The 55921-nt window shown below is 58.6% G+C and carries 58 protein-coding genes (2 of these 58 only partly in view); 43 read left to right on the top strand and 15 right to left on the bottom strand.

Annotation, left to right across the window (positions count from 1 at the left end; all coding sequences use genetic code 11):
• Positions 1 to 467: the 5' portion of a cation-transporting P-type ATPase gene (locus ACZ46D_RS13220; protein ID WP_464927908.1), read on the bottom strand. 2266 nt of this gene lie to the left of the window's left edge; 467 of the gene's 2733 nt are visible here — the first part of the coding sequence; the start codon lies at positions 465 to 467; the stop codon falls past the left edge of the window.
• A 147-nt stretch (positions 468 to 614) separates the two neighbouring features.
• Between ACZ46D_RS13220 and nhaR the strand changes: the two genes are divergently transcribed.
• Positions 615 to 1520, top strand: coding sequence for a transcriptional activator NhaR (nhaR, locus tag ACZ46D_RS13215; RefSeq protein ID WP_464927907.1), 906 nt, complete (start codon positions 615 to 617; stop codon positions 1518 to 1520).
• On the opposite strand, the gene ACZ46D_RS13210 is transcribed toward nhaR, so the two are convergent.
• The gene (locus tag ACZ46D_RS13210; RefSeq protein WP_464927906.1) at positions 1507 to 2478 is read right to left on the bottom strand and encodes a tRNA dihydrouridine synthase; all 972 of its coding nucleotides are present in this window, start codon (positions 2476 to 2478) and stop codon (positions 1507 to 1509) included. The two genes, nhaR and ACZ46D_RS13210, sit on opposite strands and share 14 nt — an antisense overlap.
• A gap of 198 nt (positions 2479 to 2676) precedes the next feature.
• On the opposite strand from ACZ46D_RS13210, the gene ACZ46D_RS13205 reads away from it, so the two are divergent.
• The 5 genes from ACZ46D_RS13205 (at position 2677) to ACZ46D_RS13185 (ending at position 6820) form a co-directional block, all read left to right on the top strand.
• A complete protein-coding gene (locus ACZ46D_RS13205) occupies positions 2677 to 3207 on the top strand; it encodes a YIP1 family protein (RefSeq protein ID WP_464927905.1) in 531 nt (176 codons plus the stop codon).
• A 63-nt stretch (positions 3208 to 3270) separates the two neighbouring features.
• Entirely contained in the window at positions 3271 to 3654 is a 384-nt protein-coding gene (locus ACZ46D_RS13200) for a hypothetical protein (RefSeq protein ID WP_464927904.1), read from the top strand.
• 50 nt (positions 3655 to 3704) lie between these two features.
• Entirely contained in the window at positions 3705 to 5885 is a 2181-nt protein-coding gene (locus tag ACZ46D_RS13195; protein WP_464927903.1) for a hypothetical protein, read from the top strand.
• A gap of 96 nt (positions 5886 to 5981) precedes the next feature.
• Complete coding sequence (locus ACZ46D_RS13190; RefSeq protein WP_464927902.1) at positions 5982 to 6344, top strand: YajD family HNH nuclease; 363 nt, start codon at positions 5982 to 5984, stop codon at positions 6342 to 6344.
• Complete coding sequence (locus tag ACZ46D_RS13185) at positions 6341 to 6820, top strand: YehS family protein (protein WP_464927901.1); 480 nt, start codon at positions 6341 to 6343, stop codon at positions 6818 to 6820. Before ACZ46D_RS13190 ends, ACZ46D_RS13185 begins: the two co-directional genes overlap by 4 nt.
• Here ACZ46D_RS13185 and ACZ46D_RS13180 read toward each other — a convergent pair.
• Positions 6817 to 7923 carry a SprT-like domain-containing protein gene (locus tag ACZ46D_RS13180; protein WP_464927900.1) on the bottom strand — a complete coding sequence of 369 codons (1107 nt, stop codon included), beginning with the start codon at positions 7921 to 7923 and terminating at the stop codon, positions 6817 to 6819. The two genes, ACZ46D_RS13185 and ACZ46D_RS13180, sit on opposite strands and share 4 nt — an antisense overlap.
• 17 nt (positions 7924 to 7940) lie before the next feature.
• Entirely contained in the window at positions 7941 to 8645 is a 705-nt protein-coding gene (gene rnhA / locus ACZ46D_RS13175; RefSeq protein ID WP_464927899.1) for a ribonuclease HI, read from the bottom strand.
• 564 nt (positions 8646 to 9209) lie between these two features.
• Here rnhA and ACZ46D_RS13170 point away from each other — a divergent pair.
• Positions 9210 to 9377, top strand: a complete 168-nt coding sequence (locus ACZ46D_RS13170) for a hypothetical protein (RefSeq protein WP_464927898.1) — start codon at positions 9210 to 9212, stop codon at positions 9375 to 9377.
• Complete coding sequence (locus tag ACZ46D_RS13165) at positions 9370 to 10251, top strand: radical SAM/SPASM domain-containing protein (protein ID WP_464927897.1); 882 nt, start codon at positions 9370 to 9372, stop codon at positions 10249 to 10251. The genes ACZ46D_RS13170 and ACZ46D_RS13165 overlap by 8 nt, the downstream gene beginning before the upstream one ends.
• Here ACZ46D_RS13165 and rlmN read toward each other — a convergent pair.
• Positions 10248 to 11351, bottom strand: a complete 1104-nt coding sequence (gene rlmN, locus ACZ46D_RS13160) for a dual-specificity RNA methyltransferase RlmN (protein WP_464927896.1) — start codon at positions 11349 to 11351, stop codon at positions 10248 to 10250. The two genes, ACZ46D_RS13165 and rlmN, sit on opposite strands and share 4 nt — an antisense overlap.
• A gap of 129 nt (positions 11352 to 11480) precedes the next feature.
• Between rlmN and ACZ46D_RS13155 the strand changes: the two genes are divergently transcribed.
• From ACZ46D_RS13155 to ACZ46D_RS13120, 8 genes are all read left to right on the top strand, one after another.
• A complete protein-coding gene (locus ACZ46D_RS13155; RefSeq protein ID WP_464927895.1) occupies positions 11481 to 12158 on the top strand; it encodes a TetR/AcrR family transcriptional regulator in 678 nt (225 codons plus the stop codon).
• Positions 12155 to 13462, top strand: coding sequence for an efflux RND transporter periplasmic adaptor subunit (locus ACZ46D_RS13150; RefSeq protein ID WP_464927894.1), 1308 nt, complete (start codon positions 12155 to 12157; stop codon positions 13460 to 13462). Before ACZ46D_RS13155 ends, ACZ46D_RS13150 begins: the two co-directional genes overlap by 4 nt.
• A 6-nt stretch (positions 13463 to 13468) precedes the next feature.
• Entirely contained in the window at positions 13469 to 14194 is a 726-nt protein-coding gene (locus ACZ46D_RS13145) for an ABC transporter ATP-binding protein (RefSeq protein ID WP_464927893.1), read from the top strand.
• Positions 14191 to 15558, top strand: coding sequence for an ABC transporter permease (locus tag ACZ46D_RS13140; RefSeq protein ID WP_464927892.1), 1368 nt, complete (start codon positions 14191 to 14193; stop codon positions 15556 to 15558). Before ACZ46D_RS13145 ends, ACZ46D_RS13140 begins: the two co-directional genes overlap by 4 nt.
• A 207-nt stretch (positions 15559 to 15765) precedes the next feature.
• On the top strand, positions 15766 to 17226 hold the full coding sequence (locus ACZ46D_RS13135) for an efflux transporter outer membrane subunit (RefSeq protein ID WP_464927891.1): 1461 nt from the start codon (positions 15766 to 15768) through the stop codon (positions 17224 to 17226).
• A 48-nt stretch (positions 17227 to 17274) separates the two neighbouring features.
• Positions 17275 to 18234 (top strand): RluA family pseudouridine synthase, encoded by a 960-nt coding sequence (locus tag ACZ46D_RS13130; RefSeq protein ID WP_464927890.1) that lies wholly within the window; start codon positions 17275 to 17277, stop codon positions 18232 to 18234.
• Between the two features lie 132 nt (positions 18235 to 18366).
• The gene (locus ACZ46D_RS13125) at positions 18367 to 18948 is read left to right on the top strand and encodes a hypothetical protein (RefSeq protein ID WP_464927889.1); all 582 of its coding nucleotides are present in this window, start codon (positions 18367 to 18369) and stop codon (positions 18946 to 18948) included.
• 226 nt (positions 18949 to 19174) lie between these two features.
• Positions 19175 to 20041, top strand: coding sequence for an RT0821/Lpp0805 family surface protein (locus ACZ46D_RS13120; protein WP_464927888.1), 867 nt, complete (start codon positions 19175 to 19177; stop codon positions 20039 to 20041).
• Positions 20042 to 20186: 145 nt separating this feature from the next.
• Here the strand turns inward: ACZ46D_RS13120 and ACZ46D_RS13115 are convergent, their stop codons facing one another.
• Entirely contained in the window at positions 20187 to 21656 is a 1470-nt protein-coding gene (locus tag ACZ46D_RS13115; RefSeq protein ID WP_464927887.1) for a sensor histidine kinase, read from the bottom strand.
• Between the two features lie 84 nt (positions 21657 to 21740).
• Complete coding sequence (locus ACZ46D_RS13110; protein ID WP_464927886.1) at positions 21741 to 23102, bottom strand: sensor domain-containing diguanylate cyclase; 1362 nt, start codon at positions 23100 to 23102, stop codon at positions 21741 to 21743.
• 406 nt (positions 23103 to 23508) lie between these two features.
• On the opposite strand from ACZ46D_RS13110, the gene ACZ46D_RS13105 reads away from it, so the two are divergent.
• From ACZ46D_RS13105 to ACZ46D_RS13060, 10 genes are all read left to right on the top strand, one after another.
• Positions 23509 to 24594: an alkene reductase gene (locus ACZ46D_RS13105; protein ID WP_464927885.1), complete on the top strand. Its 1086-nt coding sequence runs from the start codon at positions 23509 to 23511 to the stop codon at positions 24592 to 24594.
• A 44-nt stretch (positions 24595 to 24638) separates the two neighbouring features.
• On the top strand, positions 24639 to 25187 hold the full coding sequence (locus ACZ46D_RS13100; RefSeq protein WP_464927884.1) for an SAM-dependent methyltransferase: 549 nt from the start codon (positions 24639 to 24641) through the stop codon (positions 25185 to 25187).
• Between the two features lie 29 nt (positions 25188 to 25216).
• Positions 25217 to 26068 (top strand): deoxyribonuclease IV, encoded by an 852-nt coding sequence (locus ACZ46D_RS13095; protein WP_464927883.1) that lies wholly within the window; start codon positions 25217 to 25219, stop codon positions 26066 to 26068.
• 22 nt (positions 26069 to 26090) lie between these two features.
• A complete protein-coding gene (locus ACZ46D_RS13090) occupies positions 26091 to 26351 on the top strand; it encodes a DUF504 domain-containing protein (RefSeq protein ID WP_464927882.1) in 261 nt (86 codons plus the stop codon).
• A 120-nt stretch (positions 26352 to 26471) separates the two neighbouring features.
• Positions 26472 to 27011, top strand: a complete 540-nt coding sequence (locus ACZ46D_RS13085; protein ID WP_464927881.1) for a DUF502 domain-containing protein — start codon at positions 26472 to 26474, stop codon at positions 27009 to 27011.
• A 55-nt stretch (positions 27012 to 27066) separates the two neighbouring features.
• The gene (locus tag ACZ46D_RS13080) at positions 27067 to 27882 is read left to right on the top strand and encodes an ATP-binding protein (protein ID WP_464927880.1); all 816 of its coding nucleotides are present in this window, start codon (positions 27067 to 27069) and stop codon (positions 27880 to 27882) included.
• A gap of 170 nt (positions 27883 to 28052) precedes the next feature.
• Positions 28053 to 28274, top strand: coding sequence for a two-CW domain-containing protein (locus ACZ46D_RS13075; protein WP_464927879.1), 222 nt, complete (start codon positions 28053 to 28055; stop codon positions 28272 to 28274).
• 133 nt (positions 28275 to 28407) lie between these two features.
• Positions 28408 to 28815 carry a PA2779 family protein gene (locus tag ACZ46D_RS13070; protein WP_464927878.1) on the top strand — a complete coding sequence of 136 codons (408 nt, stop codon included), beginning with the start codon at positions 28408 to 28410 and terminating at the stop codon, positions 28813 to 28815.
• Positions 28816 to 28855: 40 nt separating this feature from the next.
• Positions 28856 to 29782 (top strand): PA2778 family cysteine peptidase, encoded by a 927-nt coding sequence (locus tag ACZ46D_RS13065; protein ID WP_464927877.1) that lies wholly within the window; start codon positions 28856 to 28858, stop codon positions 29780 to 29782.
• A 207-nt stretch (positions 29783 to 29989) separates the two neighbouring features.
• Positions 29990 to 30469 carry a prepilin-type N-terminal cleavage/methylation domain-containing protein gene (locus ACZ46D_RS13060; RefSeq protein WP_464927876.1) on the top strand — a complete coding sequence of 160 codons (480 nt, stop codon included), beginning with the start codon at positions 29990 to 29992 and terminating at the stop codon, positions 30467 to 30469.
• Here the strand turns inward: ACZ46D_RS13060 and ACZ46D_RS13055 are convergent.
• On the bottom strand, positions 30466 to 30990 hold the full coding sequence (locus tag ACZ46D_RS13055; protein WP_464927875.1) for a hypothetical protein: 525 nt from the start codon (positions 30988 to 30990) through the stop codon (positions 30466 to 30468). The genes ACZ46D_RS13060 and ACZ46D_RS13055 overlap by 4 nt on opposite strands.
• 6 nt (positions 30991 to 30996) lie before the next feature.
• On the opposite strand from ACZ46D_RS13055, the gene ACZ46D_RS13050 reads away from it, so the two are divergent.
• Both ACZ46D_RS13050 and ACZ46D_RS13045 read left to right on the top strand, forming a co-directional pair.
• Positions 30997 to 32589, top strand: coding sequence for an HD domain-containing phosphohydrolase (locus ACZ46D_RS13050; RefSeq protein WP_464927874.1), 1593 nt, complete (start codon positions 30997 to 30999; stop codon positions 32587 to 32589).
• A gap of 13 nt (positions 32590 to 32602) precedes the next feature.
• On the top strand, positions 32603 to 33016 hold the full coding sequence (locus ACZ46D_RS13045) for a hypothetical protein (protein WP_464927873.1): 414 nt from the start codon (positions 32603 to 32605) through the stop codon (positions 33014 to 33016).
• A gap of 210 nt (positions 33017 to 33226) precedes the next feature.
• Here the strand turns inward: ACZ46D_RS13045 and cooS are convergent, their stop codons facing one another.
• From cooS to ACZ46D_RS13030, 3 genes are all read right to left on the bottom strand, one after another.
• Entirely contained in the window at positions 33227 to 35101 is a 1875-nt protein-coding gene (gene cooS, locus ACZ46D_RS13040) for an anaerobic carbon-monoxide dehydrogenase catalytic subunit (protein WP_464927872.1), read from the bottom strand.
• Positions 35102 to 35364: 263 nt separating this feature from the next.
• Positions 35365 to 36414: a lipid A deacylase LpxR family protein gene (locus ACZ46D_RS13035; RefSeq protein WP_464927871.1), complete on the bottom strand. Its 1050-nt coding sequence runs from the start codon at positions 36412 to 36414 to the stop codon at positions 35365 to 35367.
• Positions 36415 to 36512: 98 nt separating this feature from the next.
• Complete coding sequence (locus ACZ46D_RS13030; RefSeq protein ID WP_464927870.1) at positions 36513 to 37523, bottom strand: serine/threonine protein kinase; 1011 nt, start codon at positions 37521 to 37523, stop codon at positions 36513 to 36515.
• 377 nt (positions 37524 to 37900) lie between these two features.
• Between ACZ46D_RS13030 and ACZ46D_RS13025 the strand changes: the two genes are divergently transcribed.
• From ACZ46D_RS13025 to ACZ46D_RS12975, 11 genes are all read left to right on the top strand, one after another.
• Positions 37901 to 38242: an ArsR/SmtB family transcription factor gene (locus tag ACZ46D_RS13025; protein ID WP_464927869.1), complete on the top strand. Its 342-nt coding sequence runs from the start codon at positions 37901 to 37903 to the stop codon at positions 38240 to 38242.
• A 92-nt stretch (positions 38243 to 38334) separates the two neighbouring features.
• Positions 38335 to 39423, top strand: a complete 1089-nt coding sequence (gene arsB, locus ACZ46D_RS13020; protein WP_464927868.1) for an ACR3 family arsenite efflux transporter — start codon at positions 38335 to 38337, stop codon at positions 39421 to 39423.
• 47 nt (positions 39424 to 39470) lie between these two features.
• Positions 39471 to 39854 (top strand): DUF2703 domain-containing protein, encoded by a 384-nt coding sequence (locus ACZ46D_RS13015; protein ID WP_464927867.1) that lies wholly within the window; start codon positions 39471 to 39473, stop codon positions 39852 to 39854.
• Positions 39855 to 39930: 76 nt separating this feature from the next.
• Positions 39931 to 40194 (top strand): thioredoxin family protein, encoded by a 264-nt coding sequence (locus tag ACZ46D_RS13010; RefSeq protein WP_464927866.1) that lies wholly within the window; start codon positions 39931 to 39933, stop codon positions 40192 to 40194.
• A 25-nt stretch (positions 40195 to 40219) separates the two neighbouring features.
• On the top strand, positions 40220 to 41302 hold the full coding sequence (locus ACZ46D_RS13005; protein ID WP_464927865.1) for a permease: 1083 nt from the start codon (positions 40220 to 40222) through the stop codon (positions 41300 to 41302).
• 14 nt (positions 41303 to 41316) lie between these two features.
• Positions 41317 to 41550: a thioredoxin family protein gene (locus ACZ46D_RS13000; RefSeq protein WP_464927864.1), complete on the top strand. Its 234-nt coding sequence runs from the start codon at positions 41317 to 41319 to the stop codon at positions 41548 to 41550.
• A 126-nt stretch (positions 41551 to 41676) separates the two neighbouring features.
• Positions 41677 to 42144, top strand: coding sequence for a rhodanese-like domain-containing protein (locus tag ACZ46D_RS12995; protein WP_464927863.1), 468 nt, complete (start codon positions 41677 to 41679; stop codon positions 42142 to 42144).
• Positions 42145 to 42158: 14 nt separating this feature from the next.
• Positions 42159 to 42560 carry a thioredoxin family protein gene (locus ACZ46D_RS12990; protein ID WP_464927862.1) on the top strand — a complete coding sequence of 134 codons (402 nt, stop codon included), beginning with the start codon at positions 42159 to 42161 and terminating at the stop codon, positions 42558 to 42560.
• Positions 42560 to 43258: a cytochrome c biogenesis CcdA family protein gene (locus ACZ46D_RS12985; RefSeq protein ID WP_464927861.1), complete on the top strand. Its 699-nt coding sequence runs from the start codon at positions 42560 to 42562 to the stop codon at positions 43256 to 43258. The genes ACZ46D_RS12990 and ACZ46D_RS12985 overlap by 1 nt, the downstream gene beginning before the upstream one ends.
• Before the next feature lie 86 nt (positions 43259 to 43344).
• Positions 43345 to 45513, top strand: coding sequence for a sigma 54-interacting transcriptional regulator (locus ACZ46D_RS12980; protein WP_464927860.1), 2169 nt, complete (start codon positions 43345 to 43347; stop codon positions 45511 to 45513).
• On the top strand, positions 45417 to 45722 hold the full coding sequence (locus ACZ46D_RS12975; protein WP_464927859.1) for a sulfurtransferase TusA family protein: 306 nt from the start codon (positions 45417 to 45419) through the stop codon (positions 45720 to 45722). The genes ACZ46D_RS12980 and ACZ46D_RS12975 overlap by 97 nt, the downstream gene beginning before the upstream one ends.
• Positions 45723 to 45731: 9 nt before the next feature.
• Here the strand turns inward: ACZ46D_RS12975 and ACZ46D_RS12970 are convergent, their stop codons facing one another.
• Both ACZ46D_RS12970 and ACZ46D_RS12965 read right to left on the bottom strand, forming a co-directional pair.
• Complete coding sequence (locus tag ACZ46D_RS12970; RefSeq protein ID WP_464927858.1) at positions 45732 to 46184, bottom strand: MOSC domain-containing protein; 453 nt, start codon at positions 46182 to 46184, stop codon at positions 45732 to 45734.
• Between the two features lie 59 nt (positions 46185 to 46243).
• Complete coding sequence (locus ACZ46D_RS12965) at positions 46244 to 46945, bottom strand: hypothetical protein (protein WP_464927857.1); 702 nt, start codon at positions 46943 to 46945, stop codon at positions 46244 to 46246.
• Between the two features lie 187 nt (positions 46946 to 47132).
• Between ACZ46D_RS12965 and ACZ46D_RS12960 the strand changes: the two genes are divergently transcribed.
• The gene (locus ACZ46D_RS12960; protein ID WP_464927856.1) at positions 47133 to 48761 is read left to right on the top strand and encodes an ABC-F family ATP-binding cassette domain-containing protein; all 1629 of its coding nucleotides are present in this window, start codon (positions 47133 to 47135) and stop codon (positions 48759 to 48761) included.
• A 21-nt stretch (positions 48762 to 48782) separates the two neighbouring features.
• On the opposite strand, the gene ACZ46D_RS12955 is transcribed toward ACZ46D_RS12960, so the two are convergent.
• Together ACZ46D_RS12955 and ACZ46D_RS12950 are read right to left on the bottom strand one after the other, a co-directional pair.
• On the bottom strand, positions 48783 to 49496 hold the full coding sequence (locus ACZ46D_RS12955; RefSeq protein WP_464927855.1) for a PilZ domain-containing protein: 714 nt from the start codon (positions 49494 to 49496) through the stop codon (positions 48783 to 48785).
• A 252-nt stretch (positions 49497 to 49748) separates the two neighbouring features.
• Positions 49749 to 51335 carry a peptide chain release factor 3 gene (locus tag ACZ46D_RS12950; protein ID WP_464927854.1) on the bottom strand — a complete coding sequence of 529 codons (1587 nt, stop codon included), beginning with the start codon at positions 51333 to 51335 and terminating at the stop codon, positions 49749 to 49751.
• Positions 51336 to 51725: 390 nt separating this feature from the next.
• Between ACZ46D_RS12950 and ACZ46D_RS12945 the strand changes: the two genes are divergently transcribed.
• The 3 genes in view from ACZ46D_RS12945 to ACZ46D_RS12935 are tightly spaced (at most 36 nt apart) and all read left to right on the top strand, a layout consistent with a single transcriptional unit that may run on beyond the window.
• A complete protein-coding gene (locus tag ACZ46D_RS12945; protein ID WP_464927853.1) occupies positions 51726 to 53573 on the top strand; it encodes a class I SAM-dependent RNA methyltransferase in 1848 nt (615 codons plus the stop codon).
• Positions 53574 to 53609: 36 nt separating this feature from the next.
• Positions 53610 to 55718: a phosphate acetyltransferase gene (pta, locus tag ACZ46D_RS12940; protein WP_464927852.1), complete on the top strand. Its 2109-nt coding sequence runs from the start codon at positions 53610 to 53612 to the stop codon at positions 55716 to 55718.
• A protein-coding gene (locus ACZ46D_RS12935) for an acetate/propionate family kinase (protein WP_464927851.1) crosses the window boundary here: on the top strand, positions 55715 to 55921 show its start. 1032 nt of this gene lie beyond the right edge of the window; 207 of the gene's 1239 nt are visible here — the first part of the coding sequence; it begins with the start codon at positions 55715 to 55717; its stop codon lies beyond the right edge, outside the window. The genes pta and ACZ46D_RS12935 overlap by 4 nt, the downstream gene beginning before the upstream one ends.

Genomic DNA, 55921 nt, shown 5'->3' with positions numbered 1-55921 from the left:
GCGGGAACCTTGTCGCCGCTTTGCAGAAAAACGATATCGCCGACCACCAGTTCCGTGGCCGGAAGACGCCGCTTCTCCCCCTGCCGCAAGACCGTGGCCTCGGTGGTCATGGTTCGGGCCAGGGCGGCCAGGGCGTTGACCGCCTTGGCCTCCTGGAGGTAGCCGATAACGGCGTTGACCAGCACCACCAAAAAGATGACCCCGGAATCCACCCACTCCTGCAAGAAAGAGGTGATCAGGCCGGACGCGATCAGGATATAGATCAGGGGCTGATGGAACTGGAGCAGGAAACGGATCAGCCTTCCCTGCCCTTTTTGGGCGGTGATGGCATTGGGCCCGTACGCCTCCAACCGGTGCTCCACCGCGAACCGGTCAAGCCCTTGTTCCCGGTCCGATTCCAGCAGCTCCGCCACCTCGTCGATGGGCAGGTGGTGCCAGTGCCTGGCGATCAAATTCACATCTTCCATGGCCGTCTCCTCTGTATTGATGCGGTTCGGCTGATGCGCCGACCGATCTGATTCACTTCCATGCCCAAGACGATACCGCAGGAATATAGTTTGAACAATTAGAAAATATGCTTACAATAGTTCGGAATAAACGAAACGAGGCTCCCCATGGAATGGCTCAACTACCACCACCTTTTCTATTTCTGGACCGTGATGCGCGAAGGCAGCCTGACCGCAGCCAGCGTCCGACTCAGCCTGGCCCCCTCCACGGTGAGCGCCCAGCTGAGCCGGCTGGAAGAGACCCTGGGCGGCAAGCTCTTTCAGCGGGCGGGCCGCAACCTGGAGCCCACCGATCTGGGCCGTCTGGTGTTCCGCTATGCCGACGAGATTTTCTCCCTGGGGAGGGAGATGATGGACACCATCCGGGGCAGGCCGGTGGCCGGCCCCTTGTCCCTCAAGGCGGGGGTGGTGGATGTACTGCCGAAACTCATTGTCCGCCGATTGCTGGAACCGGCCCTGCAACTGCCGGAACGGGTGAAATTGGTGTGCCTGGAAGACAAGGAGGATGCCCTGCTGGCGGAACTGGCCATGCACAGCCTGGATGTGGTGCTGAGCGATGCGCCCTTGCGGGCGGGGTTGAGCGTCAAGGCGTACAGCCATCTGCTCGGCGAGTGCGGCATCACTTTTTTTGCGGTGGAGAGGCTGGCCGGAGCGCTGCGGGGAAAATTCCCCCACTCACTCCACGAAGCGCCCATGCTGCTGCCCATGGAGATGACCGCGCTCAGGGGCGGGTTGGAGCGGTGGTTTGCCACCCTCGGTATCCGGCCCGCCATTGCCGGGGAATTCGACGACAGCGCCCTGCTCAATGTCTTCGGCCAGGAAGGCGATGGCGTCTTTGTGGCGCCCACGGTCATTGAAGCCGAGGTACTGCGCCAGCACAAGGTGCAGGTGATTGGCCGGACCCAGGCGGTGAAGGAACGTTACTACGCCATCTCGGTGGAACGGATCATCAAGCATCCGGCCGTGGCCGCCATCTTGGAGGCAGCCCGACGCAACCTCTTCATGATGCGGTAAGCAGCTCCCCAAACTGGTTAAGGCTTTTGCTCCGCTTGAGCTGCCGCGCCAGGGGCACCACCTCGGGATCGTGGACATGGCAGAGCACCTCCTTCATCTTGCAGAGGATCTGGTGCTCGCCGCAGAAAAGGGCCTGGTAACGACCCAGCAGCTCCTGCAGATAGTCGCGCAGCTCGGCAACCTTGGCGTCCGGGGTCGATTCGCTGGGGCATCTGCCCCGCAGCCGTTCAAACAGCAGGGGATCGGCAATGGCGCCCCGGCCCAGCATCAATCCGACCGCTCCGGTATCGACCAAAACCCGTTGGCCAATGGCCGCGCTGAAGATATCCCCGTTGGCGATCACCGGCAAGGCAGTCTGCCGCACCACCTCACCGGTGATTCCGTGGTCCGCCGGACCGGTGTACATCTGCTTCACGGTGCGCGGGTGGACCACGAGAAAATCAATGCCGCTCTCGGCAAACAGGGTCAGCAGGGAAAAGATTTGGGCAGGATCATCAAAGCCGGAACGCACCTTAACGGAAAAACTGCCCCGAATCTCCCGGCGCAACCGCTCAAGCATCCGCGCCAGGGCCAGCGGCTCGCGCAACAGAGCGCCGCCCGCGGTCTGGCTGGTCATCCGGCCATAGGGGCAGCCGAGGTTGATATTGAGATGTTCGGCCCCCAGCTCCTGCACGGTGTTGGCCGCGGCCACCAGGGCCTCGGTGTCGGTGCCGATGAGTTGCACCACCAGCGGCACCCCGCCAACCGTGCTGATCACCTCCTGCCGGTCGTTCTCGGTGATATTTTTTTTGGCGCTCGCCTTGACCCGGACAAATTCGGTAAAGACCACATCGGGGCGGACCCGCTCGATGAACAGGGAACGCAAGGCCCGGTTGGTAAGGCCCTGCATCGGGGCCAGCATCAAGGGCTGGCTCCCTGGCGCCCAGGGCAGTTTGGCGTTATGGTGTTTCTCAGGCATTGGCGAAGAACTCCAAAGGGTAAAAATCCACGAATGAATGTCGGTGAATACCCTGTCCGGGGTCCAGGAGTCAAGGATTGCCTTGCCTTAATGCCCCTGTCTGACTTATAGGTTATAGAAAGGGGCGGGACGCGGAGACGGCGGCGGACTTAACGCCATCATTTCCGTCTGAATAGTTAACAAAATAAAGGAGTTACCATGAACGCTTTTATGGACCGGATGCTTCGCGCGGCAAAATTGGATGCCCATCTCTATGAAGAGGTGGAGGCGGACAAAAGCACCATGCAACAGGCCATGGGGGTTGTGGTTCTCTCCAGTCTTGCCGCAGGGGTGGGCAGTATCACCACCATGGGATTTGGCGGGATTCTGCTCGGCACCCTTGCCGCCCTGGGCGGCTGGTACATCTGGGCCTATCTCACCTACTTCATCGGCACCAAATTCCTGCCGGAACCGCAAACCGAAGCCGATCTCGGCCAATTGCTGCGCACCACCGGCTTTTCCAGTTCTCCCGGCCTGATTCGCGTATTGGGGATCATCCCAGGGTTGGGCACGGTGGTTTTCGTCGTAGCCTCCGTCTGGATGCTGATCTCCATGGTGATTGCGGTCAGGCAGGCCCTTGATTACACCGCCACCTGGCGGGCCGTGGCAGTTTGCGCCATCGGCTGGATTATCCAGACCGCGATCCTGGTGCTGTTGTTTTCTTTGTTCGGTGGCCCCCCAGCACCCTGATGTTTTCTGCGACGGAATTATCATCTTAATCAAGCGATACCCAACCTGAGATTAAAGGGAAACATGTACATCAATATCACCCAAGATCCACCGACCGATGTCGTAGAGATCAAGAGAAAATATCTGCGCATCATCCCGTATCTCCTGGCCCTGGTGTTCTGCGGCATCCTGCTGGCTGTTTTCCAGATTTTTGTTGGTTCATCCCACGGCGACCTCGTGGAAAACACCGCCCTGGTTCTCTTCGTGGGGCCGGGCCTGGCGTTTTTCTATTTCGCCGAGAAGCTCCATGACCATAAGGCCCTTTCCCCCAAGCAGGAAAAGGAGATCGAGGAACTCTGCCGGCAAGATCACCTTATTGCCGCCTATTGCGCCAAGGTCTCGGCGCTGGGCAGAAAACTGATCAAGGCGGAATATGATGCCTGCAAAGCGCGGATTGAAGATTTGTAGCGAGGATATTGCCTGACCCAAGAAGACCATGGCCGCCAAAGGGGACCTCCATGACCACAACCCAATACGTTTTCAGCAAAACCAGCCAAATTTTACAGGCAAAGACGCCCGATTCATGGGCAACCATGCGCACCTTACTCTTGCGGAGCCTAGCCCTGTTGTTCGGATTTCTGGCCCTGGCCATGCCACACCCGGCCCAGGCTGGCAAGGAAATGACCTTCGGCGACTACACCGGCAGCCTTCAGGGTTTGCGCCTCGACAGCATGCCGGCCAACACCCGGGTCGATACCGACAACAAGAGCTACATCAACTTTTTCTGGGAGGTGAAGGACAAGGAAGGGTTGCTCAACACCGCCTTGGTCCAATACAAGGTCCTTGACCGCAAACTCACCAATGGTTACTGCGGCACCATGTTTTCGCCCCAGGTCTGCGCCTTCGATTACGGCGGCATCCGCTACGCCGCCGAGCTCTATGTGCACGAGTACGACTACAACCGGCGGGAAAAGGTCATCGACGCCAACACCACGGCGACCTACGCCTATGACATCATCAAAAACAACGTCAAACGGGAAGAGCTGGGCCTGGTGATCAAGGGTCCGACCAGATACGACCGCAGCCATGTCATGCCGAAGATGATCGGCAACTACCATTACCTTGCCTTTATGAAAAAGCGGGCCGTCCCGCCCGAGGATTGGTATGAAATCCACTCCTTTCTCCATGCCGGCAACGTGCACGTCAAGATCGAGGTCAGATGCAAAAATGGCCTGCTTGATGCCCTACCCGACCGGCTCATGAACGAGATCATCGCCAAGTTGCCGCGCAGCGGACAGGCGGAAACGCCGGTGGCAGCCGTGGAGGTCGAGGAAAAGGCGCCACCCGTTGAAAACCCCGACTTGCTGGTGGAGGCCTACCCCGCGCCCTCTTCGGCCCAAGTGGGGCGCACCGCCTACCTCCCCGCCTCGACCAAGCTGCCGGCCAAGCTGGTGGCCAAAACAAAACCAGGCACCGCCACGACCTTTGAAATCGTCTCCGGCAAACAGGCGCAATTGCAGGCAGGCACCAGCAAGTCCACCCGCCTGACGGTCAAGGCCGACAGCAACGGGGTAGCCGAAGCCCTGTTTTTCTATACCGGCGCCAGCATCAAGGCCCCACTGGCCTACGAGGTGCGAATCTCCACCCCGGGCCGCAGGGAAACGGTTACCGTCAATGTGGGCCTTGGGTTGGCCTTTGACCGCATCCAGGCAATCAAAGGCGACATGCTGGACACCCATGCCTTCACCCTTGGGGTCAAGAGCCGTTTTTATCCCAAGCTCAACCTCGGCCAGTATCTCTACAGCGCCCAGGAATCCGGAATCTGGGGCAACCGCCAGGTCGGGATCAAGCTCAAAACCACCTGGGTCAATGCTCCCGCAGGCGCGCCGCCGGACCAAGCCTTTGTCGGCACCACGAAGATCGTCACGACCCCTGTCGGAGAAAGTGTGCTGGTGGTCGGCAAGAATGAAGCCCCCGGCGAGCCGCAATACTATTTCGGCAAGCACCTCTATCCGGCGGTGGTGATGAAAAGCGACGGCAAGCATGCCTACCAGATCAACGGGGGCATTGTCCTGCTCGATAGCAACGATGCTTTCAGCGAATTCATCCAAGAGGGCATGCAGCAGGGGCAGGCCCTGGCCCTCGTTTCCCGCGATACCCCGGAACACTGGCTCACCAGCCTGGTCTGCTCGCTGGAGGCCCAGGACGAGGTGCAGTATGTGCTGCTCGAAACAGCCAAGATGCTCCCCGGCGGCGATGTGGTTGACGCCCTGACCTCGGCCACCGGTCTGATGTGCAAGTTCGGCAAGGGCGAATACGAATCGCTTTTCTATGATCTTGGCACCATTGTCGGCGGCAAGTACCTGGATCATCTCAACCAACCGGAGGTTCTGACCAAACTCACCCCCAAGCAGCAGAGCGCAGCCAAATTGGCCAAAAAATCTTACGACAAGCTTGACGAGCACAAAAAAGACGAAGAGCGCGACAAATGGATCGGCGCGGCTGCCGAGCGGTTCAGAAACAGTCGGACGGAACAACCGGCAGCGAAAAAGCCCCCACCGCCTGCGCCTACACCCGCTCCCAGTTCAGCACCAGCCCCCGCTCCTGCCGGGCAAGGTGATGATCTGAAGAAGAGTGTCGAGGATCTGCAGAAGTCGTTTGAGGAGCTGGGGAACACCTTCAAAGGGATCTTCAACTAGGAATAGCCTACTCCTCGAGGCGATCCTGGAAATCGCCCAAACCAGCGGAGCAACGCTTACAGAAGGGAATAGAGCACCATACAGGACCAAACACCCATGACACCACCGACCAAATCCGATATGCTGTCCGAAGCCCAGCGCGCGCGGGAGCAACGGGCGCAGACCTATCGGGAGAAAGCGCTCAAGATGTATCCCTGGATCTGCGGCAGGTGCGGACGCGAATTCAGCGGCAAGAAGTTGGGCGAACTCACGGTCCACCACAAGGACCACAACCACGAAAACAACCCGCCCGACGGCAGCAACTGGGAGTTGTTGTGCATCTACTGCCACGACAACGAGCACGACCGCCAGAGCGTTGCCGATGCCTATGGCGCTCTGAAACCTGAGGGAAAACAGGAAGCGATCGCCACCTCGAATCCCTTTGCCGCTCTCGGGGCCTTACTAAAGGATAAAAAATGACGAACAATGATGTGTTGCGCGGGGTGCGATATGCCCTGGCCCTCTCCACTGCTGCCATGGCCGAGATATTCAGCATCTCCGGGCAGACGGTTGCCCAGGAAAAGATTCTCAATCTCCTGAAAAAAGAAGAGGGAGAAGGCTTTGTCGCCTGCCCGGATACGCTGATGGAAGATTTTCTGAGCGGCCTCATTATCCACAAACGGGGCCGACAGGAAGGCAAACCGGCTCGCCCCCCGCAGGCGGCCGAACCGCTCACCAATAACTCCATCCTGAAAAAGCTCCGCATCGCCTTGGAACTACAGGAAAGCGACATGCTCGCTATTTTACAACAGGCTGGCAATCCGGTCTCGAAATCCGAGCTGTCCGCCTTGTTCCGCAAGGCAGGGCACAAAAACTACAAGGAATGCGGCGACCAGTTTCTCCGCAACTTCCTCAAAGGCTTGGCGCTTCGGTATCGAGAGGCTGGCCCCCGCTAGCCGTCTGCCAGCAACAAACCCATGTTGCCGCCGCCGTGCGGCTCAGACGCGACCCCCTTGTGGATGATGAGCTGTTTGCCCTCCTGCTGCCCTGCCTGGTAGGTATCGGCATACACTTGCGGGCCGTTATGCTGCACGGTGCGGAGGCGGGGATAACGGGCCCGGTAATAGCGGATCAGCCCCGGATCGGAGGCACAGACCAAGCTGGAGGAGGTGTTGTCGCCGGTGGCGCGCATGGCCTCTTGGTCTTGGAGGGTAAGCTTTTCCCGAAAACCGTGGAGCACCCCCAGCCGGTAGGAATTCTTCTCCCTCCCCGTTGCCCCCGCGCTTTTCCGAAATTCCTGCCAGAGATACTCCAGCCGGTGACTGAGAAAATGATAGACGTGGTCGGCCACGGCCAGGTTTTCCTTGGCCCCGGTCAGTTCGATCACCCGCAGGGTTTCGCCGCTTTTCGCCTCAAACTGCCGGGCGATGACCACGTTGACATAGAAGAAATCCTTGAGCAGCGCGGCCATGCCCCGTTGGTGGGCAGCGATCCGCTTGGTGCCCGGCTTGATGATCAGGTAATCGTAGTCAGCGGCCTGGCGGTCGAGCCGTTCCAGGTTGTAGCGGCGGAGGATGGCGTTGGCCTTGGCCATGGCCAGGGCGGCCTCGTGCTCGTTGGCGCTCTGGGCCAGGGCGAAAAGCTTTTCCACTTTATCCAGCATCCCCCCGAACCTCTGCCCCTCCCCGCTGAGCAGCCGCGGGATTGCCCCCTGGGCGGTGCGAAATTCAGGATGCACCCCCAGCCGATCGCAGGCCTCTTGAAAGGCCGGGCCGTGCGGCAGCTCATCCCCCCGACCCAGTATCTGCTGGACGTACTGGTGGCTCATCTCGTGCTTCAATACCTCCAGCACCACATCCCAGGAATGCTCCCGGATCAGCCAGGAGGCCAGGCTGAGGGTCTCCAGCCCCGGCGACCAGGAACCGGCCCGGCTCTGACCCTCGCGGATCTCAAAGAGCGGCAGCCGCAGCCGCACCCGGTACAGCCAGCAGAGCTGGCGGTATTCCTGGGCCAACTGCCTGCGCCAGGTCTCCATGAGTCGGCTTTCGTTTTCGCTCACCCGCCCGCCCCTTCCTTTCAGCCCTTGTACCCGGCATCCACCGGCAGATCCGGCTGACGGGCCGAGGCCACAGCCAGTTCATCGCAACGCTCGTTAAAGGGATTGCCGTTATGCCCCTTGACCCAGTTGAAGGTGATGTCCAGCCCCTCGATGAGGTCCAGCAGCTGGCCCCAGAGATCGGGATTGATGGCGGGCTGCCGGTCCGCCTTGACCCAACCCCGCTTCCGCCACCCCTTGGCCCACCCCTTGCTGATCCCGTTCACCACATAGCTGGAATCAGAATAGAGGGCCACCGGCCGGTCCCGATGCTCCAGTTCGCGCAGGGCCACGATGCAGCCCATCAGCTCCATCCGGTTATTGGTGGTCAGACGGAAGCCGCCGCACAGCTCCTTGCGCTGGCCGTTGTAGACCTGGACGATGCCGTAGCCGCCCGGCCCGGGATTGTAGCGGGCGCCGCCATCGGTATAGATGCAGACCACGCCCTCCTTGGGGGAGGTATCCGATACTGCCGCAGGCCCGGATTGAATCGTACTTTTCCCGCTGCCCGGCCTGGACTGACCCGAGGTGGGATTCTGCAGCCAGGCCTCGGCCTCACCCCGGGTGGGAAAGCCCTTGAATCTGGCACCCTGAAAGCCGATGACCTGGGCCTGGGCCTGGGGCCAATTATCGTAGATGCCGGGCACTCGCCCGGCCAGAATTGCGTAAAATTTCTTTGCTGCCATGTTTGGATTATTCCTTTTTTTGTTCATCCGGAAATTCCGGAGAAAGTGGCGATAGCCTTCTTGTTGTTTTCTTTCTTCTTTTGCGTGCCCAAAAGAAGAAACAAGAAAAAGGCACCCCAGCCAGTCCTGGCCCTGCGGGCTTCCCTTACTTCTCGCCGAGGGCGGGACGCGGAAAAACTCGGGCTTCGCCCTCAGACAGTTCCCGCGCCTTTTCCGCCCCCGTCTGCGAGGCGCGGCAGGACAAATGGGGGGGGAGAAAAAAATCCCATTGGCACGCCGCCGAGCACCGGAGAGGCTGCCGAAAAGGGGATTTGCACTGTTTGAGCGTAGCGAGTTTGCAAAGCCCCGGCAGCATCGAGGAGCGCAGGGTATCCCGCCTTCGGCGGGACAAGTGCCCTGGGTGCCCTTTCTTTGGTTCGTTTCTTTGGGCAAGCAAAGAAATGAACAGACTCATTTCTTGCCGCATTCCATAATTTCAACTATGTTGCCCAAGCAAGAATACACCATCGCCGCAAAGCCGCAAATGGCGATGATCCCATTACCCCTCGCCTATTGGTGAAAAGAATGAAACTTTTTGTTACCCCCAAGGGCGACCGTTGGCTCTGCTCCGACTGTGAAGAAGACTTCGCCGAGACCATCAGCGAACAGGGCTGGCGGGTTGCCTTTGAAAAAATCGACCCCATGCTCCGCTGTGCCGAATGCAAACAGGGCGACATCGAAATTTTTGATTGATCCGCTGTCCTTGAAAAAATTCAAAAAAATATACCTCGAGATCACCAACCGCTGCAATCTTTCCTGCAGCTTCTGCCTTCGGAGCGGCCGCGCCAAAGCCTTCATGCGGACGGAGGATTTTGGCGCCATCCTCGGCAAGATCGAGGGCCATACCGCCCATCTTGCCCTGCATGTGCTGGGCGAGCCCCTGCTGCACCCGGAGCTTGGCGAAATCCTCGCCCTCTGCCAGGAGCACCGCCTCAAGGTCAACCTGACCACCAACGGCACCCTGCTCCCCCAACGCCAGGAGCTTTTACTGGCCAGCCCGGCCCTGCGCCAGGTCAACATCTCATTGCACAGCTTCAGCGAACACGATGTCGAGCCAGCCCTTTCCGTCTATATGGCCGGAATTTTCGCCTTTCTCCGGGAGGCGCCCGCCACCGGGCTGCTGATCAGCCTGCGGTTCTGGAATCTGGCTGCCACGGAAAACGGCAGCCCAGGCCCCAACGACCCGATCCTGAAAGCGCTTGAGGATTTTTTCGCCCTGCCCGAGCCGCTTGTCACCCGGCTCACCCCCGGCCACGGCCTCACCCTGGCCCCCAAGGTGTTCCTGAGCCAGAATGCCCGCTTCACCTGGCCCCATGCTCCGGCGCCCGACCTGGGCGACAAGGGCACCTGCCGGGGGCTGCGGGATCATGTCGCCATCCTGGTAGACGGCACCGTGGTGCCCTGCTGTCTCGATGGTGAGGCGGATATCCCCCTGGGCAACATCCACGAACAATCCCTGGCCGAGATTTGCAACAGCCCTCGCGCCACCGCCATCCGCACCGGCTTTACCCAACGCCGCCTCAGCGAACCCCTCTGCCGCCGCTGCACCTTCCGGCAATTCTTTTAACCCTTGCCTGCCAGCTGGCCGCAGGCCGCGGAGATATCCGCGCCCCGGCTCTGCCGGATAAAGGTGTTGACGCCCGCCTCGCGCAGCACCTTTTGAAAGGCCAGGGTCTGCGCCTTGTCCGGGCAGGCGTACTCCGTCTCCCCGGAGCCGTTGTAGGGCAGCAGGTTGATCCGGCTGGGGATGCCTTGCAGCTTTTCCGCCAGCAATCGCGCATCGGCCAGCGAATCGTTGATCCCCTTGAGCATGATGTACTCAAACAAAATCACCTTCTTTTTCCCCAGCGGATACCTGCGGCAGGCCGCGAGCAGCGATTCCAGCCCGTAAGTTTTATTCACCGGCATCAGGCTGCTGCGCACCGCATCATCGGCACTGTGCAGCGACACGGCCAGATTGACCCGGATATCCCGGCCCAGATCGTCCATGCGCGGCACGATGCCGCAGGTGGAGACGGTGATCCGCCGTTCGGAAAAGCCGAGGCCATGGTCATCCATGAGGATCTTGAGCGCGGGGAGCAGGTTGTCGTAATTGGCCAGGGGTTCGCCCATGCCCATGAAAACCAGATTGTTGAGCAACTCCCGCGGCGTGGCGCGGTTGATCCCGTTGGCTACCATATGGGTCATCACCGCCAACACCTGGCCCACGATCTCGGCAGGGCGCAAGTTGCGGACAAAGCCCTGCCCGCCGGTGAGGCAGAAGCCACAACCCATGGCGCAGCCCGCCTGGGAGGAAACGCAGAGAGTATGACGCCCGTCCTCGGGGATGAGCACGCTCTCGATCATTGCCCCGTCCGCGAGCCGGAAGGCAAATTTCTCGGTGGTGTCCGCAGACCTCTCCACCGTTTCAGGGGCAAGGCTACTCATGATGGCATGTTCGGCCAGCAACGCCGTCACCTCCCGGCTGATCCCCAGCTGGGAAAAATCCAGAATGCCGGGTCGGTGCAGCCGGGCAAAGATCTGCTTGGCCCGCTTGGCGGGCAGACCCAGCCCCACGACGAACTCAGTCAGCCGATCCAGGGTGAGATCGCGCAGATCGGTTTGCCCGCCCTGGGGCGAGGCAGTATCCGGCCTGTCGGCAGCCTGTTCTTTTTTCTCTCTATCCATGCAGACTCTGTAACACATTTCCCCCCTGTTTCAAAGGATAGCCCGAGAGAATCCACCCCCAAAAACCCCTTGACGCAGCCGGATAAATAAATCAAATATACATTTAACTTATCCCAAAGGACACACCCCGTGCGAAAACAACGAAGCGACGGTCAGGAAACCCGCCAGAATCTGCTGGAAGCCGCAGGCAAAATCTTTGCCGGCAAAGGCTTCCGGGAAACGACCGTCGCCGAGATCTGCAAGCAGGCAGGGGCCAATACCGCCGCGGTCAGCTACCATTTCGGCAGCAAGGAGGCCCTCTATGTGGAGAGCTGGCGCTATGCCTTCACCCAATCCTTGCGCGTCTATCCCCCGGATGGCAACATTGCCCCCCAGGCCCCAGCGGAAGAGCGGCTGTGCGGGTGGATTCTCTCAATCATGCGCAGGATCATCGACCCGCAAAGCCATGATTTCGACATTTTCCACAAGGAGATGGCAAACCCGACCGGCCTCCTGGCCAAGCCCATGCAGGAATCCGTGGAGCCGATCTTTAAAGGCCTTACCCTCCTGGTTTCCGAATTACTGAACAAGGAGCCCCAGGAACCCGAAGTACAACTCTGCGCCATGTCCATCCGAGCCCAGTGTTTCGGCCCCCTGCTCTACGCCCGCCGCTGCAAGAGTACACAGGAGCTGCCAAACACCTGCCTTGAACCCCTGCTCGAAGATGTGGAGCAACTGGCGGACCATGTCACCCGCTTCAGCCTTGCCGGAATCCGTGCGCTCCGCCCCCGACATCCGCAACAATCCAACAACGAGGTTGGCCCATGAAACACCCAGGCAAGAAATCCCTTATCGTCCTCATCGCCGTCCTGCTTCTCGGCAGCCTGGCAACCTGGGGGCTTACCCGTAGCCAGGGAAATGGCGTTGCCTACCGGACCACCGAGCTCAAGCGCGGTGATCTGGTGGTTACCATCAACGCCACCGGCACCGTGGAGCCGGAAGAGGTCATCGACGTCGGCGCCCAGGTGGCCGGACGGATCGTCTCCTTTGGCAAGGACGCCAAGGGCAAAACCGTGGACTACGGCTCGCTGGTGGAGGCAGGTACGGTGCTGGCCCGGATCGATGATTCGCTCTACGCCGCGGACGTGGCCCAGGCCGAGGCCCAGCTCCTCTCGAACAAGGCTGGATTGCAGAAGGCCAAGGCAGACCTTAGCCGGACGGAACAGGAGTGGAAGCGGGCCCAACTCCTCGGCCCCTCCGAAGCGTTGTCGCAATCGAGCTATGAAGCCTACGAATCAGCCTATAAAAGTGCGCGAGCCCAGGTGGCGGTGAGCGAGGCTTCAATCAATCAAGCCGAGGCAACACTCAAGCGCGCCCAACGCAACCTCGGCTACTGCACCATCACCTCGCCGGTCAAGGGCATCATCATCGACCGGCGAGTCAACACCGGCCAGACCGTGGTGGCGAGCCTCAACGCGCCCAGCCTCTTCCTGCTGGCCAAGGATCTTACCCGTATCCAGGTCTGGGTGGCGGTGAACGAGGCGGATATCGGTAGAATCCACCCGGGCCAGCCGGTGACCTTCACGGTGGACGCCTACCCAGGCGAGACCTTCCGCGGCGAGGTGGGCAAGATCCGGCTCAACGCCGCCATGACCCAGAACGTGGTGACCTACACGGTGGAGATCTCCACCGACAACGCGGATGGCCGCCTCCTGCCGTATCTCACCGCCAATGTCCTCTTCCAACTGCAAAAGCTGGAGAATGTCCTGCAGGCGCCCAACGCGGCTCTGCGCTGGAGCCCACCGGCCAAGGAGGGCGAAAGCGAGGGCGGCCCCAAAAAAGGCGGGATGAAAGAGGGCAAAAAACCAGCCTCCACCCAGGCTCCGGCCAACGGTAAGGCCAGCGGCAGCCTCTGGGTGCTGGACAAGGAGCAAAAGCTCCGGCAGATTGAGGTCCAAACCGGGGCCAGCGACGGCACCAACACTGCGGTGGAGAGTACGGAGCTGCGCGAGGGGATGCAGGTCATCACCGGGATGCGGCTGGCCGACTCCGGCAAGAACGGAAACGGAGGGGGCAACCCTTTCACCCCGCAGTTCGGCGCCGGCAACAAAAAATCCAAGGGAGAGAAATAAAGCCCCATGGAACTCATCACCTTGCGCGGCATTGAAAAAACCTATCAGATGGGCGACATCGCCGTGCCCGTGCTGAAAGGCATCTCCCTGACCATCCGGCAGGGGGAGCTGGTCGCGCTCACCGGTTCGTCCGGCTCCGGCAAATCCACCCTGATGAACATCCTGGGCTGCCTGGACCGGCCGACCGCCGGCGAATACTGGCTGGACGGCCAGGAGATCTCCCAGCTCTCCGCCGATGAACGGGCCCTGCTCCGCAACCGCAAGCTGGGTTTTGTCTTCCAGAGCTTCAACCTGCTGGCCCGAACCAGCGCCCTCGAAAACGTGGCCATGCCGCTCTCCTACGGAGCCGAGCACTTGAGCGAACGGGAGGCCAGGGAGCGGGCCGCTGAGATGCTGAGTCGGGTGGGATTGGCCGACCGGCTGGACCATCACCCCTCCCAGCTCTCCGGCGGCCAGCAGCAGCGGGTGGCCATTGCCCGGGCTCTGATCAACCACCCGCCGGTACTCTTTGCCGACGAGCCCACCGGCAACCTCGATTCCAAGACCAGCGAAGAGGTACTGCAGATGTTCGAGCGGCTCCACACCGAGGACCGCATCACCATCATCATGGTGACCCACGATCCCAAGGTGGCTGGCCACGCCAACCGGGTGATCCGCATGAACGACGGGGTGATCCAGGGCGATGCGCCCCCTGCCGAGCCAAAGCCGAAAACCGAGGGGGGCGCGCCATGATGGTGTATACTACCGCCCGCACCGCCTTTCGGACCCTGCGCCGCAATCCCATGCGGGCCATGCTCACCACCTTAGGGATCGTCATCGGCGTGGGCGCGGTCATCGCCATGATGGAGATCGGCGCCGGCGCCTCGGCGGCTCTTAAGAAAACCATCGCCAGCATGGGGGCCAACGTGCTGGTGATCCGGCCCGGCACTGCGTCGAGCGGCGGGGTCTCCTTCGGAGCGGGCACCACCACCACCCTGACTCCGGAAGACTGCCAGGCCATCCTGCGGGAATGCCCCTCGGTGCGCAACGCCGCGCCCATGGTCCGCGCCCGCGCCCAGGTAGTCTACGGCAACCGCAACTGGGTGCCCAACGCCATCTACGGCACCACCCCGGCCTATCTCGATGTCCAGGACTGGTCCATCCTCGCCGAGGGCGAGCCCTTCAGCGACCGGGATGTGTTGAACGGCAACCGGGTCTGCCTTCTGGGCAAGAGCCTGGTCCGGGAGCTGTTTGAGGGAGAATCCCCGGTGGGCAAGGATATCCGGATCAAAAACATCGCCTTTCGGGTGATCGGGGTGCTCTCTGCCAAGGGCGCCAACATGATGGGCTTTGATCAGGATGACGTCATCCTCGCCCCCTGGACCACCATCAAATACCGGGTCACCGGCACAAGTCTCGCCACCGCCAACCAGAGCGACTCCGTTGCCAGCGACTCGGTGAACACCCTCAGTAATCTCTACCCCACGGCCCAGCGCAGCCTCTATCCGGCACGCTCCGCCGTCCAGCAGGCCGACAACCCCATGCCGGTGCGCTTCGCCAACATCGACCAAATCATGGTCGCAGCCAACAATTCGGCGGAGATCGCCCCGGCCATCGAGCAGATCTCCGGGGTGCTCCGGGAACGGCACCGCATCCGCAACGACGACCCCGATGATTTTAACGTCCGCGATATGGCCGAGCTGACCCGCACCCTCTCCACCACCACCAAACTGATGACTAACCTGCTGTTGGCCGTGGCCATGATCTCCCTGGTCGTGGGCGGGGTGGGGATCATGAACATCATGCTCGTTTCGGTTACCGAACGGACGCGGGAGATCGGGCTCCGCATGGCCGTAGGCGCGCGGGGCCGCGACATCCTTCGCCAGTTTCTGGTGGAGGCGGTGGTCCTCTGCCTCACCGGCGGGGCCATGGGCATCGTCCTCGGCCACGGCGGCTCCATGCTGGTGCAACTCCTGCTCAAGTGGCCGGTGGAGACCTCGCCTGCGGCCATTGCCACCGCGGTGCTGGTCTCGGCCGGGGTGGGGATCATCTTCGGATTCTACCCGGCCTGGAAGGCCTCGCGGCTTGATCCCATCGAGGCCCTGCGTTATGAATAAATTGTTCAGCAGCACCGCATCTGCGTTGTCATCGGCCAGCTCATGTGCAACAGCACACTTCGCCGGCCTCTTCCTAGCATCTGCGGTGCTGCTGAACAATTACAGTTCGGGGTTTATCCTTATTTCCCTGCGCCGAGCTGACCGTTACTATGTAAAAAATAACCGGGCCGACCTCCCGGCCCATCTTTATTATTAAGGAGCATCCCCATGATCCCCACACCGTACCGGACCAGCCTGGCTCTCTGCCTCTGCCTGCCCCTTGTCACCAGCTGCATGATGGGCCCTGATTTCCAGCGCCCGGAGGCCAAGGTCTCCTCCCAGTGGCTGGGGCAAGCACCCACAGTCCCCGCAGCTCCCGAGGCTGCGCCCGCAGCAGAACAGAACCTGGCCCAATGGTGGACAATCTTCAACGATCCCCAGCTCACCTCCCTGGTGGAGCGGGGGATGCGGGCCAATCTGGACCTGCGCATGGCGGAAAGCCGAATCCGCCAAGCCCGCGCCTCCATGGGCATCGCCGGGGCGGACCTGGGCCCGACCGTCAATACCAATGCCTCTCTTACCCGCAGCCGGACTCCGGCTTCTTCGATCCGCAACGAGGTGACCACCGGCAATCTCTACCAGATGGGCTTTGATGCCGGGTGGGAGATCGATCTTTTCGGCGGCTTGCGGCGCGGGGTCGAGGCGGCAGGCGCGGATCTCGACGCAGCCGTGGAAAACCGCAGCGACCTGCTGGTAAGCCTCAGCGCCGAGGTGGCCAACAACTACCTGAACCTCCGCTCCCTGCAACAGCGGCTCGCCATTGCCCGCGAGAATCTCAAGTCCCAGGCCCACACCGCCGACCTGACCCGCCAGCGTTTTAACGTAGGCTTTGCCAGCAAACTCGATGTGGTGCGGGCGGAGGCGCTGGCCGCCACCACGGCCGGGCAGATTCCGCTGCTGGAGACGCAGGAAAGACAAACCATCTACAGCCTCAGCCTGCTGTTGGGCGGCGAACCGTCCGCCCTGCTGGCGGAACTGACCCCGGAGGCACCATTGCCCTCCGCCCAGGCCACCGTGCCTGTAGGGCTGCCTTCGGATCTGCTCCTGCGCAGACCCGACATCCGCAGGGCGATTGCGAAGATCCATGCCGCCACCGCCCGGATCGGGGTGGCCAAGGCCGATCTCTTTCCCAAATTCACCATCTCCGGCGCCTTGGGCCTCCAGAACACCACCTTGACTTCGACCCTCAACCGGGCCAGCAGCTTCTGGTCCCTCGGCCCGGCCCTGAACTGGCCGCTCTTTGACATGGGCCGCACCCGCGCCAATCTGGAGCTGAAAAAAGCCCTCCAGGAAGAGGAACTCCTGGCCTATGAACAGACCGTGCTCAATGCCCTGCGCGAGGTGGAAAACGCCCTGATCGCCTCAACCAAGGAAGAGGAGCATCGCCAGGCCATGGCCCAAGCCGTAACAGCCAACCGCACTGCGGTGGAGCTGGCCACCGCCCTCTATACCGCGGGGCAAAACGATTTCCTCGCCGTGCTGGATGCCCAGCGCTCCCTTTATACCGCCGAGGACGCCCTGGCCCAGTCCAGCCGCACCGTCTCCACCAATCTCGTCGCCCTGTACAAGGCCCTGGGCGGCGGCTGGCAGACGGAAGAAGGTGCACCCCGCGATGGGTCGGGCTCATAACCCGTTTTTTATTTTTCAACTCATGGGGTTACTGCGGATGACCGGGCAATGATGGAAAGAAAAAACTCGGTGCTCATCCAGCCCCAGCAGGCCGGGCAACAGCTCCTCGATTTTGTCAGCCAGCGCTTCACCTACCGAAGCCGGGAGGAATGGCAGGCGGAACTGGCGGCCCACCGTTTCCGCCTCAACGATGGCGCGGCGCGGGGTGATTCCATCCTGGCCCCGGGCGACCACCTCGTCTACCTGATGCCCCCCCTGGTGGAGCCCCCGGTTGACACCAACTACACCGTCCTCCACGAGGATGAAGATCTGCTGGTGATCGACAAGCCCGCCCCCCTGCCCTGCCATCCCGGCGGCCGCTTCTTCGCCCATACCCTCTGGGCCCTGCTCAAAAAAAACCATAACCTAGCCGAGCCTAGGCTCGTCAACCGGCTGGATCGGGAAACCTCCGGCATCGTGCTGGTGGCAAAAAACAAAGCCGCCGCCCGCCTGTGCCAGGAGCAGTTTGCCCAGCACCGGGTGGATAAGGTTTATCTGGTGGTGGTGGAAGGAGATTTCCCGGACACGCCCGTGCCGGTGGAAGCCACGGGCTGGCTGGGGGTGGACCCAAACAGCGCGATCCGCAAGAAGATGCGGTTTTACCCGGAACAAAAGAATGCGCCGCCCGGAACCGTAGAGTCCAGCACCGCCTTCCGACACCTCTCCCGCTCCAGCAACACCAACCTCACCCTGCTGGAAGCGAGGCCGCACACCGGCCGCTGTCATCAGATTCGGGCAACCCTCTTACACCTGGGTTTTCCGGTGGTGGGCGACAAACTTTACGGGGTGGACGAGCAGTTTTTTCTGCTTTTCAAGGAAGGGGGCCTGACCGCGGCAGACCACGCTCGTCTCCGTCTGCCCCGCCAGGCGCTGCACGCATCGAGCCTGCACCTCAAGCACCCGGTCAGCGGAAAAGAACTGGAGTTTTCCGCCCCATTGCCGCCTGCGCTTCAGGGATTGCTGGCATAGATATCAGTTTACTTTCCCTTTGATATTCCATACCCTATCAGGCAATATCGCAGTATCTGAAAATCAAACCCACGAAAACCGGGAAGTGTCTCTTTTTCCTTGTTTTCCTGGCATTGAATTAAGGAGCAAACCATGACCATCATTGAAACTTTACTGCTCAGCGCATTACCGATCTTTCTTGTAACAGGCAGCGTTGCCGGCTTGATTGTCGGTGCCGTTTTGATTTTGCGACCCCACTGGTTGCTGCGCGCGGGTCCGATTGCCAACCGCTGGATTTCCACGGGTTCCCTCGACAAAACGTTAAACATCTCCATCAATGCTGATTCTTGGTTTTACCGTTATCGCCGCGCCAGCGGTTTAGCTACATTAGCGGGGGCAATTTATGTGTTGTATTTTTTCAGCGGGCAGATTGATAAAACCAGTGCCGGTTCAGGCTACATCGGGGTGCTGCTTGATTCAATGGTATTGATCGCGCTATTGGGGGCGGCGCTTGCCTTGTTCGTCAGCCTGATCGTGCTGTTTCGCCCAAGCCTTTTGCGCAAATTTGAATCCGCCGCAAATGAATGGATTTCCTTGCGTGCTGCACTGAAACCACTGGAACTTTTGCATAACAACGTGGATGAATTCACTTTCCGCCACACCCAGCAAATGGGCGTGATCTTGGTGCTGTGCAGTATTTATACGTTGGTGGTATTCACCTTCTTGGCAAGATAAGAAAAAAATTTTAGGCACGGCATTTCTGGACAAAAGGGAGATGGAGTTTCCCACACCTTTGTCGCCTGCACTTTAGAGTTGCTGGCAGGGAGCTAAGTGAGATATCCCCAGAGATGCTGACGAATCATGGAACTTTTTGCTAAAAACAGCAGTCTTATCTGCATAACAAGAACAGGGGCACACCCAAGAATTGTCTGGGGGTATTAATTCCGTGATGGAGGCCACCATGGCGCTGCGTATAAAAAAAACAGAAACAGGGCAATATTTCCGTAGCGCAATCGTGATCACGGCCAATATGGCTCTGCTGCTCAGCCCTTTTGGTGCCCTGGCCGACAATTACCACGAATCCAGACATGACGGCGAACGCTTTGCCGACCGCCGATACGATGAAGGCCATCGTTACGGGGGAGGTCCTTGGCACTACGAGCCGCATAATGGCTGGCGATTTGAACATCGCCGTGGGGTCTGGTCGCCGTTCTACATGTGGTGGCTGATAGACGGTGTTACCGTGCTCCGCCTTGCCCCGACCGTAACCGTGGTGGAATATCCCAACGGCCATTACGAGCTGCGCGGTGATGGGATTTCCGCCCCCTACTACTGGGCCTGGGTTCCAGTGGTCACCGCCCCGCCGCCACCTCCTCCCGGGCCAGCGCCTTCCTCGCCAATCCCGCCTCCTCCCGTAGCGCCACATTACTCGGGAGGAAAAGAGGTCACTGGCACCATTGTCGGAGGAGTCTTGGGTGGCGCGGTCGGCGCAGCAACGGCGGGAAGAGGCCATGGAAGAACCGCGGGCGTAATCGTCGGGACTTTGCTCGGCTCGCTTTTTGGCCATGAGATAGGCAAATCACTTGATGAAGCAGACGAACTCCGCACCGCATATGCGCTCGAAAAAAACAAAAGCGGCCAAGCCTCCACCTGGATAAACCCTGACAAAGGAAGCGAAATAACTGTCATGCCAAACCGGACGTATCAATCCCCCTCCGGCGAATATTGCCGAGAGTACCAAACCGAGGTGCTCATCGGCGGCCAAAAACAACAGGCCTTTGGTACCGCCTGTCGACAGGCGGACGGCCAATGGAAAATCGTGCAATAACCTCCAAGGATCGCACGGAGAGCTACACGACCGGACTTCTGATCGCCGAAGCAACCGTGGAGATTCCCTTAGGGCCGCGATCAATACCAAGACCGCCCTGGGCACAACGCCCGCTAACCCCATCCCCCGACAGACCGCAAACACCTCAAGCGAGCGGGCAAATAATAGTGAAGGTGGTCCCTTGATTGGGGGATGACTTACACTGCATATCCCCGCCGTGATCGAGTACAATTTTCTTGGAAATGGCAAGGCCAAGACCAGTCCCTTGTTTTTTGGTGGTGAAAAACGGCTCGAAGACATGCTTTTGTATTTCATCGTCCATGCCGGGACCATCATTGGTGATATTGATGGCAACACCTTTGTCATGGAGGCTGGTGCTGACCATGATGCTGCATCCTGCCCCTGCAGTTTGCATTGCCTCCACGGCATTTTTGACAAGGTTGACGATGACCTGCTCCATACGCTCCGCGTCCATTCGAACCTGAAGAGGCTGCGGGTGCAACCTCAAGTTGATAGTGATATTCTGCGGTGTAAACTCTGCCAGTTTCGGCATCAGTTCTTCCAGGAAATCGTTGAGTGAGTGAGTTTCTAACTCCAGGTGAATCGGCTTTGAAAAATCGGTTATCCCCTTGAGCATCCGTTCCAGCTTGGCAACTTCCAAAGAGATGATGGATGCTTTTTTGCGGACCTTGTCGGCAGCATCGGCGTCTTTTTCAATGGAGAGAGCGAACCCGCCGAGCATGACCAAACGGTTTTTAATCTCATGCGCCACCTGCACCACAATATTGCCGATGGCGCTCAAACGATGGGCCTGGCTCAGTTCGTGCTGTTTGAGCTCAAGGTCGGATCGAGTTTCTGCTATTTCTGTCATAAATATTCTTAAACCACTGGCAAGCGTTTCGAGGTCATCCTGGTGAGTGGCGCCCACCACCAGGCTACCATTCATGGCAATGCCTTCTTCCATGGTCTGTGTCATGCGCCTGAGTGGAATAAAAAGACTTCGAAAAAGCAACCAGGTGAGGCTGAAACCGAGCACTCCAATCAGCAGAATACTGACAACCACCACCTCCTTAAAGTGTCGGTACTCCATTTCCCCGCGATGCAGCGCGCTGATGATATCGCGCTTGTTTGAATCGACCAAGGTATCGCATATCTTCGAACAATCATGGTAGAGAGTGTCAAGATCATGAAGGACAAGGTGGCGGGCCTTGGCGATATCATTTTGCTCCATGCCAAGAATCGTATCGCGTAAGGCATCGTAGCGGCTGAATGCCGCATTAAGTTCAACGAGCAATGCCTTTTCCTCGGAATCAGTCGTCCTCTCTTCAAAACCTTGCAGCGTTATTCTGAAAATTGATTCGACGCGCTTGCTTTCGTCACTCCACTCCTGAGCGTCAGGGGCGAGCATATGGCGTTGAATAATCTCGCCCTGCTTCAGGAGAGCGATGTCAAGTTCAGCTGCCGCCAGCATCTCCATGGCATTCTTGGAAAGTGAGTTTTCCATCGTCTGCCGCATCTTCCAGGCATAGCCAAGGGCAACCATTGATGAAACAATGGTCACGATGATGATCCCGGCAAGGGCGAATAATGTCTTGGTGGACAGCCGTAATTTCATGTGATTGGTCCTTCGACAGGCATTAAATATTCACAAGAACCACGTTCAAAATGGAAACTAGGGACATCCAGCCCCCCCAAAAAACTAACTGGCCAACGATGCAGCCGCGGTGACAGGCGAAGTCCGCAACGCTGTTTTCTCTTTCTTCTGGGCCTTCTGGGCATACATCCGGGTGTCGGCCAATTCCAGCAGATGCGCCATGGTCTCGCCCTCGGCCCACTGGGCCAGCCCGTAGCTGAAGGCCAGCGCATACCCCTTGCTCCAACTACTGTTCACCTGGGCCACCCGCTCCTCGATGCGCTCGACCAAACGCGCCGCCTCCCCTTCCGTACAATGGGACAGGATGAGCAGAAACTCGTCGCCCCCCATCCGGCAGGCATAATCACTGGCACGCATCTCCCGGATCAGCTGGCCGGCAAAAACCTTGAGTATACTGTCGCCCTCGGCGTGGCCGAAGGTATCGTTGATCTGCTTTAAGCCATCCAGGTCGAGGTAACAGATGGTGAGCGGACTCAACTCCCGCCGGGTGGCGCTCAGGTGCTTCTGGAGCAGGGCCAGGGCCGCCCGCCGGGTAAAAAGATCGGTCAGTTCATCAATGGCGACCTGGCGCTCCAGCTCCGCCTCCTTGGCCTTCAGCTCCTTAAAAACAAGCTGATAGGGCGAGCGAATGCCGGTCTGCACGATGGCCCGATAAATCATATAAAAGGAAATGATTTTGAAGTAGTGGCCCACCATATTGGAGAAGCCGTAATTGCTGATGTAAAAAGTAAAGGCCAGTTCCGACAGGATGGTACACACGAGGGAGACCATGAGGTAGCCGAAGACCTGGGGGGAAAAAAGCTGCCGGTGCCGGTAGGCCAACCAGGTGGCCAGGCCGAGAATGGCGCAGATAAAAAATTCACTCCAGATCTTAAAAGGCGTCTGCCCAGCCCCTTCGATGAAGCAAATGGGAAATATTCGCCACTGGAAAATCGAAAACAGAATCAGGGCGGTGACCACCGCATAACCGGCCTCAAGCACATAGGGACGTAACGTTATCCGCCTCGGGGCCAGGGAAAAAGCCGCCAACAGGGTGAGGCTTTCCAGAAAACGGGTGGCGACCCACAGCTGATTGGCATAGAAATCATAATCGGTAAAGATCTGCATCCCTTTGTAGGAAAGGGTGTGCATGAGGTCGAGAAACCCGATGAAGAGGTAGGCAATTCCTAGAAGATAGAGATAGGAATCCGCCAGATGTTCCCGGGAATTCCAGGCGATGATGAAGATGGTAAAGGCAATGACGATGCTGAAGATCTCCACCAGGCTGTGGAAGAGGAGATAATTATGGAGGCCAACATAATAGAGGGCGACAAATCCCACCCCCATGAGGAGAAACGCCAGCGAGCGGGCGAGCGCACCGCCCGCCGATGGTCGCTCAAGATGTGTCTGTTTTTCCCTCTCCATCATGCGCCTCTGCCTGTTTGCCCCCACGGCACCCACCACATATATTTTAGCGAAGCACACGCCGAATCACAAGGGCAACCCCGCCGTTCGCGGAAACAACAAAAGATAGAGACGGGGAGAAAAAAACGCCTTTGGGGGGGCTTCTATAAAACCGAATCGCACCTGAACTACTTTCTAACCTAGCCGGAATGCTTTGGGTACAACCTTTTTTTCTAATTTCCAGATACCGGACCGCTGCGTTCTTTTCTTGGCGCGGCAAAAGAACTTACCCCTCTTCCCTGAGATGGATGGCGAGTCAACATCTGTGGTAAACTGAATTAGAAATTTGCTTAAAACCGTTGCGCAGAAGCCAATGGTAATTTTCGCGCCCCAAAGACACCAGGCAAGCAGGCTCACAAAAGGAGATGCCATGAAAACGAGCAGGTTATTGGAACCACTCTCCGTCGGAAATCTACACTTGAAAAATAGAATCGCCCTGGCCCCTATGACGAGGGGGCGGGCGGGGTCGGAGCGGGTACCGAACGAATTGATGGCCGATTATTATCACCAGAGATCCGCAGCCGGACTTCTCATCGCCGAGGCCACCGTCGTTTCAAAACAGGGCATCGGCTGGATCGATTCGCCGGGCATTTACACCGAGGAAATGGTTGCCGGCTGGCGGAAGGTCACCGACAAGGTCAATCCGACAGGTGCTCACATTTTTTTGCAGTTATGGCATTGCGGCAGGGCATCGCACAGTGATTTCCATGCCGGCGAGCTCCCGGTCTCCGCCTCGGCGGTGCAACTGAACGGCGACCACATCAACACCCCGCTCGGCAAAAAGCAGTATGAAATTCCCCGCGCCCTGACGGTGGGGGAAATCAAAGCAACCGTGGACGATTACCGCAGGGCGGCGATCAATGCCAAGGCCGCGGGTTTTTCCGGGGTGGAAGTACATGGTGCCAATGGGTATCTGATCAATCAATTCCTCGATTCGAAAACCAATCTCCGCGCAGATCACTACGGCGGCAGCCTGGAAGGCAGATTTCGTTTTTTCAAAGAGGTGCTTGAAGCGGTGCTTGAGGTCTGGGCTCCGGAACACGTTGGCGCCCGCATCTCGCCCAACGGGGTTTTTAACGATATGGGCAGCGAGGACTTTCGGGAGACGTATCTGTACGTGGCCGGAGAACTCAACAAATTCAAGCTCGGCTATCTCCATATCATGGACGGACTGGCCTTTGGTTTCCACGGCAAGGGCGAACCAATGACATTGGCGGAATTCAGGCCGATTTTCCAGGGCAAGATCATCGGCAATTGCGGCTACACCAAAGAACTGGCAGAACAGCGACTAACAGAGGGCACTGCGGACATAATCGCCTTTGGCCGCCCTTTCATCACCAACCCCGACCTGCCCGAACGCTTCAAGAACGATTGGCCGCTCAATCCTGCCGAGGATATGTCGCTGTGGTATACCCCCGGGGCCAAGGGATATACGGATTATGCGCCGTATAAATAATCTGCTGTAGTGTAAACCTAATCAAGAACAAGGATTACCCCCCAATGGCAAAACACGTATGTCCCTGGTGGATGGCCTATACCTTTGACAATCCGTTGCGGCGGATCTTCCACAGGCCGGAAGAGATGTTCACCCCGTATCTCCAGGAAGGAATGACCGCCATCGACCTGGGTTGCGGCATGGGCTATTTCTCCATCGGCATGGCCAAGCTGGTTGGCGAAACCGGAAAAGTGATCTCCGTTGATCTGCAACAAAAGATGCTGGATACCCTGAAAAAACGTGCCGAAAAAGCGGGGGTTGCCAACCGTATCACCACCTTTTTATGCGATGACGACAACATCGGCAGCCACGAAGGGGTTGATTTCGCCCTGGCGTTCTGGATGGCGCACGAAACCCCGGATGAAATGAATTTTCTCACGCAGGTTCATGCGCTCCTGAAAAAATCGGGCAAGCTCCTCTTGGCGGAACCCAAGCTCCACGTCACCGGTGCCGAATTCAAAAAAACACTGTCCAGCGCCCAAAAAGTAGGCTTCAAACACCTTGCTTCGCCTATAATATCCCTGAGCCATACGGCTCTGTTTGAAAAGCCGTGATGCATCACCTGCCACCCAAGGAGTAAGCCATGCCCCGATTCGGCGCCCACATGTCGGTCAGCGGCGGGATCGCCCTGGCCTTTGACCGATTGGCCGAGGTAGACGGCGAAGCGTTGCAGATCTTCACCGCCAACCAGCGGCAATGGCAGCCCAAGACGCCGTCGCCTACGGAGATCGAGGCTTTCAAGGATCGGCGGCGACAGGCGGCTGGGGTTCCGGTCGCCTCCCACGATTCCTACCTGATCAACCTCGCCTCGCCCAACCCGGAGACGGCGAACAAATCCCTCGCCGCCTTCAGCGAGGAGTTACGCCGCTGCGCTGCCCTGGGCGTCGAATACCTGATCATGCATCCCGGTTCCCATCTCGGCGAAGGGGTCGAGGCGGGGCTGCGGAGATTCACCGCCAACCTCGACCGGGCCATAGGCGAGGCCGACATTGGCCAGCAAGTCATGGTGCTCCTTGAGACCACCGCCGGCCAGGGGACCAACCTGGGCGCAAGCTTCGAAGAACTGGCCACGATCATCGCCGCCTCCGGTCACCCGAAGCAACTGGGCGTCTGCTACGACACCTGCCACACCTTCGTTGCCGGCTACGATATCCGCACCCCCAAGGCCTATGCCGAGACCATGGCCAGATTCGACAGGCTCCTCGGCCTGGAACGGCTCCGATTCTTCCATCTCAATGACGCCATGAAAGGCTTGGGCAGCCGGATCGACCGCCACACACACATCGGCCAGGGCGAGATCACCGTGGCGGGGTTCCGCAACCTGGTCAACGATCCCCGCTTCGCCGACCACCCCATGGTCCTGGAAACCCCCAAATCGGATGATCTCCACGAAGACCGGGAAAATCTGGAACTGCTGCGGAGTCTGTGCAAATAAGATCCTGTGGCCGGAGCCCGGTATGCAACCCATCGACAAACTACTGGCTCGTATCAAGTGGGACACGGATTTCGGCAACGCCGCCTTTGAGATCGGCTACTACGACCGGGTGACGGCGCTCATCGTCCGGCGGCCACTTGCCGACCTGCTCTTTGAGCCGGGCAACAAGGAATCCTTTTTGCTCATGGACGAAGAGGGCGTGTACCAGCGGATTCCCCTGCACCGGGTGCGCGAGGTGTTTCGCAACGGGGCGCTGATCTGGCAGCGGCCGGGACCGGCATAAAGATCGGATAACGATCTCCTTGACCTTGAGCCCCTCTGCCGCGTATGGTCAGCGGGGAGGCGGTTTAACCTTGCCTGGTTGCCGGCTTTGCGGCAACCTAAAAACATTCAGGACCAAATCATGAATAAACTCAGCCAATATTTCCTGCAGGGCCTGCTCTTTCTCGTGCCCGTGGTGGCCACGCTCTATGTGATTTATGTGATTTTTGCCAAAATCGACGGGTTGTTCGCCTTTGCTGTCCCGGGCCTCGGGTTTCTGCTCACCATCGCGCTCATCCTGGCCGTGGGGTTTGTGAGCTCCACTCTGCTTGCCAATAGCGTTATGCTCGGAGTGGATCGGATCTTTGCCCGGATGCCGCTGGTGACCATGATCTATACCTCCATCAAGGATCTGGTTGATGCCTTTGTCGGAGACAAAAAAAGTTTCAACAAGCCGGTTTTGGTTGCCCTCGATGCCGACAACCAAATCAGCGTGCTGGGTTTCATTACCCGGGAAGATCTCCATCCCCTGGGCATTGCAGACAGTGTCGCCGTTTACCTGCCGCAGTCGTACAATTTTGCCGCCAACCTCATCATCGTCGACCGGAGCCGGGTCTCTCTCCTGGCCGCCGAGCCAAAAGAGGTCATGAAATTCATCGTCTCCGGCGGGGTTTCCGGGTAAAAGCAGGCCTTGCTCCATTACCGCAAAGGCCTGGAACCGATAGGGGATTGAGCGCATGTGCCAGTTCTGCACCCAGCATGGGGAGGGAAAAAAGTGGTACGAGAACATGGCCAATTATACGGCCGAGGTGTTCCACCAGGTCAATTCCGCCCAAAACCTCACCCATTTCCTGCGCGGCTTCAGCAAATCGCTGCGGGATGATGTCGCCACTGCCGCCCGCTGGCAGCGCCGCTTTCCGCGCATCTACCGCTTCATCGCCTATCCCCTCCTCTCCCGCAAAATGCAAAAAACCCACTTCGGCCAGATCGTACCTCTGGAGGATATCGAGGCGATCCTCTCGCAGGTGGAGCACATCGTACGGTTGCCCTGCGTCTGCCGGAGGATATCCCTCGGCACCGAAAAACGTTACTGCTTCGGGGTGGGCATGGATCTGACCCCGATCCTCAGCCAGGTGCCGGATTTTGCCGCCTTCGAGCACTGGACCAGGGAGCAGGCTATCCGCTTCATCCGCCAGCTCGACCAGGAGGGCAAGACCCACAGCGTCTGGACCTTCAACACCCCGTTCATCGGCGCGATCTGCAACTGCGATCAGAATTGTATGGCCTACCGGGCCCAGATAACCCTGGGGGTAACCCGCACCATGTGGAAGGCGGAATACGTGGCCGAGATCGACCCGTTGCGCTGCACCGGCTGCAACCTCTGCCGCAAGCGCTGCTTTTTTGACGCCATCGCTGTTGACCGCGACAACAAGAAATGTGTGGTCGAGGCCGCCGCCTGCTACGGCTGCGGGGTCTGCCGCCCCGCCTGCCAGCACGACGCCATCCGCCTGGTCGACCGCGCGGCTGTCCCCGCTGCGGCGGCGAATTGGTAAACACGAGACGGATTGCGAATTTTGCCGGTTTCTGCCTGGCGTCCCGTCCCCGTAATTATTCAGTATTGCCTGCGGAATTGCCCCGGTGTATCATAAAATAGTTTACGAAAACAGCGATCGCCTGACCGGATTGGCCCACTTTCCGGTCTCGTTCCCTGGGGAATACCGCCATGCACTGCTGGGATTTTCACAACTGCGGCGAAAAGAAAAAAAACTGCCCGGCCTTCCCCGGTTCGGGCAAGAGCTGTGCCTTGCTGGCCGGCACCATCGGCTCCGGACAACCCATCTTCACCTTCAGCCAAAAGAGTGAACGATGCCTCCGCTGCTCCTTCTTCCACAGCGAACACTACGCCGAGGAATTCGAGGGCGCCATCGAGCACGAAGCCTTTTAACCCCCCCCTGCCAAGGCCACCCGGGAAACAAGTGGACAAACCATTGCCTTTTGGTCATCATAATTCGGGAATAGGATTGTATTTTTGTTGGGGATAATTTCCCCTAAACTTCTTCACCACAATGGGGGTAGCCATGCTGCAGAAAATGATCAAGCCCGTGAGTTTCTTTTTGGTTTTCTCCTTTCTTCTGCTCGATTTTTCCGTGCAGGCGGCAAAGGCGCAGATGATCGACACCAATACCGTGATCGCGGTGCAGAAGGAAGACGCGAGCAGGGAGCGGGTTGCCGCCTTCCTGGGTCGTGAAGATGTCCAGCAGGTCATGGTTCGACATGGCGTCGATGCTGTCGAGGCGCAAAAAAGGGTGGCCAGCCTTTCCGATGCAGAGCTGGCAAAAATTTCCCAGGCCCTGGAGCAGCTGCCGGCCGGCGGGGACGGAATTGGGGCGGTCATTGGCGCTGCTGTTCTCATCTTCGTGGTCTTGCTGATCACCGACATCCTCGGTTTCACCCATGTTTTCTCCTTTGTTAGCCACAAGCGCTAAGCGCCAGGCACAATTGCGTTTCCTTCAGGCCGGCAATCGGATGATTGCCGGCCTGTTGTTTTTCGCGCTGCCCCTTCTTCTCTCCAGCTGTGTCCTTTTGCCGGCAGGACACCTGCCCCAGGTACCGGACGGGCCTGATAAGGCCATGGTTGCCGGGGTACCTTTTTTTCCCCAAGAGGAATTACAATGCGGGCCGGCAGCCCTGGCCATGGCGCTTAACTGGAGCGGGATTGAGATACAACCCTCCGATCTCTCCCCTGAAGTTTTCAGCCCCGGCCTCAAGGGTAGCCTCCAGAGCGCCTTGATTGGCGCAGCCCGCAGGCATGGCCGGATCGCTTATCCCATCACCGGCAGTGAGGCCCTGCTGGCCGAGGTATCTGCCGGCAATCCTGTCATTGTCCTGACCAATCTCGCGTTCTTCTGGTATCCGAAATGGCACTATGGTGTGGTGCTCGGCTACGATCAGGAGCGCGGCGAGATTATCCTTCACTCAGGGCTCACCGCCAACGAGCATCTCGGTTCCAGGATTTTTCTGAATATCTGGCAGCGCAGCGACTGCTGGGGGCTTCTCGTCCTGCCGCCGGAACGGTTGCCGGCCACCGCGACAGAAGAGGCTTGGCTCACCGCCGTTTCCGGACTGGAAAGGACCGGTCAATGGCAGGGTGCCGCAGCCGGCTATGGCGCGGCCCTGAAACGCTGGCCCGAGAGTTTTGGTGCCTGGATGGGCCTTGGCAACAGCCGCTACAGCCTGCACAATCTGGCCGGCAGCGGTGAGGCCTTTCGCCGGGCAACCCTGCTGCAACCGGAAAACGGCATCCCCTTCAACAACCTGGCCCAGGTCCTGAGCGAACAGGGCAAGCGGAAAGAGGCCCTGGCCGCAGCGCAACACGCCGTGGACCTTGGCGGCCCGCTCCTTGATAATTTCCGGCAAACCCTGGAAGAGATTATGGCCATGCCCGCGCCCTGAAACGGCGGGAGGAGAGCAGCGCGAGAGTGTGTCGGCACAGGGAAAAACGCATGTTGCAATGATCCAGATTCGGCCAAAAACTAGCGTTTGCCTTAAACATACTGAACGCATAGGCTGGATGTATGCCGTAATTGCAGAACCCCATCTGTGAATTCGGCAAAAAAGCACGGAGATTGCCCAGGATCTTGCAATGGATACCCCCTGCCCATGATGCTCAACCACCTATGGCAACGAAAATTCGTGGCTTACAACAAAGGCTTTACCCTTATCGAACTCCTTATCGTTATTGCCATTATTGCAACCTTGGCAGGGATTGCCACCCCACTGTTTTCCAGCTACATTGATCGAGTGAAGAATCAAAGAGCCGTGGTTGAAATCCGCATGCTTTCCCGGGAAATTTCACTCTTTTATAATGACAATAACCGTTACCCGGTCAACCTGGCGGAAATTGGCCTCGGCTCTCTGCGCGATCCCTGGGGCAACCCCTATCAATATCTGCCAGTTGCCGGTACCCCTAAAGGAAAACTCCGCAAAGATCACTCCATGGTCCCGGTGAATCAGTATTATGACCTTTACAGCAAGGGGAAAGATGGCAAAAGCCAGGCCCCCTTTACCGCGGCGGCCAGCCGTGATGATATTGTCCTCGCCAATGATGGTTCATATATCGGTCTTGTTTCACAATACTAACGGGATGAAACATGAAGCTTTCCAAACTTGACTCCACTTTTCTGAAAAGCAAAATAGCCCGCAGGATTTTCTTTCTCTTTATTGGCTGCGCGCTGCTGCCTCTCACTGTATTGACGACCCTTACCTTCATTCATGTCACAAGGCAGATTAAAATCCAGAGTCTTGAGCGTTTGCAGCAGTCGGCTAAAATTCATGGCCTGAGCATATATGAACGTTTCTTGTCCATGGAAAGCGACATGCAGTTCATGGCCACAACGCTGAAACAAAGCAAGACCACACCATCTTTCTCCGCTTTTTTTGACACGCTTTTCCAGGAAAGACTCAGCCAACGATATGAAGCGCTCTTTCTCTGGAAAGAAGGGGAAACCCCACAACTGCTCTTTGGCAATGCTCTTTCCAGCCTTGAACCAACCAAAGATTTTCCCGCAAGAAACGGCAAAAACCAAATCCTGGCCAAACAACAAAAAAGCGGGCTGGCCGAGATTTACCTGATTGTTCCCCTGGACAACCATGCCCCACAAGGATCTGTGCTGATCGCCCGGGTCAACACCACCTATCTGTGGGGAATCGGCTACGAAAACATCCTGCCCCCGATGACGGAACTGTGCATTCTCGACCAGAGCCGAGATATCCTTGCCAGCTCCTTTCCGACAAATCCGCGGCTCTTACAGGAAATCGCCTTTCGGGCAGGAGGTGCCAAAGAAAGACAGTTTGAATACACGGCCGAAGACAAAAAGGACTTTCTTGTCAGCTTCTGGCCCCTTTACCTGCAAGGAAAATTCAATTCCCCAAACCTTACCGTGGTTCTCAGGCAGGCACGGGCAGATGTGCTTGCCCCACTGGATGATTTCAAGATAATATTTCCGCTGGTCGTGCTTTTATCGCTCTGGATCGTTCTGCTGCTCAGCATGGTATTCATCAGAAGGTATATGGTACCCGTTGAGAGGCTGAAAGAGGCAACCGTGCATATCGCCGAGAGGGACTTTACCCAGAAGATCGATATTAAGAGCGGGGATGAATTCGAAACCCTGGCCCACTCCTTCAACACGATGAGCAGCCGGCTGAACAGCCAATTCCATACCCTGGAAACCATTTCCGATATCAGTCGGGCCATTCTCTCTTCCCTGAATACGAACCAGATCATCGAGACAGCGCTGAGTCGTCTGTCCCAATTTCTCCATAGCGAGGCAAGCCAACTCATCCTTTTCCAAGACCAAAAATCAAGCCAGGCAACCGCCTTTACCTACTCCGGGGAGGCAAAACTTTTCCGCGAAGAAGAGATCGTTGAAATCTCGCATACCGAAAAAATACCGCTCTTTAAAAAGCCGCACTTTCTCCGCACCGACCACCTCTCTTCCCCCCGCTATCTGACAACCTTTTTCGGGAAACCCCTCCCGACCATTCTCCAGCTTCCCCTGGTAAACAATGGCGAGCTCAGAGGCATGATTAACCTGAGCTTCAACCCCCAGAGAGTGTTGAGCGATGACGATTGCAACCACGCCCGGCAGTTAGCCGATCAGATAACCATCGCCCTGGAGAATGCCAACCTTCTCGAGACCCTTGAGAAACTCACCTGGGGCGCCCTCCAAGCTTTGGCCCGCACTGTTGATGCGAAATCACCCTGGACAGCTGGCCATTCGGAACGCGTCACCGACCTCGCCATCAAAATTGCCAGAATCATGGGCTGCACAAAAAAAGAAACAACCGATCTCCATCAAGCGGCCCTGGTGCATGATATTGGCAAGATCGCCATTTCGAACACAATTCTCGACAAACCGGGAAACCTTACAGACGAGGAATTTGAGCACATCAAGAATCACCCGCTTATCGGGGCCCGCATCCTGCAACCGATTTCCGGTTTTGCCGACGCCCTGAACATTGTTCTCCAACACCATGAGCGCTGCGACGGCTCTGGATACCCCCTTGGCTTAAAAGGTGAGGCGATCAGCCTTGGGGCAAAAATTATTGCCGTAGCCGATGTCTATGATGCCCTCATCTCAGAGCGGCCTTATCGGGGCGGTTGGGTGAAGGACAAGGTGCTTGAACTTATTCAGGAGGAAAGCGGGAGCAAGTTGGACCCCGAGGTTGTCAAGGCATGCCTGTTTGCCGTGCAGCAATGACAAAGGTACCACCATGAAATCATCCAAAAACAGAAGCTTCACCAAACCCATGCTGTGCGTGGCAGCGGCAATCTGTCTTGGCCTCGTACTCTTTTTTATTTTTTCAGCCCAAAAAACGCACCATCTCCCTCCGGAGATTTTGGGTGAATGGTACTCCGATGATCCCCGGTATCAAACCTGCTTCATGAAAATCCGTGCTAACTTTTTCATTATCGGTGGCGCCGATGGCAACATCTATCCCTATGGCATCAGGTCAGTCAGCGAAGAGGCCACGGCCAACAGCAAAGAGCGCTATTACACACTGCGCTGTGAAGATACGGAAGGATTGGCACTGGAATTCCGCCTCTATTACAATGCGGAGACAAGAAGGCTCTCTTACAAGAATCAGCAGAACGTTATCTGGTTCAAGGCAAAAAAAGAAGACTAAGAAAGCAGGGCTGCGCTTGCTTGCCCACCGGAGACACCCAACGGAAAGATTTCGGTATTCCGCGGCCCGTCCTTCCTTGCAGATATTTCAATAGCTAAGGCCCAGTCCTCACCAACCCGTCTCGCCCCCTCCCCAATCCGCCAGGCCTCCGAGCCAGTGCTCCTGCAGCTCAATCGCTGTGCTGATTCGCTCCACAGCTGGCCGATAAGATCAGGAAAGCCCCAGCGCCTTGCGCTTGCTGATGATCCGCCGGTCTAACAACTCGGCTGCCTTGCGCGGATCGGACTCAACGACGAAGCTGGCCCCAACCAAGCCTTCAAGGCCGTTTAAAGCCAGGTCGGTGACCACCTTAGAGCCGAGGATGTTGGGCGGCAGGCCCAGGTGGGTGTAGATGCCGCAAGCCACCGCATAGAGGCCGATGGCCGCCGCCTTTTCCGAATACCATTCGGGCGAGGAGGCGCACACCGGCAGGTCGGAGATATCCACCCCCAGTTCGTTGGCGATCAGAGCGCAGAGCTGGATGACCCGCGAGTTGTCCACACAGCTGCCCATGTGCAGAACCGGCGGGATGCCCAACGCGCCGCAGACCGCCTTGAGACCAGGCCCGGCCATGGAAATCGCCTCGGGCACCAGCAGTCCGGCCTTCCCGGCGGCGGTGGTCACGCAGCCGGTGACCAGAACCATGATGTCCTTTTCGATCAGGGCCTTGGCCAGGCCGACGTTGCAGGAATCCTGCTGCAATTTAGGGTTGTTGCAGCCGACAATGGCGACAAAGCCGCGTACCTTTCCGGCCTTGACCGCATCGAGCAGCGGGGTGAGACTGCCGCCTAAAGCGGAGAGGATCGCCTCGTTGCTGAAGCCGGTCATGATCTCCACCGGCTCGCCCGGAATCTCCACCCGATTGGGGTCGCGCTTGGCAAAGCCGTCCACCGCGAGGCCGACGATCTCCTTGGCCTGGGCCAGGGCACTCTCCGGCCGGACGTTAAAATGGATGGCCCCGGTAAACTTGGCCTTGTTGGCGGTGGTGATAAACTTGGTGTGGTAGCAGCCGGCCGCCTGCACCAGGCTTGGCATGATGCACTGGTAATCGACGACGATGGCCTCCACCGCGCCGGTGACCACGGCCAGCTCGGTCATCAGGTGGTTGCCGGCCATGGGAATCCCCTGGCGGGCCAAAATCTCGTTGCCGGTGCAGCAGAGACCGGCGATATTGATCCCGCTGGCGCCCATTGCCTTGGCCCTGGCCAGCAGGGCCGGGTCCTGGGCCGCGGCAACGATCATCTCGCTCACCACCGGGTTGTGGCCATGGACCAGGATGTTCACCTGGTCTTTCTTGATTACCGCCAGATTCACCTTCGCCCTCTTGGGGGTGGGGGTGCCGAAAATCACGTCGGAGAGTTCGGTGCCGATCATCGAACCGGCCCAGCCGTCGGCCAGGGCGGTGCGCGCCGCGTGGATCAGGGTGTTGGGGGCGTCGTTGTCGCAGCCCATGTGGGTGCGGTGCATCATCTCGACGATCTCCCGGTCCACGCCGCGCGGGGTCATGCCGAGCTTCTGCCAGATCGCTCGCCGCTTGGCAGGCACCCGGCACATGAAGGAAACCTCTTTTTTGCGGCTGCCGAAGTCACCGTAAAAGATATCCAAGACATCGCGGGCGATCTCGAGAATCTTGCGGCCCTTGGTTTCGACCCCGATCTCCCCGGCGATGCGGACCAACTTTGCCTCATCCCGGATTTGGTAATCCTTGGTGGCACCCTCGACAATCGCCTCCAACACCTCGACCAGATCACGGCCGTGATCGGAGTGGCCGGCGGAACCGCCGGCGATAAAACGGCCGAAGTTCCTGGCCACGATCACATCACCGTCGGCGCCGCAGACACCGCGCTTCATCTTGTCGCTGATCCGGCACGGCCCCATGACGCAGTTGCGGCAGGTGGTACCCAGCTCGCAGAATTTGCAGTGCGGGGTCTGCTGTTCCAGCCGATCCCAGGCCGTTTCCACCCCGTCGCGCTCGGCCTTGGCAAGCATTTGCCGGGCATCGGGCCAGATGGATTTCTCCTCGATCGATCGCTTTTCCCGTGCCATGATGTGTCCTCCGCTGTGGTCATCGGTTGTTCTTGGACAGGCTATCCCCCTCAAAAAAATTCTGTGAGCTTTCCAACATTTTTCTTATGTTTTTCAAGGTCCCGTGAACATGCGGGTTCGATGCCTGGCATTATCCTATCACCCCTGGGGGAGATTTTTCAATACTGCACAGTGCACAAGGAGAAATTCCCTCTTTTCCTGCCCGGCGATTGCCAAGGTCTTGAGGAATTATGGGGTTTCGGCGTATCCGGGCGGAGGCGAGACTAAAAAAAGAAGGAGAGGGTGAGGGAACCGAAGGTGTGATTGCCGTCTTGGCCGTCGTATTCCTTGGTGCGGAGCACCTGGGTCCAGGTCAGCTTGAACTGTTGGAAATAGACGGCAGCCCCCCCTGCCAGGTCAGCGACCAATGGTTGCTTGTCAACGCTGTGGCTGTGGGCGAAGGTATTGCCGTCCAGAAAGATGTCCTGGAGCACCGCACGGCCGTTCACCGCGGCAAAGAAATAACCACCCTGCTGCTGCCTTGCGGAAAAACTGGTATTGCCTGCCGGTCGGATCAGGCTTACGCCGAAGTCGTCGGGCAGGTTCCAGCCCAGACGGGTTTCAAAGCCGGTGTTGGCATAGGTGAAGACATTGCCCAGGGCGCAGCCGAGGTGGGTGATGGCATCGATGGCAAAATTGCCCCGGCTGATGAAGGGGGCGAGGTGCCATTTGCGTTCGTAAATCGCGGCCAACCCCGGCTCGTTTTTCAGCTGGTGCTCCCAGCCGTTTGGCTTTTGATTGCCGGTAAGCTCGTGCACCGTTTTCTGCGTCTCCTCGGCAAAGGAGCTCGGCCCGACCATGCCCAGTTGCAGCTCGATGGTATCCATTTGTTTGTTGCTTCTGGTATGAAATGCCGCGGCAAAGTAGGTCCAGCCGGCATAGGGGCGGTCCTCCCTGATTAGGTCGCTGCGGGAGATGTCGTCAGGGGTGTAGATGTCCTGACCAAGGGAGAATTCCACCTTGCGCTTCAAGGCCGGATCCGGATCGTTGATAAAGGGCAGCTGGTAAATGTATTCAAGGCTCCATTCCGGCAGCTTGCCGCTCTCGACAAAGCTGACCAGGTCAGGAGAGATGAGGGAGATCTTGACGCCGTTGGTGTAGTTGCGATCCGTGCCGGTAAAGAGGTCGTTTTCAAAGTAGACATTCACGGTCCACGGCAGCTGCGGTTCTTCCGCAGCCAGGGAGGATGTTGCCGGGGCAAGGCAAAAAAGACCAAAAAGCAGCCCGGCAAGGAAGGCCCGGAGACCGGGACGAACGAGATCTGAGGGTAGCATGTCTGTGTTACTCCATCCTTCCCTTTTCCAGCCGGGAGGTTACCGCTTGTCGCCCATTGTGGGGACACCCCACCTGTCTTTCACCAAACTGCCCAGCCTCAGAGCCAGTTCCCCTCGGGCTCGGGCGCGGTTTTGATCCGCTGCAGCTGGTCGGCAAGATCGCACAGCTCCCGCTGCCAGTACTCACGGGTACCGAAATCAGGCGCTACCCGGCTCAGCCCCTCCTCGGCCACCTGATAACCGCACCAGGCCATGTAGTGGATAAAGCGCATGGCCCGGAGCGGCTCGATCAGCCGCAGGCTCCGCCGGTCAAAATCCCGGAAGGTTTCGTAGCCTTCGAGAAAAAGCTCGATCTCGGTAAAGGTCTCTTCCCGGTAGCCGGGCAGCAGCATCCAGAAATCCTGCACCGGCGGGCCAAGGGCCATATCGTCGAAATCAATGACATAGAAGGATTCGCCGGGCCGGTAGATGAGGTTGGAGAAATGGCAGTCGCCGTGGATGCGGATCATCTCGGTGTTGGCAAACAGCGGGCTGATCTCACCGATCAGAGCCTTGGTCAATTCGGCGAATTGCGCGGCCAGGTCCGCGGGCATGAACTTCCCGGCCAGAAGATAGTCCGCCTGCTGCCGGGTTGATTTTTCCGGGGTCATGGTGATCCGCCCCTCCGGGATCCGGCCTGCGCCCACGGCATGGATCCGGCCCAGCAACCGGCCGATTTCCAGCCACTGCTCCTCGCTGTATTCATCCAGGCTGCGGCCGCCGCATTTGGGAAACACGGTAAAATACATCCCTTCATGTTCGCCGAGACTGCTGTTGCCCTGCAAGGCAAGCGGGGCGATGACCGGAATCTCCCGGCCGGCAAGCTCAAGTAAAAACTCATGCTCGTCCTGGAGCGCGGCATGGCTCCAACGCCCGGGCCGGTAGAACTTGACCACCAGCCCGGCGCCGTCCTCGCCCTCCAGCTCGTAGACCCGGTTGATGTAGCTGGCCAGGGGCCGACAAAGATTGGTGCAGCGGATATCCAAGGCCTTTTCCACCAGACCGAGCACCGTATCCGGGGTCAGATGGTGGAAGGCGGAATGCGCGTGGGGCTTAACAGTTCGGTTCATAACAGCTCAATATAATTTCTACCGTGAAGAATAAATAATGGGGTGAGATCCTGGACCCTGTTCCCCAAACCGCATCGCTCATGTTGCCCTATCATTTTTCATGTCCTTTATTTTTCATTATACACTTTTCATTCTGCATTAAAAAAAGGAGTCATGGTTTTGCCTTGCCGCCTCTGTCTTGGGATTTGACTCTGAACAGCCTCGCACGGCCCCATTGTATTCCAGAAGCGGGGAAAAGTATATGCGGGAAATGGCGCGCCAAATTTCATCCCTGCGGCGAACCAGGCTTGCATTCATCCGCCTATACGGATATAATTATTTTGAAGTATAAATTTTTCACAAAAAGAGCGCCCAATCTGGGGGCGGCCAGGAGGCATATGCAAACAACAGCACAATTCTTCAAAGCCTTATCCGAGGAGCCACGCTTGCGGATTCTGGCCCTGCTTCTGGGCGGCGAACTCTGCGTCTGCGACCTGATGGCCGTGCTCCAGTTGCCCCAATCCACGATCTCGCGGCACCTTGCCTATCTGCGCAACACGGGCTGGGTAAAAGGCAGACGGCTCGGGGTCTGGATGTATTACCGGCTGGCTGAGATGCCGACCCCGCTTGCCAAGGAACTGGTCGAGCTGCTCGGCAAAAGATTGACCGAATTGCCGGACACCCAGCAGGACTACAAAACCCTGGGAGACTTCCAGCGCACCAAGAAAAAATGCGCTTGATTTTTTTGACGCCTTCATCCGCCTATACGGATAAGAAAACAATCGAACCCAGCCCAAATGCCGGCGGCTGCTACAGATAGAAGAGGAGCACCATGCCACGCACCGGGAAAAAATTAAGCTTCCTCGACCAGTACCTCACCCTCTGGATCTTCCTGGCCATGTTCATCGGGATAATGGCCGGCTATCTCTATCCGCCCGTCACCGAGATCATCAACTCCTTTCAGGCCCGCACCACCAACATCCCCATCGCCATCGGCCTGATCCTCATGATGTACCCGCCCCTGGCCAAGGTGCGCTACGAAAAGCTGCACGAGGTTTTCCGCAATGTCAGGGTGCTGGCCCTTTCCCTGGTGCAAAACTGGCTTATCGGCCCGCTCCTCATGTTTCTTCTGGCCGTCACCTTTCTCTCCGGCCTTCACGAATACATGGTGGGGCTCATCCTCATCGGCCTGGCCCGCTGCATCGCCATGGTCATTGTCTGGAACGATCTGGCCGGCGGCGACACCGAGTACTGCGCCGGGCTGGTGGCCTTCAACTCCATCTTCCAGGTGCTCTTCTTCTCGGTCTACGCCTGGTTTTTCATCTCGGTGCTGCCGGGCTGGTTGGGGCTTGCGGGCGCGGTGGTGGACATCTCCATGGGACAGATCGCCGAGTCGGTCTTCATCTATCTCGGCATCCCCTTCCTCGCCGGGATGCTGACCCGCTTTATCGGGGTAAAACTCAAAGGCGACGCCTGGTACCAGGAAAAACTGATCCCGAAGATCAGCCCCTTCACCTTGGTCTTCCTGCTCTTTACCATCATGGTGATGTTTTCCCTCAAGGGCGAATACATCGTGCAGCTGCCCTTTGACGTGATCCGCATCGCCATCCCGCTCACCATCTATTTTCTGGTCATGTTCCTGGTTTCCTTTTTCATGTCCCTCAAGGTGGGAGCCACCTACGAGCAGTCCGCCACCCTCTCCTTCACCGCCGCCTCCAACAACTTCGAGCTGGCCATTGCCGTGGCCATCGCCGTGTTCGGGATCAACTCCGGCGTCGCCTTTGCCGCGGTGATCGGGCCGCTGGTGGAGGTGCCGGTGCTCATCGGCTTGGTCAATGTGGCCCTCTGGTTTAGAAAAAAATACTTCCCCTTTACCAGGGAAACCCTGGCCGGGGTCTGCCATGTTTCCTGCAAACAGTGAGACCATTTCGACCCAGGAAGCAATGAATCCCTTTTACGGAGAAAAAAATGAAAACAGTCATGGTGGAATGGCGGCATCTGGATAAAGAAGGAAAAACCTGTGATCGTTGCGCCCAGACCGGAGAGGGAATCGCGGAACTGATCCAACAGCTGCAGGAGGAATGCAGACCCAAGGGCGTCGAGATCCTTTTCACGGAAACCAAGATGACCGAGGCGGAAATCGGCCAATCAAACCTCGTGCTCATCAACGGTGTCCCACTGGAGACCGTGCTCCCCCAGACGACAGCCGCGGAAAGCAGTTGCTGCTCCTGCGGCGAACTCACCGGCAAGGAGGAATCCTGCCGGACCATAGTCAGACATGGCCAGGTATATGAAGCCATTCCCCGGGAATTTATCAGGGAGGCGATATGCAAGGTCGCCCAGTGTTGCTGACCTCAAAAAATGGCGGCTTGAGCTGGAAAATCTCACGGCAATTTCCGCAGTTGCCTGAAGGGCAAGGAGGAAAATCATGGAAATGGATATCGAGATAAAAATCCTGGGACCGGACTGCAAAAAATGTATCCAGGTCGCGGAGATTGTCCGGCAGGTGATTGAAGAATATGGCCTCCCGGCGCAGATTGAAGAAATTACCGGCCTGGACAAGATGGCGGAATTCGGGGTGTTGTCCACGCCCGCCGTGGTTATCGGCGGAGATGTGAAATGTTCTGGCCGGGTGCCGGAGCGCCATGAAATTCTCCAATGGCTGCAAAAATATCAAGGAACCCCGGAGTAATCTTCCGGCAATAAGGAAACACGCCATGCCGCCCGACAACATGCCCAACCCAGCCGCAAACCCGCAACCCGCCCCGCCGCTTACCGCTGCGGCACTGGGGAAAGTCCTGACCACCCTTGCCGGGCTTGGCCTCTGGTTTGCCCTGTATGGGCAGCTGCACAGCCTGGCCGAATATTTCACCTTTTCCCTGCTCGGCCTGGAACCGGGTAGCCACCTGGGTGAGGCGGTGCTCTTCTTTTTCTACGACACGCCCAAGGTGCTGATGCTGCTCACCCTGATTGTTTACGGGGTCGGGGTGCTCCGTTCCTTCTTCACCCCGGCACGCACCCGGAAAATCCTGGCCGGCAAGCGCGAATCCATGGGCAATGTGCTTGCCGCCCTGTTGGGCATCGTCACCCCCTTCTGCTCCTGCTCGGCCGTGCCGCTGTTCATCGGCTTTGTCACCGCGGGTGTCCCCCTGGGGGTGACCTTCTCCTTTCTCATCTCCGCCCCCATGGTCAACGAAATCGCCCTGGTGCTGCTCTATGGGCTTCTGGGCTGGAAGGTGGCGGCGCTCTATCTGGGGACCGGCCTCCTGATCGCCATTGTCGCAGGGTGGACCATCGGCCGCCTGAAAATGGAGCGTTATATTGAAGAGTGGGTGCGGGAAATACACCTCAATGCCTTCGACATCCCGGATGAAAAACTCACCTGGCCCGAGCGTTTCGCGCACGGGAAGACAGCGGTGCGGGACATCGTGGGCAGGGTCTGGATCTATGTGGTTCTGGGGATCGCGGTGGGCGCCGGAATCCACGGCTATGTACCCGAAGGCCTCATGGCCTCGATCATGGGCAAGGGCGCCTGGTGGTCGGTCCCGGCGGCGGTGCTGGTCGGCATCCCCATGTATTCCAACGCCGCCGGTATCGTGCCGGTGGTCCAAGCCCTGCTCGGCAAGGGCGCGGCGTTGGGAACGGTACTCGCCTTCATGATGAGCGTCATCGCCCTGTCATTGCCGGAGATGGTCATTCTCCGAAAGGTGCTCAAACCGGGACTCATCGCGGTGTTCATCGGCGTGGTGGGTACCGGCATCATGCTGGTGGGCTATCTTTTCAACATCATCATCATCTGATCAGGAGGTCAAGAATGGAAATCAAGGTACTGGGCCCGGGCTGCACGAAGTGCGCGGAGGCGGAAAAAATCATGCGGGGCGCGGTCGAAGAGGCGGGTGTTGAAGCCACCATCGAGAAGATCAGCGATTTTCAGCAGATCGCCAAGCACGGCGTTTTCTCCACCCCAGCAGTGGTCATCGACGGTCAGGTGAAATGCGTCGGCAAGGTGCCATCCAAGGCCGAGGCCCTCGGCTGGATCAAGAAATGACTATGTCCACGACAGACATGGCGATTGCACAAAGACAATAACCCGAGTCGGATTTGCCATGTTTTCATTGTGACAGGTGATTGCGCCGACTCCGGCGGAACACCTATATAACCGGAAAGAAACCCCATGAAAAAAATGTCCCTGCTGACCGCGCTGCTGGCCCTGGCCCTCATGCTGCCGACGCACTCCCATGCCGAGAAACTTGACGACTATATCGCGGGCTTCACCTACCAAGAACGCAAGGATATGAAGATCGACAGCAAGGAGCTGGTGGAGCTGCTCAAGACCGGCAAGGCCCAACTCATTGATGTCCGGTTCCCTGAAGAATATACGGCCTGGCGCATGGGCTTCGCCAAGAACATCCCGCTCAACGAATTGCCCTCCCGGCTGGGCGAACTGGACAGAAACAAACTCATCGTCACCGCTTGCCCCCACTATGACCGCTCCAGCATGGCTCGGCTCTATCTCATCACCAAGGGGTACCGGGCCAGATATCTCCATGACGGACTGCTCGGGCTGGCGGAGTTGCTGCGAGGCGACAAGGCAAGGGATTTTGTCAATGCCGCAGCGCCATTCGCCCAGGGAACCCCATAATACAAGGAGAACGCATGAAAAATTTTATTCGCTTCGCATTGGTGCTGGCCACCCTGGTAGTTCTGCACACCTCTGCCGGTTGGGCGGCAAGCCCGGCTGTGCCGGTGCCGGTTCCCGATACAGTGACCATGATTGATCTCGGCGCCACGGCCTGCATCCCCTGCAAGATGATGGCCCCCATCATCGAGGAGCTTGCGACAGAATACCGGGGCAAGGCAGCGATCATCTTTATCGATGTCTGGAAGAATCCTGACGAAGGCAAGAAATTCAAGGTGAGCATGATCCCCACCCAGATTTTTTTCGACCGCAGCGGCAATGAGATATACCGCCACAGCGGCTTCATGGACAAGAAGACCATTATGGCCCAGCTTGCCCAGATGGGTGTCGCCCAGCCCGGTGTCGGGGGCGAAAAATAATGGACGCTCTTTTTCTCCTGGTCAATGAATGGATGGGTGCAGGCCTCGCCCTTGCCGCCCTGGGCTGTTTTCTCTGGGGCATGATCAGCGTCTTGCTCAGCCCATGCCACCTGGCCTCCATCCCTCTGGTGGTGGCCTATGTGGGCGGCCAAGAACAACTGGTCAAGGGCCGGCAGGCCATACACTACGCGGTGCTGTTCAGTGTCGGCCTTTTTTTAACCATCATCCTGGTGGGGGTTATCTGCGCCCTGCTCGGCAGAATGCTGGGCGATGTGGGGCCGTACTGGACCATGGCCGTTGGCCTGATTCTCATCTGGGTGGCCGTTGACATGCTGGGCATTGCCAAGTGCTCCGTGCCAAGCGGGCTCATGGCAAAATTAAAGGTAAAGGGGGCGTGGGGCGCCTTTGTGCTGGGGCTGGCCTATGGCGTTCTCTCCGGCTCCTGCACCTTCGGCTTTATCGCCCCTATCCTGGCCATTATTACGGTGCAGCAGCAGGTACTGACCGGAGTCTTGTTCATCTTCCTTTTTGCCATCGGCCACTGTCTGCCCATTGCCGTGGCCGGCAGTTCAACCGCCATGGTGAAAAGGCTGCTGGCCAGCTCCTCCTTCAGCCAGGCCAGCGCCTGGTTCCGCAAGGGGGCAGGGGTTCTGATCGCCGGGCTTGGGGTATATTTTCTGGTCAGACCCTTTGTGTAACATCAGGACAATTGTTCTTTGTGTTACAATGAGTTACTGGCGCCCAATTTTCCTTCTCTCTCAACGATGCGAAAGGCGGAAAAACCATGACCATAAAAGACCTGCGGCTCTTCCAGACAGCCAAGTCGTTCCCCAACGCCGACGCCATGGTCCAGCCGGAGGCGACATTCATGGTCGACCGCCATTGGAAAATCAGTTGGCTGAACAAGAGGGCTGAACAACTTCTCCACCTTTCGGCGCACGCCACTATCGGGCAGGAGTTCAACGCGATATTCAGCGAACAACGTTTCGGCGGACTCCATGCCATCCAGCGCTCCCTTGCCAGGGGGCACAGTATATCCAAATACCAGACTGTTTTTTTCGACCCGACCAATGGATCGCCAACGGCCGTGCGGGTAACTGCCCAAGCTATTCCCGATACGGAAGGCAACTTTTCCGGCGCCGTTGTCTCCCTGCGGGACACCTCGGACTCCTCGCAAAGTTTTTCCCTGGTCCTCAAGAATATCGCCGATGGCGTCTTCACGGTGGACAAAAACCTGCTCATCACCTCGTTCAACCCTGCCGCGCAACGAATTTTGGGTTGGACAGAGGAAGAGGTGCTTGGCACCCCCTGCCTGAAAATATTCGGCGGCAGCCTCTGCGGTGCCGAGTGTATTCTGGGGCAAAGCATCCAACACGATAATCCCATTGTCGGCCGGCTCGTTTTCCCCAAGGATAAAGATGGCCGGGCTATCCCGATCAGTATCAGCGCTGCGGCCCTGATGAGCCCTGATGGTGAAGTCATCGGCGGGGTCGGCACCTTTCGGGACATGACCCAGATCATGACCACAGACCTGATCCTGGAGAGTGTCGCCGATGGGGTGTTCACGGTGGATCGCAATTGGCGGATCACCTCGTTTAACCGGGCGGCGGAAATCATCACCGGCTGGAAACGGCATGACGCCGTGGGAAAATTATGCGCCGAGGTTTTCCAGTCCGACGTTTGCGGCCAGGAATGCCCCATAGCCCAGAGCCTCTATGCAGGCAAAGCGGTGGCCAATCGCACCGTCCACATCCGCGACACCCTGGGGAAAAATATACCTATCAGCGTCAGTGCCTCGCCCTTGGTAGACCATGAGGGCACGATCATCGGCGGGGTGGAAACCTTCCGCGACCTGAGCCTTGTTACAATCCTGCGCAAACAGCTATCGCAACGCTACTCTTTTGACGAGATCATCAGCAAGAATTCCAGGATGCAAAACATCTTCAGCATCCTGCCGGAAATCGCCCACAGCGACAGCAACGTCCTGATCCTGGGAGAATCCGGCACCGGCAAGGAAATACTGGCGAGAGCAATTCACAATGCCAGTACCAGAAAAGACAAGCCCTTCGTGGCGGTCAGTTGCGGGGCCTTGCCGGAAACCCTTCTGGAGTCGGAACTCTTTGGTTACAAAGCAGGGGCGTTTACCGATGCCAGGCAAGACAAACAGGGGCGCTTTGCCGCCGCCGAGAAAGGCACTCTTTTCCTCGACGAAATCGGCGACATCTCGCTTGGCGTCCAGGTGAAACTGCTGCGGGTGCTCCAGGAAAAGAGATATGAGCCGCTGGGTTCGAACAAAACCATCGAGGCGGATGCCCGGATTATCGCCGCCACCAACCGGGATCTTCACGACCAGGTGCAGAAGGGTCTTTTCCGGGAAGATCTTTTCTACCGACTCAACGTAGTCCGGATCACCCTGCCGCCCCTGCGGGAACGCAAAGAAGACATCCCCCTGTTGGTGCAGCATATGATCACCCTGTTCTCCGCCAAAACAGGGAAAGACATCGCGGAAATTTCGGACGCAGCCCTGGCGCTGCTCCTGCAATATGATTTTCCAGGCAACATCAGGGAACTCAAAAATATCATCGAGTATGCCTTCATCCTTTGCCCCGGCGGACTTATCCAACCGGCCCATCTTCCCGATCCGTTTGCCCAGCGCAAGGATGACAACTCCCTCCTTCATGACCATCCTGCCGGAGCCCCCTTGACGCTTGAAGAAATGGCATGCCAAACCATCCTGCGCTCCCTTGAGCGGCACAAATGGAAAAAGATGGCGGTCTGCCGCGAACTGGCCATATCCAAGGACACCCTGCGCCGTAAGATCGCGCAATACCAGCTTAAAGACCCGACGGAGGAAAAATGCGCCGGCCCATTGAGCCCCACCCACACAACGGCGGGATTACATGGGACCAAACAGCATCAAGCCGGACAAGACCTTGGACACCAAAAGGAGTGAGCTGCCCCATGTCGTTGCTCAAAACCAAGAAGGCAATTGACGCTATCAATTCCGGAGAGACACTGGAAGTGCTGGTCACTGATCCGGGTTCCAAAAAGGACCGGCCCGGTTGGTGCCACGAGGGGGGCACGAATTTTTGGGCGATGTTGAAGAAGCGGGTTTTACCCGATTTTATATTAGAAAAGGTTAGTTGCGAGTATCAGGCGTAATTCGATTTTCTATGGTGTAACAACAATACGTTCTATGGTAATGGCAAGGCCCGCCTTGACGACCCCGCCGTGGATGACCCTGGTAAAAATCCCTTCCTTGGGCATGATGCAATCCCCGGTGGCCTTCTTAATGGCGCAACCGGCGTTGTGACATTCCTTGCCGATCTGGGTGACTTCGAGCACCACCTTACCGTCGATGACCAAACGGTCACCGATGGCAAGCGTCATCAAATCTAAGCCCCGGCAGACGATATTCTCGGCGAACACCCCATGCTTCAGGTGGGGCATTTTCTGCTTTACCGCGTCGATACTTTCCCCGGCCAGCAGAGATACCTGCCGGTGCCAGTCCCCGGCATGGGCATCCCCGGTGATCCCCCAATTTTCCTTGAGAAGTATCTCCGGCACCTCTTTTTTCACCATACCTTTCTTCTCGCTGATGCAGACCGCTTCGACTACTCCCATAAACCCTTCTCCCTTGTTTAATGGATGTTATACGCCCGGCGCCAACTTCGGTCGGTAGATCACTCAAGGATAAACCCGGCCACCGGCAGCCCTTTGCCCCAGGCCTGCCAGGCGCCGCCGTGGATATCCAGGGTCCGGGCAACGCTGTCGTAGGTGGCCTCGATGTTCGCCTCCAGGCTGCACCTCCGATCATAGTTGGTGTGGGTAAAGGTGAGCCGGTAGGAGGTGGGGCTTTCGGCGACAACCTCCTCGACATAGGCGACATGCCCGGTGGGCATTTTTCTCCGGCCATTGGCGGCAAGGATGAGGATACTGCCTGCCCTGGGCGCAAGTGAGGTGTTGCCGCGCTCTTTTTCACAGGCAAACCAGGTGAGGGGCCCGTTTTCATGACCACTGCGGCAGCTGGCGATCCCGCTCCGGCAGCGGGCAAAGGGAAGGCTCTGGGGTTCGCAGCGTCTGGATTTTCCCCTCTTGTTACTCTTCCCGCCGGGACGCAACTGAAAGCACTCCGCGGTGGCGCGGCCCTGCCCGCCAAGGGCGGTGATAAAATCCCCCGAGGAAATGGCCTGGCCAGGGAGTATTTCGTTTCCCGGGGCAACGGAGATTCCGCTCTTGGTTTGAGCAGGAGCCAAAGGTCTTGTCTCCTTCGTTGCTGCCCGCCCGGAGGGGAGGTCTGCCAGGGGTTCGTGTCGGGCGCAACCAGACGCAAGCAGGACAAAAAGAAAAATTTCGCTGACCACCCGAGTTGTGCTTCGCTGCATGGAAGTTCCGATCTTCTTTGGTTGCTCTGAGGCGCACTGCGCTCTGATCCTTTCGCGCATCATAGCAGACGACCCGGCCCTTGACAATGCCAGGACAGTCTGGCCTTGAGGGTTGCGGCAGAATAGAGTTGCACCCCCTTGGCCATCATGCTATAAAAGACGTTTTTTCGTGGAGATACTCCCCATCATGATACACCTCAGCAACATCAGCAAACAGCATGGCTCGCAGATCCTTTTTGCCAACGCCAGCCTGCAGATACTCCCCGGCCTGCGCACCGGCCTGGTCGGCCCCAACGGCGCGGGCAAATCCACCGTTTTCCGTCTGATCACCGGCGAAGAGGAGGCCGACAAGGGCGAGATTTCCTGCGCCAAGAAAACAGTGATCGGCTATTTTTCCCAGGAGGTGGGCGAGATGTCCGGCCGCTCGGCCCTGGAGGAGACCATGGCGGCGGTGGGCGAGGTGGTGCGGTTGGGCGAGGAGCTTAAGGAGATGGAGGCGGCCATGGCTCTGCCCATGGAAGACGACGCCATGACCGCGTTGCTGGAAAAATACGGCGACGCCATGGAGGAGTTCGAGCATCGCGGCGGCTACGATCTGGAATCACGGTCCCAGGCGGTGCTCACCGGGCTGGGTATCGGGCCGGAGGATTTCAACCGGCCGGTGGAATCGTTCAGCGGCGGCTGGAAGATGCGCATCGCCCTGGCCCGAATCCTGACCATGAACCCCGATGTCCTGCTGCTGGACGAGCCCACCAACCATCTGGACGTGGAGTCTATCGTCTGGCTGGAAGAATGGCTGGCCAAGGAGTTCAAGGGCGCAGTGCTCATGACCTGCCATGACCGTGATTTCATGAACCGGTTGGTTTCGCGGATCATTGAGGTGGCCAATGCCACCATCACCACCTACAGCGGCAATTACGATTTTTACCTGCGCGAGCGGGAGATCCGGCGGGAACAGCTGGCAGCCAGCTTCCGCCGCCAGCAGGAGATGCTGGCCAAGGAGGAGGATTTCATCGCCCGCTTTGCTGCCCGCGCCTCCCATGCCTCCCAGGTTCAGTCCCGGGTCAAGAAGCTGGAGAAGATTGAGCGCATCGAGCTGCCCCAGGAACAGCGGGTGATCAGTTTTGAGTTCAACGAGCCGCCCCGCAGCGGCGACGATGTGGTGCGCCTGGAGGGATTAGCCAAGGCCTGGCCCCTGGACGGGGGCGGGGAAAGACCGGTGTTTTCCGGCATCTCCGGGGTGATCCAACGGGGGGAAAAGGTGGCGGTGGTCGGGGTCAACGGCGCGGGCAAGTCCACCTTTCTCAAAGTGCTGGCCGGCCAGACCGAGCCCAGCCTCGGCAGCGCCACCATCGGGGCCAACGTCAGCCTCGGCTATTTCAGCCAGCACGCCATGGATGTTTTGATTCCGGAAAGAACGGTTTTTGACACTGTACAGGACGCCCTGCCCCAGGCCAACATCGGCACCATCCGCAACCTCTGCGCCGCCTTTCTTTTCCAGGGCGATACGGTGGACAAACAGATCAAACTGCTTTCCGGCGGGGAAAAGAGCCGGGTGGTGCTGGCCACCCTCCTGGCCAAGCCGCTTAATTTCCTGATCCTGGACGAGCCCACCAACCATCTCGACATCCAATCGCGGGAAATATTGCTGGGGGCGCTGCAAAAATTCACCGGCACCGTGGTGTTGGTCAGCCATGACCGGCACTTTCTCCGCTCGCTGGTGAACCGGGTCATGGAGGTGGATCACGGGGAAATGCGGTCCTACGGGGGGGATTACGAATACTACCTGCGCAAGGCGGGCTATCAAGCCGCTTAACGAGGAGGGGATGGGGGCAACCTAAGGGGTGATCCCTTTCAGACGGGCGGCCCGTTCGAATTTCAAGATGATTTGGGTCAGTTGCCGCTCATCGGCAGGGGTCGGCGCAAAGCGGACGCCATAGGTCGCCAGCTTGGTTGTGCCGTTGTCGGCTTTCCGGACAATGGTCGCCCACTCGAACCTGAGCTGAAAGCTCTCCACTGTTCCCGGCGGCACGGATTCGCCGGCAGGCACCGCGTGGTTGAGCTGGAGGCAAACCGCCCGAATCTCCCAGGGCACAACAACCGGGGTTGCCTGCGGCAACCGGACAAGAACCCCCTTGCCGCTGAGGTCTTCGATCCGGCCGGAGAGGATCCATTTGCTCACGGTCTGGAAGATGGCGACACTATCGGCCGTCGGCACCACCCGGTAGGCATGCCGCCGCTGGATGATCATAATCTCCGCGGGGAGGGTGACCTCCAGGTACTCGTCATTAAAGCGCAGGATCCGGCTCTTGCCCACGATATTGCGCCCGAGCACGCAGCGGAACTGAAACTCCACCTCGCCGGGGGTAAATTTCGAGGCCTTATCCCGTTTGGCCAGGATCAACCGTGCAGTCGAGGCCTTGACCACCCAGGCATCGCAGCGATGCCCGTGCTGGACAATGCTCAGGGCTTTGCGCCGCTCGAGCATCAGCTCGAAGATCCGGCTCACCGCCCCCGGATCCCGAACAATCTCCACATCAGAATCTTCCATCCTCTCTATAACTCCCTGCGGCTCAGGCTCTCTCAAGAAACAAACCGGACTCGGTTCAAGGATAAACATCTTTGCCCTGCCCGGTCAACCCAGAGTCTTCCCGCCGGGAGAAAAAATCCTTTTTTCCGCTTGCTTTTCCCTGCCGTTTTCATCGACAATACAAGTACGCCCCGATGGCCGCTTTTCACCCCCTGAAGTTCCCCACAACTTCTCAGCGGCGAAGCCTCATCGGGGCTTTCTTGTGCCCGCCGCTCAGCTGTGCTCGCGGGTCTTGCGAAAGACGATCTCCGGAAACAGTTCCTGCACCCTGCCCAGCCGCCACTCGCTTTCCGCCAGATAGGCCAGATGCCCCTCTGCGTCCAGGGCGAGATGGGCCTGATTCTTGCTCTTGAACTCATCGAGCTTGGTGCGATTCTCGCAGTCGATCCAGCGGGCGGTGGCATAATTCACCGGCTCATACACCGCGTCCACCCCGTATTCCGCCTTCAAGCGGGACATGGTCACCTCGAACTGCAGCACGCCCACCGCACCCAGGATGTAGTCGCTGCCCATGGTCGGCCGGAAGAGCTGCACCGCGCCTTCCTCGGCCAGCTGCACCAACCCCTTGTTCAGCTGCTTGATCTTGAGCGGGTTCTTGATCAGCACCCGCCTAAAATGCTCGGGCGCGAAGTTGGGGATGCCGGTGAACTTGAGGGGCTCCTTGTCGGAGAAGGTGTCGCCGATCTTGATGGTCCCGTGGTTGTGGATGCCGATGATGTCGCCGGGCCAGGCCTCTTCGACGTTGGTGCGGTCCTGGGCCATGAAGATGGTGGCATTGGCAAGGGAAACCTCCTTGCCCAACCGGTGGTGCATGACCTTCATCCCCCGGGTGAACTTGCCGGAGCAGATGCGGAAAAAAGCGATCCGATCGCGGTGGGCCGGGTTCATGTTGGCCTGGATCTTGAAGGTGAAGCCGGAAAAGGATTCCTCCTCCGGGGAAACCATGCGGGTCGTGGTGGCGCGGGGTCCGGGGGGAGGGGCCAGCTCGACAAAGGCGTCCAGCAGTTCGCGTACCCCGAAGTTGTTGACGGCGCTGCCGAAGAACACCGGGCTCTGGCTGGCCTTGAGATACTCTTTCTGGTCAAAGGGGCTGGCCGCCCCGGCCAGGAGCTCGAGGTCCTCGCGGAGCTTGTCTGCCTGGCTGCCCAGCATCTGATCCAAAAGAGGATCGTCCAGGCTCTTAACCACGATGGAGTCCTGGGGCCGTCGGTCCTTGCTGGGGGTAAAGAGATTCAGCTCCTGGCGCATGATGTTGTAGACCCCCTTGAAGCGCTTGCCCATGCCGATGGGCCAGGAAAGCGGGGTGCACTCGATCTGCAGCTTTTCCTCGATCTCGCTTAGGATATCCAGGGGCTCAAGGCCCTCGCGGTCCAGCTTGTTGATAAAGGTGATCACCGGGGTGTTGCGCATCCGGCAGATCTCCATGAGCTTCTCGGTCTGGGCCTCGACCCCCTTGGCGCTGTCGATGACCATGAGCGCGCTGTCCACCGCGGTGAGCACCCGGTAGGTGTCCTCGGAAAAATCCTTATGCCCTGGGGTGTCCAGCAGGTTGACCTCGAAATCCCGGTAGTTGAACTGCATCACCGAGGTGGTCACCGAGATGCCGCGCTCCTTCTCAATAGCCATCCAGTCGCTGACCGCGTGGTGGTCGGTCTTGCGCGACTTGACCGCCCCGGCCATCTGGATAGCCCCGCCGAAGAGCAGGAGCTTTTCGGTGAGGGTGGTTTTACCGGCATCGGGATGGCTGATGATGCCGAAGGTACGGCGGCGCTTGACTTCTTTTTCCAATATACTGCTCATGTGATCCTTTCCTGTGTGCTTTTCGGGCCGGAATCCGACCAGAAGAAAAGCGTATATACCGCAAAAAACGCAGTTTGTCAGCAAGTTCAACACCGCCAGCCCGGCGAAAAGCGCCGCCCAACACCCCTCCCCAGCGCAACCGCACTACAAGCAAGACCAGGTGTCCTCCCTTACACCCCAGGCCATTGGGACGAATTTGCTTTATGCATCACCGGCTAGCGTGTATACTTTTTTTATTTCTTTCCCTTCTTTTCTCTTGGTGATCCCTTGTCTGTAAGCAAAAAAAATCCACCCCGGAAACCAGCCCGCGCAAGAAACAGCAGCCCGGACACGCCCTCGACAACCGCTCGCCCTTCTCGCGGCAAGAATACATCCCCGCCAGAAAGGCCCGTGGGCAGAAAGACCCGCAGGCCCGGTGCTGATTCTGCTCCCGGTCGTGCATTTACCGGCAGCAGAAAGCCGCGGCCGGAACGATCCGAGGAAGAGACCTTCCGCAAACCTGCCTCGGCAACCGATCGCCCATCCAGCAGCAAGAGAAAATCCCCGGCAGAAAGACCCTTCGACAAAAAGACCCGTCGGCCTGGTGCTGCTGCCGCGCCCGGTCGTGGGTTTACCGACACCAGAAAGCCACGGCCGGAAAGATTCGAGGAAGAACCCTTCCGTAAGCCTGCCTCGGCAACCGATCGCCCATCCGGCGGCAAAAGAAAATCACCGTCAGCAAGACCCTTCGACAAAAAACCCCGCAGACCTGGGGCTGCTTCCGCGCCCGGTCGTGGGTTTACCGGCAGCAAAAGGCCACGGCCGGAAAGCTGCGAGTTCGATGAGGAACCCTGCCGGAAGCCTGCCTCAGCACCCGAGCGCCCACCCAGCCGCAAGAGAAAATCAGGGCCAGAAAAAACCTTCGGCCCAAAAACCCGCAGGACTGCCGCTGATTCCTCTCCAGAGCGTGGGTTTAAAAGCGCCAGAAACCCCCAGGAGGAACAATCCGAGGAGCAAAAATTTTGGGCGCCTGCCTCGGCAACTGATCGCTCCTTTGCCAGCTTTCTCAAGCCGCTCATCCCCTCAACCATTGGCCCGGAAGGCCAGGCCATCCTCTACAGCTCTCCTCTGGCCCATCTCGATTATTCCATGGAGCTGCAGATAAAAGACCAGGGGTTGATGACTTTCTGGAAACAGCACCGGCTGCCCGGCCATCCCGAATCGGTAATCCGCTCCCCCAAGGCCCGGGGCTACCGCACCACCTCAAAACGCAAGGCCTTCCTCCATGGCTCCACCCTGTATCTGCTGTTGGGAGACAAAGCCGCCCTGCCCAAGAACCGGCAATATTTCACCGCCTCACCGTTGGAACCCAAAGAGCACGAGGAGATCTACCGCTTTCTTCAGCAAAAACTCAGCGAGCCGGCCTTTAGGCTGATCGCCGGGCATCTCAACTATCTCATCATCCGCGGCGGCTACACGGAACAGGCGGTGATCTTCAATGTGGACCTGATGAACGGGCCGCTGGTCCGCAAAATGAAACTGCTCAGCGAGCATCTCCAGAAACTTCCCGTCGCAGTCTCTGCGGCCTTTGTCTACCTTGACCCCACTCAGTCCGACTACTATCTGGAAACCAAGCGGCCCGCCGAGACCCTGCATTTCAAGAAGCTCTTCGGACCGGACCAGTTGAGCGCAACCTACGGCGACTGCCGCTACCAGTTCCATCCGACCTCGTTTTCCCAGATCAACGAATCCATGGTGGAAACCATGCTGGAGCGGGCGAAAGAGCTGATGGCCCCAGCCCCGGACCAGTCGCTGCTCGACCTGTACTGCGGCTACGGCTTGTTCAGCCATTATCTCGCTCCCGCTTATCGGCAGGTGCTGGCCGTGGATGGCGAAGGTCCTTCCATCCGGGCCGCCGAGGCCAACAGCCGCTTGAACAAGCACCGGGGCGGCCAGACCAAGTTTCTCGCCCACCGGATCACCGTCGGCTATCTGGAAAAATTGCTCCCCCCACCCATGCCCAATGAGGTGATGCTCCTTGACCCGCCCCGCCAGGGCACGCTGCCTGGGGTGATCGCCTCGCTGGCCCGGAGGAAGCCGCAGAAGGTCCTCCATATCTTCTGCGGGGTGGACCAGATTCCGCCCTCCCTCAAGGAATGGCAGGCCAACGGCTACCAGGCGCGGCGCATCGCGCCTCTGGACATGTTTCCAGGATCGGCCAATCTGGAGATCCTGGTGCTGCTGGAGCCAAAGGCCTAATCCCAAGGCAGCATAATTCCACGCGAGGACATCCCCATGGCGCAGAGCCTGTATATCGTGGCAATCGGGCCCCAGAGCGGCAAATCGGTGGTCGCTCTGGGCCTCATGGAGCTGCTCTCCCGCCGGCTGCGCAGGGTCGGCTATTTCCGCCCCATTATTCCCTCGGATACGGTCGCGGACAACAACCTACAATTGATCAAAACCCGCTACCGCCTTGATTTTGACTACGACGAGATGTTCGCCATGTCCCACGACGAGGCCCAGCACCTTTCCGCCGAAGGCCACGCCGACCAAATCCTCAAAACCATTCTCGACAAGTACAAACACCTGGAAAGCAAATGCGATTTTGTCCTCTGCGAGGGCACCGATTTCAGCGGGCTTTCCCTGCCGTTTGAATTTGAGTTCAACGCCGAGGTCGTCAACAACCTGGGCTGCCCCATCCTGCTGCTCTTAAACTCCCATGACAAATCCCCGGAGGATATCCTCGACGCCCTGCATGTGGCCCAGGAATCCTTCCTCAAGAAGGGCTGCACCATCCTGGCCAGCGTGGTCAACCGGGTGGAGCCCGAACTCATGGAGACGGTGCGGGAAAAACTTAGGGAATGCGGCGTGGAATGCGGGCCGGTCTATGTTTTGCCGGAGGAACCGTTTCTGGGAAAACCAACGGTGGGGGAGATCGCCAAGGCTCTGAATGCAAAGATTATCATGGGAGACCCGGAGGAGATGAACCGGGGGGTGGCCGATTTCAAGGTGGCAGCCATGAGCCTCCCCCATTTTCTCGACCATCTGGTGGAAGGCGACCTGATCATCGCGCCGGGCGACCGCTCGGAGATCATCTTAGGCAGCCTGGCCGCCAACTTCTCCAGCACCTATCCGAGCCTCGCCGGGCTGCTCCTCTCGGGGGGCTTCGTTCCCGACCCCCAGATCGCCTTACTCCTCCAAGGATTGCGGATGACCATCCCCATCGTCAGCGTGCAAACCGACACCTTTACCACGGCCATGAACGCCAGCGCTGTGCCCCCCATGCTCACCCCGGAAAACGACCGCAAGATCGCCACCGCCCTGGGGCTTTTTGAGGCGCACGTCAACCTGCCCGAGCTGGAAGGCCGGATTTCCTTTGTGAAATCCATCCGGGTCACCCCGCTGATGTTCGAATACAATCTGGTGGAGATGGCCCAGAGGCACCGACAGCACATCGTCCTGCCCGAAGGCACGGAAGAGCGGGTTCTGCGAGCCAGTGAAATCCTTGTCCGACGTGGAGTCGCGGAGATCACCCTGCTGGGCGACCCCGCGGAAATTCGCGGCGCGGCCAGCAATCTCGGCCTCGACCTTACCGGCATCACGATTATCGATCCGATCACCTCCCCCTTGCGCCAGGAATTCGCCCAAACCTACTTCACCCTCCGCCAGCACAAGGGGATCACCGAAAAAACCGCCTTTGACACGGTGGCCGACGTCAACTACTTCGGCACTATGATGATCCACAAGGGGTTGGCCGACGGCATGGTTTCCGGGTCGGTGCACACCACCGGCGACACCATCCGCCCGGCCTTGCAGATCATCCGCACCCAGCCCGGGGTTTCCATTGTTTCCAGCGTCTTCCTGATGTGCCTGGCCGACCGAGTTCTGGTCTACGGCGATTGCGCGGTGAACCCCGACCCCAACGCCCAGCAGCTGGCGGAAATCGCCATCAGCTCGGCGGACACCGCCAAGCTCTACGGCATTGAACCCCTGGTCGCCATGTGCTCCTATGCCACCGGCACCTCGGGCACGGGCGCCGACGTGGACAAGGTGCGCGAAGCGACCCGGATCGCGAAAGAACTCCGGCCCGACCTCAAGATCGAGGGGCCGATCCAATACGACGCCGCAGTGGACGCCGGGGTGGCGAAAACCAAGCTGCCGGAGAGCCAGGTGGCGGGTAAGGCCACGGTCTTCATCTTCCCGGACCTGAACACCGGCAACAACCTGTACAAGGCGGTGCAACGCTCGGCCAACGCCGTGGCCATCGGCCCAGTGCTCCAGGGATTGAACAAGCCGGTCAACGACTTAAGCCGGGGCTGCACCGTGCCCGACATCGTCAACACCGTGGCCATCACCGCCATCCAGGCCCAGGCCGTTCAGACAAAACAAGAGAAAACCCCATGAAGGTTCTGGTGCTCAACTCCGGGAGCTCGTCCATCAAGTACCAGCTCTTCGACATGCGGGACGAATCGGTGCTGGCCGCCGGCAGCCTCGAACAGATCGGCGAACCGGGCAGCCACCTCAGCCACTCTCTCAGTGGGGGCCAGGCCGGGATGCGCAAAACAATCCGGACCCTGGCCATTGCCGATCACCGGCAGGGCTTTGCC

Source organism: Thiovibrio sp. Mzg5 (assembly GCF_055379285.1).
The sequence above is the reverse complement of the archived record's forward strand: the minus strand, read 5'-3'. Positions and strand labels throughout refer to the sequence as shown.

Bases quoted from the DNA above. Each gene is read 5' to 3' on its own strand.
- ACZ46D_RS13135 (WP_464927891.1), top strand. From the start codon at position 15,766: ATGATCCCCACACCGTACCGGACCAGCCTGGCTCTCTGCCTCTGCCTG.
- ACZ46D_RS13035 (WP_464927871.1), bottom strand. From the start codon at position 36,414: ATGCTACCCTCAGATCTCGTTCGTCCCGGTCTCCGGGCCTTCCTTGCC.
- ACZ46D_RS12950 (WP_464927854.1), bottom strand. From the start codon at position 51,335: ATGAGCAGTATATTGGAAAAAGAAGTCAAGCGCCGCCGTACCTTCGGC.
- pta (WP_464927852.1), top strand. From the start codon at position 53,610: ATGGCGCAGAGCCTGTATATCGTGGCAATCGGGCCCCAGAGCGGCAAA.
- ACZ46D_RS13070 (WP_464927878.1), top strand. From the start codon at position 28,408: ATGCTGCAGAAAATGATCAAGCCCGTGAGTTTCTTTTTGGTTTTCTCC.
- arsB (WP_464927868.1), top strand. From the start codon at position 38,335: ATGCCACGCACCGGGAAAAAATTAAGCTTCCTCGACCAGTACCTCACC.
- ACZ46D_RS13140 (WP_464927892.1), top strand. From the start codon at position 14,191: ATGATGGTGTATACTACCGCCCGCACCGCCTTTCGGACCCTGCGCCGC.
- ACZ46D_RS13170 (WP_464927898.1), top strand. From the start codon at position 9,210: ATGAAACTTTTTGTTACCCCCAAGGGCGACCGTTGGCTCTGCTCCGAC.
- ACZ46D_RS12955 (WP_464927855.1), bottom strand. From the start codon at position 49,496: ATGGAAGATTCTGATGTGGAGATTGTTCGGGATCCGGGGGCGGTGAGC.
- ACZ46D_RS13210 (WP_464927906.1), bottom strand. From the start codon at position 2,478: ATGCCTGAGAAACACCATAACGCCAAACTGCCCTGGGCGCCAGGGAGC.
- ACZ46D_RS13075 (WP_464927879.1), top strand. From the start codon at position 28,053: ATGCACTGCTGGGATTTTCACAACTGCGGCGAAAAGAAAAAAAACTGC.
- ACZ46D_RS13095 (WP_464927883.1), top strand. From the start codon at position 25,217: ATGCCCCGATTCGGCGCCCACATGTCGGTCAGCGGCGGGATCGCCCTG.
- ACZ46D_RS13125 (WP_464927889.1), top strand. From the start codon at position 18,367: ATGACCATCATTGAAACTTTACTGCTCAGCGCATTACCGATCTTTCTT.
- ACZ46D_RS13185 (WP_464927901.1), top strand. From the start codon at position 6,341: ATGACGAACAATGATGTGTTGCGCGGGGTGCGATATGCCCTGGCCCTC.
- ACZ46D_RS13065 (WP_464927877.1), top strand. From the start codon at position 28,856: ATGATTGCCGGCCTGTTGTTTTTCGCGCTGCCCCTTCTTCTCTCCAGC.
- ACZ46D_RS13150 (WP_464927894.1), top strand. From the start codon at position 12,155: ATGAAACACCCAGGCAAGAAATCCCTTATCGTCCTCATCGCCGTCCTG.
- ACZ46D_RS13060 (WP_464927876.1), top strand. From the start codon at position 29,990: ATGATGCTCAACCACCTATGGCAACGAAAATTCGTGGCTTACAACAAA.
- ACZ46D_RS13085 (WP_464927881.1), top strand. From the start codon at position 26,472: ATGAATAAACTCAGCCAATATTTCCTGCAGGGCCTGCTCTTTCTCGTG.
- ACZ46D_RS12990 (WP_464927862.1), top strand. From the start codon at position 42,159: ATGAAAAATTTTATTCGCTTCGCATTGGTGCTGGCCACCCTGGTAGTT.
- ACZ46D_RS12970 (WP_464927858.1), bottom strand. From the start codon at position 46,184: ATGGGAGTAGTCGAAGCGGTCTGCATCAGCGAGAAGAAAGGTATGGTG.
- ACZ46D_RS13010 (WP_464927866.1), top strand. From the start codon at position 39,931: ATGGAAATGGATATCGAGATAAAAATCCTGGGACCGGACTGCAAAAAA.
- ACZ46D_RS13130 (WP_464927890.1), top strand. From the start codon at position 17,275: ATGATGGAAAGAAAAAACTCGGTGCTCATCCAGCCCCAGCAGGCCGGG.
- ACZ46D_RS13105 (WP_464927885.1), top strand. From the start codon at position 23,509: ATGAAAACGAGCAGGTTATTGGAACCACTCTCCGTCGGAAATCTACAC.
- ACZ46D_RS13080 (WP_464927880.1), top strand. From the start codon at position 27,067: ATGTGCCAGTTCTGCACCCAGCATGGGGAGGGAAAAAAGTGGTACGAG.
- ACZ46D_RS12980 (WP_464927860.1), top strand. From the start codon at position 43,345: ATGACCATAAAAGACCTGCGGCTCTTCCAGACAGCCAAGTCGTTCCCC.
- ACZ46D_RS13115 (WP_464927887.1), bottom strand. From the start codon at position 21,656: ATGAAATTACGGCTGTCCACCAAGACATTATTCGCCCTTGCCGGGATC.
- ACZ46D_RS13195 (WP_464927903.1), top strand. From the start codon at position 3,705: ATGACCACAACCCAATACGTTTTCAGCAAAACCAGCCAAATTTTACAG.
- rlmN (WP_464927896.1), bottom strand. From the start codon at position 11,351: ATGGATAGAGAGAAAAAAGAACAGGCTGCCGACAGGCCGGATACTGCC.
- cooS (WP_464927872.1), bottom strand. From the start codon at position 35,101: ATGGCACGGGAAAAGCGATCGATCGAGGAGAAATCCATCTGGCCCGAT.
- ACZ46D_RS13015 (WP_464927867.1), top strand. From the start codon at position 39,471: ATGAAAACAGTCATGGTGGAATGGCGGCATCTGGATAAAGAAGGAAAA.
- ACZ46D_RS13205 (WP_464927905.1), top strand. From the start codon at position 2,677: ATGAACGCTTTTATGGACCGGATGCTTCGCGCGGCAAAATTGGATGCC.
- ACZ46D_RS13045 (WP_464927873.1), top strand. From the start codon at position 32,603: ATGAAATCATCCAAAAACAGAAGCTTCACCAAACCCATGCTGTGCGTG.
- ACZ46D_RS12985 (WP_464927861.1), top strand. From the start codon at position 42,560: ATGGACGCTCTTTTTCTCCTGGTCAATGAATGGATGGGTGCAGGCCTC.
- ACZ46D_RS13145 (WP_464927893.1), top strand. From the start codon at position 13,469: ATGGAACTCATCACCTTGCGCGGCATTGAAAAAACCTATCAGATGGGC.
- ACZ46D_RS13110 (WP_464927886.1), bottom strand. From the start codon at position 23,102: ATGATGGAGAGGGAAAAACAGACACATCTTGAGCGACCATCGGCGGGC.
- ACZ46D_RS13090 (WP_464927882.1), top strand. From the start codon at position 26,091: ATGCAACCCATCGACAAACTACTGGCTCGTATCAAGTGGGACACGGAT.
- nhaR (WP_464927907.1), top strand. From the start codon at position 615: ATGGAATGGCTCAACTACCACCACCTTTTCTATTTCTGGACCGTGATG.
- ACZ46D_RS13025 (WP_464927869.1), top strand. From the start codon at position 37,901: ATGCAAACAACAGCACAATTCTTCAAAGCCTTATCCGAGGAGCCACGC.
- rnhA (WP_464927899.1), bottom strand. From the start codon at position 8,645: ATGGCAGCAAAGAAATTTTACGCAATTCTGGCCGGGCGAGTGCCCGGC.
- ACZ46D_RS12975 (WP_464927859.1), top strand. From the start codon at position 45,417: ATGCGCCGGCCCATTGAGCCCCACCCACACAACGGCGGGATTACATGG.
- ACZ46D_RS13030 (WP_464927870.1), bottom strand. From the start codon at position 37,523: ATGAACCGAACTGTTAAGCCCCACGCGCATTCCGCCTTCCACCATCTG.
- ACZ46D_RS13000 (WP_464927864.1), top strand. From the start codon at position 41,317: ATGGAAATCAAGGTACTGGGCCCGGGCTGCACGAAGTGCGCGGAGGCG.
- ACZ46D_RS13200 (WP_464927904.1), top strand. From the start codon at position 3,271: ATGTACATCAATATCACCCAAGATCCACCGACCGATGTCGTAGAGATC.
- ACZ46D_RS13190 (WP_464927902.1), top strand. From the start codon at position 5,982: ATGACACCACCGACCAAATCCGATATGCTGTCCGAAGCCCAGCGCGCG.
- ACZ46D_RS13005 (WP_464927865.1), top strand. From the start codon at position 40,220: ATGCCGCCCGACAACATGCCCAACCCAGCCGCAAACCCGCAACCCGCC.
- ACZ46D_RS12960 (WP_464927856.1), top strand. From the start codon at position 47,133: ATGATACACCTCAGCAACATCAGCAAACAGCATGGCTCGCAGATCCTT.
- ACZ46D_RS12965 (WP_464927857.1), bottom strand. From the start codon at position 46,945: ATGCAGCGAAGCACAACTCGGGTGGTCAGCGAAATTTTTCTTTTTGTC.
- ACZ46D_RS13120 (WP_464927888.1), top strand. From the start codon at position 19,175: ATGGCGCTGCGTATAAAAAAAACAGAAACAGGGCAATATTTCCGTAGC.
- ACZ46D_RS12995 (WP_464927863.1), top strand. From the start codon at position 41,677: ATGAAAAAAATGTCCCTGCTGACCGCGCTGCTGGCCCTGGCCCTCATG.
- ACZ46D_RS13100 (WP_464927884.1), top strand. From the start codon at position 24,639: ATGGCAAAACACGTATGTCCCTGGTGGATGGCCTATACCTTTGACAAT.